This window comes from Stieleria varia (genome assembly GCF_038443385.1).
Taxonomy (GTDB): Bacteria; Planctomycetota; Planctomycetia; order Pirellulales; family Pirellulaceae; genus Stieleria; species Stieleria varia.
On record NZ_CP151726.1, the window covers coordinates 1903159 to 1960829 of the forward strand.

Here is a 57671-nt window from a genome sequence, read left to right on the forward strand (position 1 = left end):
ATTTGTCAGCCTAGAAAGGCTAACGTACGAGAGGGTGTACTGGATCGGACTCTTGGTGGCTCGGCCAGATGGTGAGGTCGGGGTGCAGTTTGGACAACTGCGCGGCGAGGTATTCCATCGCGAATCGCTCGCTCCAGTAATGCCCCAGCAGCCCCAAGGCGATGCCGGTCGATTCGGCTTCCAAGCACGAGTGAAAGTTGGCTTCGCCGGTGATCAGCAGGTCACATCCGCGACGACGTGCGGCGGGTAAGAAACTGCCGCCGCTGCCGCATGCGAAACCGATCTTGTTAACGATGTGATCAGACTCTCCGACCAAACGCGGGCAAGTCGCTCCGACAGCCTGGGAGGCTTGCACCAGGATCTCGGCGGCCGTGGACGGGGCGGCGAGCTTGCCGTAGCGACCGCTGCCCAGCGGGACATCATCCTGAGGATCGATCAGCGCGGCGACATCGGTCAGTTGAAACAAGTTGGTCCAGCGAGTGTTGATCCCATCGGCGGCGGAATCGAATGCGGTGTGCGCGCTATAGATCGCCACACCGGCTCGGATCAAACGCAGCAGCATGACGCCGGTGACGTTGTCCGAGGTGATCTTGGCAAGTGGTTGAAACGGTAGCGGATGATGCGTGATGATCACATCTGCATTCTCCGCGACGGCTTCGTCCACCACCGTGGGCGAGATGGTCAGGCAGGTCATGACCCGGGTGATCGTTTGCGAACGATCACCGATCAGAAGGCCGACATTGTCCCACGACTCGGCCAGTTTCAGCGGCGCGAGTTGAGCGAGGGACTGGCAGAGGTTATCCAGGGGAATCGTCACGTGGTCGGATTTCCTCGCGACGCTGGTCTACTTGGGAGCAATCATGCAGATCATCCGTCGACCGTGCTGCTGCGGCGTCGTTTCGACTTTGCCGTGTTCGCTGAGCAGCTCGATGACTTGTTCCATGACCTTTCGGCCTTCTTCGATGTGAGCCATCTCACGACCGCGGAACAGGACGCTGACTTGCACTTTGTCTTTGTGCTCCAAGAATTTCTCCGCGCGACGGATCTTCGTGCGGATGTCCTCGTCACCGGTCTTGGGACGCAACCGAATCTCTTTGGTCTTGGTATGCGTCTGGTGGCGATTGGTTTTCTTGTTCTTGTCGTACTTGTACTTGCCGTAATCCATGATTCGGCAAACCGGCGGTCGCTCATTGGGCGCCACCTCGACGAGATCAAGCCCGGCTTCCCTGGCTCGTTCCAACGCTTCTTCAGTCGGGATGACCCCTAACTGTTCCCCGGTTTCGCTAACGACGCGAATGGGGGTGATGCGGATGTTGTTGTTGATGCGAGTTTGATCGCGATTCTCTGGTTGGTTGTTTCTGCGTGCCAATGCCACAAAAGGTAAGTCTCCGGCTGGTGGGCGTTCCAGCGCATCTTGGGATGAAGAGGATTCGTACGGCACTCGGTAGGTGTGCCGCGTAGGGTCCTACAAGACCCGACATGGATTCCAAAACAAAGGTGAAAGGGACAGGATGCTATCAGATCGTTTGATCTCACAGCTTACAAACAATAGGTCATCGGGAGGGGGATTTAAGCCCCGACTCCCCTTGACTGGTGTTGACGCAAGTATCCGGGGGTGTGATAGCGAGCGTCAACAGTGAAAAACACGGATTCCCCGAGTTTTAACGCTTATCCGAGTCCCGGAAGGGCGCCGACGGGTCAAAAACGGAAACTTTCGGCCAAGTTTTTACGCGCAGGCTACTGCATCTTGGCGGCTTCGGCGTTCCATTGAGGGCTGCCGGGCGGGTCGGGATACTCGGTGGGCTTGCCCAAATCGAAGTCGCTGGGCTGCATGTTTCGATCGGCAAAGTAGCTTTTTTCCTTGATAAAACCGTAGAAACTGGGGTGAAATGGATCGACGAATTCCACGTCCGCCTTGGCAGGCACGTCACGACCGGTCAGGTGAAAGGCGGCGTTGACGATCAGACGACGCAGGTCTGCGTCCAGAAAATCAACCGAGGCACCCGCCGTCGTGCAAAACGAATTTCCTTTTTTGCCCGAATCGGACACATAGGGGTGCAGCCAAGCAAGCGGTTGCATCGGGTCGTTCTTGGGGCCATCCACATTGGGCGATTCCGGATCGAGCGTCTGAGTGACGGCGGCTCGCAGCAGAATCGAATCGGCATCGGTCAAGTGCGTCACGCCGTAGACATCCGAGAGCGCAAAGATCTCGCCCACGGAATTGAGGATGGGATGCTTTTCGTTTTCCGCAACGACAACGCTGCGGGCACCCTCGCGTTTGTGTTGTCCATGGTGGTTGACCCACTGTTCGCCCAACACCAGCAAGCCGAACTTGCCGTACGAGATACTGTCGCCAAAGGAGCCTCTGCCATTGAACGCGTGGGTCGAGGTTCGAATCCCAATCACCGGTTTTCCCGCGTTGAGAAAGTCGGTGATGTATTTGGCGTCCTCTTCGCTCGGGGTTCGGAACCGAGTTCCAATGATCATCAAATCGGCGTCCGCCAGCGAGTCCCAGCCCCGTACGCCTTGCGAGTTGTTGGGGTCGATGTAACTGCCGTCGGCCGAAAGTGAAAACAGGACGGTGCAATGGAAGCCATGTTTCTTGCTGAGCAACTTGGCCAGCATCGGCATCGTTTCTTCGGTGCGATACTCCTCGTCGCCGGAAACCAACACGACTCGTTTGGCGTTGGCGTCGTCAACGGCAAAGACCAATCGGTCCGGCTGTGCAGCGGAAAGGACGGATGAGCTGATCCAAGCGATCAGCAACATGGGGGCGAAAACTCGAAGCATGGCGTGCTTCCTGCCGATGGAGGGAATGGGACGGGAGAGTCCAAGATTATACTCGGTTTTGAGACCGGGGCAGGTCAGCCTGGAAAGGCTGACGTACGGGTTGTCGCGAGTCAGCCTGGAAAGGCTGACGTACGATAGGCTGACGTACGTTAGATGGTTTGCAGCAGGCGAATCCAGCGGAGCAGATCGGTGCGATCACAGGTGATGCCGCCTTGAACAATCGGATAGCCCGCCTTGGACAATGCCGCGCCCCAACTGGGCAGCTCGTCATCGCTTTCGATGGGCAGCAATAGCTGCAGGGACCGGTCCGGTTCGTTCTCTCGCAATCGTACGGCAGGTGGCCGAGTCTTGGCCGACACCGCGACGCCAAAGAACGTGCGACTGTCGGACATGGCAACCGCGAGCGCCATCGCATCAGCCGCCGACGCTTCGCCTCCGGCGATCGCGCCGGGAGTTGCGATCCCGACGGCGGATTCCGCGATCGGATGCCGCTTCAAAACAGCCATCGCCATGCGGGATACCACATCGATTTCTTGAGGTTGCCAACGATTTTCTTCCGCGGGCGTGACGATGCAAATGACAACGCCTTGCGAGGCCGCGATGTCCATCCATGCTTTGAGCGATTCCTCGGGTGAGCCATCGCCTGGGGCGGACAACACGATCAGCAAACCCAATCGATCCGGTCCAGCGTCGGCGTTTTCCTTGGGTGCCAAGACGGCGGCCACGTTGGATACGTCGGGCAGCTTCATGGGCGTGATTTCCCAAGCCGGTTTCTTGTCCGCGTCTTCGACGGGTTTTTCAGCAGGTTTCCACATCGGCAGGGTTTCGGCAAAGGCTTTGCCTGCGATACTTGTTGGGACGATGGTGACCTGCTGTTCGCTGCCCTGACGTGAAATTGTCAACGTGACTTCTTTCTTGGGCTCGGCGGAGATCAGTTTTCGACGCAGGGTGTTCAGGTCATTGATCTCCGCATCATCCAGTTTGACCAACGTGTCACCGGTCTGCAGTTTTCCGTCGGCAGCAGATCCGGGAACAACGTCGTCGATAACGATGTCGGCAACGGCGTCTTCGGAATCAGATGAGTCGTTTTCGGGCGGATCATTTTCGGGTGAATCGGCGGGCGTTGTTTCACTGACCAGAACGCCCAGTCTCTGTGGTTGCAGGGGCGGGATGGTTTCCGCCAACGTGACTTCGACGTCGGATTCCGTCTTGTCGCGGCGGTACTGGATCTTGATGACTTCGCCCGCATCAAACCGCCCGAGGACTTGGCGGATCTCTTGGAAACGTTTGACTGGAGTGCCATCAATGGCGACGATCACGTCACCGGATTTCAAGCCGGCATTCTCGGCGGGCGAACGTGTGCGAACGGCGGCCAGTTCGGTGCCATTTTTGTACGGGTCGTTGGTTTTGGGAACGATGCCGATCAAACCTTTTCGGATGTCGGTGCCGTCGATCATTCGATCGAGTTTTCGTTTCAGCACATCGGTGGGAACGGCGAATGCAATTCCCGAGTCATACCAACTGGTGGCATCGGGAGCGCCGCCTTCGGCGACGGCCGGGATCAAGACGCCGATCGGTTTTCCGTACAGGTCCACCAAGACGCCGCCGTAGAAAGATGGCGAAACGCGCGCGTCGGTTTGCAACGCGATTCCGTCAAGTCGCTCCACGGCGCTGAGGATTCCGCTGCTGACCAGTGGCGATTGCGAGGGACCGTAGCGTCCGGTCGCGACCACCGTGCTGCCGATCGTGAGGTCCAGCTCGGCGGGCAAAGTCAATGCGGTGAGTTCTTTGTCGGTGGTGATCTTCAGCAGCACGAGGTTGCGATGCCAGTCCCGCGAGACGACTTTCGCGGCGTGGCGTGAACCATCGGGCAACACAACCAGCACGCTCGCCGATGGGCGACGCAGCACGATGTCGGAGCAAACCACGTAACCGCGATCATCGACGATGAACCCGCATGTGGGAGCGTCCTTTTCCAACTCACTCTGATCGTCTTGGCTGGTCACGTCCGACGCATTGACGATCTCGATCGTCACGATGGACGGCAGGACTTCGTTCGCCGCGTCTCGAACCGCCCTGGCCATCGCGACACGCAATGTCTGTGGGTCAGCTGATTGCGCGATCGACAGTACAATGAATTGGCATGCGAAGATCACGCAAGTAAACGCGAGTGCGATGCGCAGTGGTTTGACGATGCGATTCATGAATGGAACAACTACCGCGGAGGGGAACGCACAGCCATTTATTTTGGCTGTACAGACAGGTTATTTTGGCTGTACGGACAGGGGCAAAATTTCTGTGTCACGTTGGACGGTCAGCTCGACATTGTCTCGACGATCAATGCGACGCAACATTTCGATCAACGACGCTTGACTCTTGACACGCTGTCCGTTGAGCAGCAGGATCAAATCGTCCGGGCGGACGTCGACGGATGCGGCCGGACCACCGGGGACGACCGCGTCGACGAAAGCCGGCGTGGACTCGAGCACGTTGGGCACCAGGATCAGGCCAAGCGTTTCGAGGTTGTGAGAACGCTCGCGTGGCAACATCGGTTCTTCGCTGCTGGCCACCGAAGTGACTTTGCCCGAGATGATGTCCCCGATGACGCTTCTCAGCTCGCTGGCGGGCAAGGCGTAGTTGAGCCAAACACCGGTGGCGCTATCACGCAACTCTTTGCCGAGCATGCCGACCAGGTTTCCCGACACGTCGACCACCGCACCGCCGGCGGCACCCGGATTGTTTGCGATCAAGTCCAACACCAGCACGGGGCCGCGATAGGTTGTTTTGAAGGTTCCGCGTCGCGCGTCCAGCGGTGAGATCGATGCAATGATGCCCTGCATCACACTTGCCGGCTCATCTCCGCTGGCGATGCCAAAGAGATTACTGACGGCCAAGATCGGGTCGCCCCACGTGACATCGGTTTCCTTTGAAACGGTGAAATAGGGCAAGTCGCTGGCGTCGATCTTCAGGACGGCCAAATCCAGCGACGGTTGAAAGCCGACGATCTCCGATTCGAACCGACGCCCGTCGTCGAGCACCACAACGGGTTCGACGTCCAACACGTAACTCCAAGCCGTTGCGATGTGCCCGTCGGGTGAAACAAAAAATCCACTCTGATAGGCTTCCAATCCGGTCAAGCCGCCCGCACCGTAGATTTTCACCACGCGTTGTTGGGCTTCACGCGACGGGTCGGCCAACGTTGGCTGAGACGCAGGGTCCTGCTTGGCCTCGTCTGCGTTTGTCTTTGCCGAAACAATTTCTTGGGCCGTTGCAGGCGTTGCCATGAACAACGTGCAGGCGAGCGTCCAACAAAACGCGAGGAGCAACGAAAGGCTTGATGACGAACTAGGTAGTGGGTTTCGCCAGAACCCCTTTCGCATCCAACGTCTGGCGAAATCCAATCGAACGACCATTGACCGTTGGTTCCTAACGTTGCAAAGCGTGATCATGGACCGACGTTTCATGGGGTCACCTCTTTGTCGGTATCCGCTGCGGCATCGATCGGCTTAGTCGGCTCGATCGGCTCTGTCGTCCATGAGTCGATGTTCAGGGAAAGTTCGTTTTCCAATCCGTAACGCAGATCAAAGCCGGCGATCTTGTCGCCCTCGTAACGCACCCACAGCTCCGCGGGGTCTTCGTCGCGATCCGCTTGGACCTCGATGCACTCCAGTCGCATCGTGTCGGGATGGTACAACCAGCGAATCTCCATTTCGCCATCGATGCCGACAAAGCAATGACGCAGGGGACGCTCGCCGCCCAGCGGCATGGTGCCCCAGTAATACGATTCGCCGAAACGTTTCGGGCCGTCGCGAAGCATACGCCGCCAAGCGCTCAATGCAGGCAGGATGCCGCCGACGGTTTGGGCATCGACGCCGTTGTAGAGATCGGCTTTGGTCCTGCCTTCGATCGCAGTGCTGCCGACCAGCATCGCGTAGCGTCCCGGTTCGATTCGAATATTGACGGGCTGCTGGGCGCCGTCGGCGTTCTTGCCTTCAATGCCTTTGCCTTGGATCACCCACGCCAAGTCATCCGTCGCGTTCTCGACCGGAGCCGACTTGCGGAGCGAATCGATGAACTCGGTCTGCAACATTTCGTTGAAGTGATAGTTGGCGTAGCCGTGTCGAGCGGTGATGAGTTCCTCGACAGCCTTGGGAATGGCGGCACCTTTCGAGGGAGCATGCGGATTTGCGTCGCGTCCACGATTGGGAGCGTTCTCACCGTCGTTGTCACCTTCGCCCTTGTTCTCGCCTTCTCCCTCTGGGCCTTCTCCCTCTGGGCCTTCTCCTTTTTCGTCGGGCGATTCTTCGATCGGCGGAGGCGGCGGCAACGCGGATGCCATCTTCTCCAGCAATTCGTCTTGCAAGTGAACGCCCATCAGGCGAACCAGCGTTTCGGTCGTGCGTCCTTCATTTTGCATCACCAGTTTGACTCGCCAGCCGCTGGGCAGAGTTCCCAAGACGTTTTGAACATCGTTGGCCGTGGTGACGGGACGTCCATCGATTTCGATGATCTCGGAATCGTATCTCAAGCCACGTCGGAACGCGTCGCTGGACTCCAGGATGTTGCTGACCACGACGCCACCGTCGGGATCGGTGGTCACCGTCGCACCGAGCGTGGCGTGATCCACGATGCGACCGCTACGCAGGCAACCGAGAAAATTCTTGGCTTGATTGATCGAGATCGCGTAGCCGACTCCCACGTTGACTCGTCCACGTTTTTCAAAGGATGCACGTCCGACGATTCCCAACAAGTGCCCTTTGGCATCGTAGATTGGGCCGCCTGAGTTACCTGGGTTGATCGACGCATCGGTCTGCAGGCAGTCCGCGTATTCCAACAGCGTGCCCGAGGGATACTGATAACGTCCGACCCCGCTGAGGATTCCCCACGTGACGGTCGGCTGCAGATTGGATGCCAGCAAGAACGGATTGCCGATCACCATGCACCAATCGCCCGCGCGAGCGTTCAAGCTGTTGGCGATCGTGGCGTAGGGAAAGTCATCGCGTCCCAGCAACCGGATCATGGCCAAGTCACCGACAGGGTCAATGCCGACCAAGACCGCGTCATAGATGTTGCCGTCGCTCAAGCCGCAACGCATGAAGGTGCCGGCCGGGCTGGTGACGTGAAAGTTGGTCAAGGCGTAGCCGTCCGGTGAAATCAACACGCCGCTACCGCCACCACCTCCACCGGGAACAAATACGCTGACCGCAGATGGCCTGGCGACGTTGATCGCCGCAATCCTTTCTTGCTCGGCCGACTGAACCAACGGGTCCAAAGTGATTTCTGCCCGGGCAGTGCCAGAGGCCATCAGATGGCAGAAAAGCACAGCGAGGCTACACGCAAGGAACGCACGTTGTTTTGTTTTCAGCAGCATCATTTCAACAGCCTTGGTCGAATGATTCGGACCAGATCGCCGACGTCGCCGTCGTCGGCAGGATCGATTTCGATGCGAACACGCTTTGCATCATCCAGCGGGATTTGAAATCCGAGTTGTTCAGGGTTCGTCAACTTTTCCTCCCAGGCGACTTTACCGTCCAGCGAGATGCGAACGATGACTTGTCCCGCTGATGCGACTTGAGACTCGCGTCGCACCGCACCAGCGAGCGTTTGGTATTCACTGCCGAGTCGATACTCGACGGCCGCTCCGCCACTGATCACCAAGTCATCTTGTTCGGATTGGGGTTCGAACCACGCCGCCAACGTTTTGCTCGGCAACGCGGTGCCCACGTATGGCTGATAGCTGGACTCCGCACTCGCTTCACGAGCGAGCAGTTGCTCGCCTGTCCCCCAAGACATCGACTTGAGATGCTTGAGCGGCAGCTCGTGTGTGATCGAGTCGGTCAAACGCAATCGCAAAGGTTCACCGGTGGCGCTGGGAGCAAGCGACATGACCTGCCATGTGGAGCCATAAACGTCGGTGACCTGAATCTTGGCCGAGGGCGAATCTGACGCGGTGCCGCCAAAGACGATTCCTTCCAATCGAGCCAAAGGTGCGTTGATCTTGTCACCATCCAAATCAAAGATCACTTCGCCCGACGCTAGGCCTTCAACGACACCGCTGATGGGATCCAGTTTGTCTCCCGGGCGCAGGATCACCATCACGTCTCCCCGCGATTCAGCTTCCGTGATTCCCAGCCATTGGGCATCGGTCGTCACCGCCGAGGGACGAAAGCGAATCGAAGCGACTTCCGCGACCGGAACCTTCAGCGGTTTTTGTCGGCGAGGCTCGATCGTCAACTCGCTGCCGGACATCGAGAAATCTTGGGCCGCGATCACGCTGCCGCTTCGCAAAGTCGCCCGCATCGCCGGCCCCGTCAGCCCTTCGTCGATGACCAGCGGTGTGACGGCGGCAAGAGCGTCGTAGGAAAATTCTTTGACGCCATCGGCTTGCTCGATCGTGATGAACGCCTCGTTAACCGTCGTCAAATCGCCCGTGACGGTATGCCCGGTCAGGGTGGTGACGCGGACGGGCAAGACCGCGGCCGCGAGTAGCGCCGAGCAATGAAACAACACCGACGCGAGAGGACTGATGATCATTGCGGAAATGAGATCCGGAATCGGGGAGAATGTGTTCGCAGTGCACCACACACGGCGCTTCACATTGTAACACACAAAGCAACAAGCCCGGCTTTGGAGAAGCCGGGCTTGATGGCAATGGTCGGGCCGGTGGAGGATGCCTGGTGGAGAAGCTACCGCGTGACTTCGCCGATCAGGCCGGCGATCTCGATCCGTTGAAGGGATCCGAATGCTTCTGGCTCCCAGGCTTACTCTCTTACTCTGCGGCAGCTTCCTCGGCGGGAGCTTCTGCTGCAGGAGCGTCCTCAGTGGGGGCTTCTGCTGCAGGGGTGTCCGCTGCGGGGGCTTCTGGCGTTTCCGCCGCTGGGGTTTCGCTGCCGGCAGTCGTGTTGCTGCCAGTGGTGTTGCTGCCAGTGTCGGCGGTGTCCGTGTCGGTTGCAGTAACTGTGTCGCCGCCGGCTGGAGCCGGTGCTGGGCGGTCTGGCTGGCAACCGGTGGTGACGATGCTCAACAGGGCGACGGCCGTGAATCCGAGTGCAAATCGCTGGATTGCTTTCATGATGGTCTCCGAAGGACAATTGTGGTGGTACGAGGCGTCAGCGATTCGTTGCACCGACGCGGGAACAGAAATGCAGTGTTAGGGAAGTCCGCTGGGTAGCGACGTCACCTGGATGTCGAGGTGAATTGCGTCGCCCGACTGGGCGTGTATCAGCACTCGACGCCCCCCATCTTTCATCAAAACCACATCGATGACCATCCCTTGTGCGGGTCGAAACCCGCGGAAACTCTAACGAATAGCACTTCGGGAGCCAAATAATCCCTACCAACCCTCCTCCGAATGTGAATTGCCCCCTGTTTTGACCAGAGCGAATGCATCTCCCCTGCGTACTCCGCCGACCTTTTCCCCAGGGCTCGTAGATAACGGCTCGTTGATCGAGCAAATCAATCTGCACCCAGATTCTGCGGGTGTTCGGTATTTACGGGTGTTTTTACCCCCAATGTGATTTGGCTAATTGATTCGAAAAGTCGGTAATTCCTATGAAAACGCAATGGCTCGCCACTTTATTGGTCACGACGGCCCTGTTTGCCGGTCAATGCGTCGCTCAGGATCTCGACAGCAGCGACCCATTTGCCACACCGGGTGACGACGCGGCGGCTGCCACGTTTGAGCAAAGCCAACCCGCCGGCAGCGGAATCTTCGGCCCCGCTGAAACGCGAGTCAGCAACTCGAGCGTCATCACCAGCAAACCGACCGTTTCTGAGCTGCGACAAGCTCGAGCGATGTACGAGTCTCAGCAGCGGATGGCCAGGCTGGAGCGAAATCGCTGGATGGGCTACGACCCCCACCGCCCAAACTGGGCGTCGGTGCACATGATGCAAAGCCGATACTCACGCCCGACCGTCTACATCCCAGTCTATGTCTGGTAACGTTCGCGTTAGTGCCCAACGCCCGATTGAAAGTCGTGATTCGGCGTAAATCCCGCATTGCAAGCGTTTTCTGAACCGGCTCCACGCCCCGTCATGAACCAGTCCGCCTGCCACCTGTGCGGGATAGGCCTGTTTTAGAGAGGCGAAATCGAGTATTTTAGAGGGGCGTTGTGGTGAGCCCCAATTCTGGGCGCGGAACCCGGCGTGTACTGAGTGCCAGCGTGTATCGGGCGGGTAGCTGTTGAGTTTTTTACTCGGCAACTGGTTGCCAATCACGTTATCCACCACGGGCTCGGTCTTATATTCCTCCCTCCGAGTTAGGTTCCCCTGATGGCGGCTAGCGAAGCAGAAACTGAAAACATCGAATTCAAGATCTCCGAGAGTGATCAAGACCAAAACGGCTTTGTCAGCATTTGGAATATCGCCTCGGCAACCTGTGATGGCGACGTGGAAGCCACCCGTTCGCTTGCCTCCAAGCTGTTGAACTTCTTGTGCAAGCGGGACTGCGATTTCATCGTCTGCAGCTCAGCGGACGCCGAGTACCTGGACCAGAAATTCGAAAAGGACAAGAAAATCCTTTACGATTGGAAACCAGAGAGCGAACACGTGGACATCTTGGCACAACATGCCGAAGTGCCCGCCAAAGCGTTCATGTCGTTCCTGGCGACGCACAAGTTCAATCCCGATACCAAGTACAACCCGCGTCGTGCGGATCGAGTGGAGTGGTTTACCAGTCGCTGGTCGATCGGCTGATCACAAGCTGCCCGATCCGGTGGGAGCAATGAAACACTATTGTTGAGCAATTGAGTCCATGACAGTTCAACGCCCGTTTCCCCCACCCGCCGTCAGACTGCCCACCGACAAGCTGCTGTTCGTCTTCGCCGCCATCGCGTTGGTCTCCTTCCTCGCGCCCCTGCAAATCATCGCACCCTGTAGCGCCGATGACGGCGATGTGGCAACGGCCAACGCAGACACGACGGCCTCCCAGGATGTGTCCGACTCGGCCGATTCCGACTCGGTCGATTCCAGTCTGGACCCTCAGTACTGGGCCGAGCAATTGGGGCACGATCGATTCCTGCGTCGCGAATCGGCCACGCGAGAGCTGATCCAGTTGGGCGACGCCGCGGTGGACCCGTTGGTAGCCGTGATCGACAACGGCAACCTCGAAGTCAACCAGCGTGCGATCTCGATCCTTTCGGCCATCGCACTGCAACAGTCCCCCAAAGAAGACGACGGCGCTTACGGAGCCCTGCTGACTTTGTCAGACACCTCCGCCGGCTCGCGACTCTCCATGGTCCAGCGTGCCTTAGCGGAAATCGCTGCCACGCGCCGTGAACAGGCCGAATCGATCCTCCGCGACGCAGGTTACTTCATTGGCGCGGACCACTTTTCGTTTAGCCTTTCGACGCTCATCATCCCCGTCAAAATGCTTCGTGTGGATGGCTCGTGGAAAGACGAACCCGACACCGTGACCTGGCTTCGCTGGCTCACCGACATTCAGTATGCGGAAATCCGTGGCGATGCCGTTTGCACCGATGTCATCAAACAACTCGCTAAGATGCCGTCGCTGCAGTATCTGGCGATCATCGATGGAGACCTCGATGCCGAGGCGATCTCTGAAATGAAATCCATGGCACAACTCAAAGAACTGGAGCTTCGCTACGTTTCATTGGACGATGAGAAACGCGAACTGCTGTCCAGCGTCCCCATTCGATTGACCTTGAGCATCATGGGCACCGGCACCAGTGAGGAACAAGCCGACCAGATGAGACGTGACCTGCCAGGCTTGGCCATCATTCATCACAACGGCGGCTTCCTGGGCGTCAACTGCTCCACTCGCAGCGAAGCGTGCATCATCGATGCGATCGTGCGAGAGAGCGCCGCGGAAGCCGCTGGCCTGCGTCCAGGCGACATGATCATCGGAATCGATCAAACCGAGGTCGAGCAGTTCAGTGACCTGCAACAAGCGGTCAAGCAACGCAAGGCGGGGGACGAGATCGAAGTCCGCTACCGACGATTGAACTTGGGCGAAGTCGCAACGGTGAAAGCGACGCTGCGCAAATACAGGTCACGATGACACGCGTCGGACAACCGGACCACGATCCCATCTGGTCGGACTCTCGTTGGCGCAGCCGCATTCGCAAGCGATTGTTGGATTGGTTCCAGGACAACGCCCGCGAGCTTCCTTGGCGCAGCGATCCGACTCCCTATCACGTTTGGATCAGCGAGATCATGCTGCAACAAACGCAGGTAGCAACGGTGCTGCCGTACTACCAACGCTTCATGAAATCCTTTCCCACGGTCCAGAGTTTGGCCGCTGCGGATGAATCGGAGTTGATGAAACACTGGGAAGGACTCGGGTACTATCGACGCGCTCGCTCCATGCACGCGGCGGCAAAGGTCATCATGGAGCAATACGATGGCGAGTTTCCGCTGCAATTCGATCAAGTCCTGGCGTTGCCCGGTATCGGCCGCTACACCGCCGGCGCAATCCTTTCAATCTCGTCGGGCCAGCGGTTGCCGATCCTGGAGGGCAACACACATCGCGTGTACAGCCGCTGGATCGCACTGCGAGAACCGCCCATGGAAAAGGCCGCCAACGCGTTGTTGTGGCAATTCGCCGAATCCATCCTGCCTCGCAAATCCGACGCCCACGGCAGCGGCCAGTTCAATCAAGCTGCGATGGAGTTGGGGGCGTTGGTCTGTTTGCCAAAGAATCCGAAATGTGATGCCTGCCCCGTGCGACGTGACTGTCGTGCAGCCGCATCGGGCCTGCAGGATCAAATCCCGGGCAAAATGACCAAGACTCGATACGAAGACCGCACGGAGTTTGCTCTCATTCTCGCCCAGGCACCCAGCAGGACTTCGTCTGCTAAAATGAATTCCACCCATTTAGCAAAATACCTGTTGCGCCCGCTGCCGACCGACGGTCGATGGGGCGGTCTATGGGACTTCCCGCGTCCCACCCACGGCGATCTGGAGTCGGTCATCGCAGCGGCACAGTGGTTGAGTGATGAGATTGGACACCCGGTCGATTCGGGGGTCTGCTTGAAAACCATCAAACACGCGGTGACGAAATACCGCATCACCCTGCACGTCCACATGGCCCAGGCACGACTGATGAAGGGGTGGCGACCGCCGGCCCCGTGGCAGTGGATGACGGTCAACGAAATGTTAGACTTGCCGATGAGCGTGACCGGTCGAAAGATTGTTGAATTCCTCAACCAAACCGATCAAATGTTCCTGCCTTTGGAGTAGGCTTTCCAGTCCTCCAGCCATCCTCGAATCCCACCGCGAGAGACAGACATGTTACGACGAACTGCTTTCCGAGCTTCCGCAGGCCTCCTGGCTTGCTTTGCCGCCATCGCCATCCCTGCCAACACCTGGGCTGAGCCCAAAGAAAGCGATTCGCCCAAGCCAAGCACCGTTGTCTTGGGCGAAGACACCGAGTTGCTCAAAGGAATCCCAGGCGAGGGCGGCGTCACGATGGAACAAGTCCAAGCGTGGTTGGCCGATCCTACCAATCACGAACCGCTGACGGTCAAGCTGCCCAAGGGCCTCAGCGCAGCCGAAGGCAACATCTACATCCCCGCCGACAACCCGATGACGCGGGCCAAGATCGAACTCGGCCGACAACTTTACTTCGACACCCGTTTGTCCAACGACAACACGATCTCCTGCGCCTCCTGCCACGATCCGTCGATGGGCTACGGCGCGAACACACAGTTCGGCGTCGGTGTGCTTGGTCAGACCGGCGGCCGAAACTCACCGGTCTCCTACAACCGAATCATCAGCACGCTGCAATTCTGGGATGGACGCGCAGCTTCCTTGGAGGAACAAGCCGTTGGGCCGATCGCCAATCCGATCGAGATGGGAAACAGCCATGACGCTTGCATCGCCTCGTTGAAAAAAATCCCGGTTTATACCGCCCAGTTCAACTCCGTCTTTTCCGACGGAGTGACGATCGACAACGTCGGTCGAGCCATCGCGGCGTTCGAACGAACGCTCGTGACCGGACCCGCGCCGTATGACTATCAAGTGCAAGTCGATCAGTTCGAAAAAGTGTTCGCTGATGACTTGGAGTTTCTCGACGAAGAACCCGAACTGAAAGCCAAATACGATGCCTTCAAGAAAGCCGCCGCCTCGGCGCCGATGAGCGAATCGGCCAAACGTGGAATGAAACTGTTCGCGGGCAAAGCTAACTGCGCCGCCTGTCACGCTGGTGCAAACTTCAGTGACGAACAGTACCACAACTTGGGTGTCGGGATGGACGGCGAAAAACCAGACTTGGGTCGTTACGAAATCACCAAAGAAGAAAAAGACAAAGGTGCTTTCAAAACCCCCACCTTGCGCAACGTCGCTTTGTCTGCGCCATACATGCACGACGGCAGCCAAAAGACGTTGGAGGAAGTCGTCGAGTGGTACAACAAGGGCGGTCACAAGAACCCATGGTTAAGCGACAAGATGAAACCATTGAACTTGACCCCGCAAGAAGCCGCAGATGTCGTCGCGTTCATGAAGGAAGGACTGACGGGAACGTTCCCCGAGGTGGAAACCAATCGTCTGCCCGAATGATCGGCGACTGACCCATGAATCGCGCTTCATTGATCGCCCTGGTTTGCCTCGCGATCATCACGTCGCTCTGTGCCGTCACACCCTTGACGGCTGCGTCGGGTGATCCCCAAATCCGCACGGACCATCCGTGGTACCCCGGCGAACTCGCAATCTCTACCTTCGACCGCTTGTTCGCCACACAAGCGGAGTTGTACCAACGCGTCACAGGTTTGCCGGTCGACTCCGATCAGAGCAAAGCACTGGCGTCATGGTATTGGCGCAATACGCACTACTGGCACGGCGAAACGGGCAAGCGGGATTTGTGGGGCAGCGGCTCAAACACCAACGCGGACACTCGGCCTCGTGAATACTGGAACGGCCTGTTCGGGTTCGGCTTTGGACTCTGTGGCACGACTCATTCGCAGTGGACTGCTGAATTGGAGCACTTGCTGGGACACGGTCGCGGGCGCGGCGTCGGAGCCGCAGGTCACAATGCCTTTGAAGTCTTCCTGACCGGTGGTCCCTATGGTCCACAAGGCCAATGGGCGTTGCTGGACCATGATCTTTCGACCGTGATCTTTGATACGTCTGGACGCCGGCTGCTGGGATTGGACGAAATGCAACCCAACGTCACCCAGTGGATCGATCGTGGCTTTCAACCAGACAAACAACACGGCTGGCTCGTGTGTGGACTGCATCCCAACGATGGCGAGTCGTATCGCAAGTACGCCGTGGCGGAATACTTGGCAGGGTACGCCGGCCCACCGCCGATCGTGGAACTGCGACGCGGCGAACGCATGCGGCGTTACTTTGCCCCCGGTTTGGCTGACGGAAAGACGTTCGTCTTCTGGGGACGCAACTATAACACCGACGGGATTCCCGGCCCTGAACGATCACGAACCTGGGTCAATCAACCGGAAAAGATGCACGGCAGCAAAACCGGCACCCCGCACCGAAACGGGCAAGCTCGGTTCGCGAACGTGGAATACGTTTATCAGCCGGACTTCACCACAAACGACTATCGCGAAGCAGCGGTTCGCGAAGACGACCAGCACGTCGTGTTTTCGTTTCAGACGCCCTACGTAATCGCAGCCACTCCGCCCAATGATCAACCTTGGGGGATCTACGATGCGGGCTGCACAAACGGGCTTGTCTTGAATGGACAAGCCGACTGCGACGTCGCGGTCTCTACCGACGCCGGACGCACGTGGCTGACCAGCCAGCCTCTCATCGACTCTCTGGATTTAACGGATCAAGTCAAAGGCCACTCACAGTACTGGCTACGTTTTTCCTGTGCCGCAGCAAAGCTACGAGACTCACAGTTGACGATTCGAACCGTTTGCCAAGCCAACGTGGCGGTCCTGCCACGACTGAAGGACAACGGCACAACCGTCCAATACGCAGCGAGCGGACAGAGTGTGTTATCGATGGGTCCCGAATTCGAACTGGCGAAAACCTTTCTGACCGCAGGTGATTTCGGACAACCCAATGTCACCTTGACTGCCGTGCCCGACAACAAGACGATTCGCATTCACGCTGCCGCGCACGTGGCATCAGGCAGCCCACCGGATCCAAAGGTCCGCTACCAAATCCAATACAGCCACGACGATGGAAAGACTTGGCGACCGATCGTCGCGGATTGGACGGTGCCGCGTCGAGGCATTGAACCAAACGACTTCTGGTCACAGAGTCTCTGCTACGGTGAGGCGGACGTGCAAGTCGATCCAGGGCAGCCGATCCAAATTCGGTTCACCAACGACGGTGGGAAACGCTATCTGCGAGCGGAAGCACACTTGATTGAGTACTCCAGCCTCAACGATCCCGTGAAAGTGACGTACGACTGGACAGACTCTATTGGCAATCACCAACAGTCGCACGTCTTCGGCTCATCCGCCCCATGGCACTTGGACACCGCAAGCGACGTTCTCACGCATTGGGTCGAGATGGAACCCTTTCCGAAGCAGTAACGCCTTCGACTTGCTTGGACAATTGTCGCTCGACTTTCCAAGTCGATAGCGTCGCCCGCCAAACGTTTTGCCATTCCCCATCGTTGACTTGCGCAAACCGGCCTCCTCCCTCGCATTCACACAAAACCATCAATCTAATTCAAACTGCGATAAGTGCTCTTCTGCTTGATACTCCGCCGCCCTTGGTTGACCTGCTTTTTTGAGCACAACGTTCTCCAACACCAACACATCCATGTTGGTCGCCATGAAACACCGATACGCGTCGGCGGGTGTGCAAACGATCGGTTCGCCACGCACATTGAAACTGGTGTTGATCAGCACCGGGCAACCCGTGCGATCATAGAACGCACGAAGCAAACGCTCGAAATCCGGATTGCGAACCGCATCGACGGTTTGCACGCGGGCGGAATGGTCCACGTGCGTGACCGCCGGAATCGTGCTGCGTACTTCGTTCACCCGCTGTAGCCCGCCGTCGGTCTCGGTCATGCCACTCATCGACTCGACCCATTTCGACTTCGCAACATTGAACACCAACAACATGTACGGGCTATCGTGCCCGTGCGGAATATCAAAGTAATCGGCCGCGTGGTCGGCCAACACGACCGGTGCGAACGGGCGAAAGGACTCGCGAAACTTGATCTTCTGGTTCATCACCGACTGCATTTCATCGCTGCGAGGGTCCCCCAAGATGCTTCGGTTTCCCAAAGCACGCGGTCCGAACTCCATTCGACCAGACACTCGCCCCACCACGTTGCCATCGGCAAGCAACTGGGCGACGTCACCCGCCAATCGCTCCGCATCGTCGTATCGCGTGTAGATCGCTTGGTGCTCATCAAGCGATTGCAGGATGTCCGATTCAGTGAATCGCGGCCCGAGCAAACTGCCGTGTTGCCGGTCGAGCTGGCTTGTCGAATTCAAATGCGGGCGAGGCTGCCCAAGCAACTGATGCCAGATCAACAGGGCGATCCCCAACGCACCACCGGCGTCACCAGCGGCCGGTTGTATCCAAATGTTTTCAAAGGGACCTTCACGGAGCAACCGACCATTGGCAACACAGTTCAACGCAACTCCGCCGGCCATGCACAGGTTGCGTTGTTTGGTTTTCTCGTGCAAGTGAATCGCCGACTTCAGGACAACTTGTTCTGTCACCTCCTGCACCGACGCGGCCAAGTCCATGTCGAGTTGTGAGATCGGCATCTCAGGCTTCCTCGGACCACGCCCAAAGAGCTGGTGAAATCGAGATGACGTCATCGTCAAACCCTGACAGTAGTTGAAATACCGCAGGTCCAGTTGAAATGATCCATCCTCACGAACTTCGATCAAATGCCGCAGAATCAAATCGCTGTACTGTGGACTGCCGTACGGTGCCAAACCCATTAACTTGTATTCGCCCGAGTTGACGCGAAATCCGCAGTAGTGGGTGAATGCGGAATACAGCAAACCCAGCGAATGGGGAAACCGAATTTCATCGGTCAGCTCGATTCGATGACCAAGCCCGACGCCAAGACTGGTGGTGGTCCATTCACCGACTCCATCCAACGTCAGGATGGCGGCTTCGTCAAACGGCGATGGAAAAAAAGCACTGGCGGCGTGCGACTCATGATGTTCGCAAAACGCAAACCGACCACGATAGCGATCGGATAATCCACGCCGAATCTCTCGACGCAGATGCAGTTTTTGTCCGATCCACTGCGGCATGGCCTTGGCAAAGGATCGCAAGCCAGCGGGGGCATAGCTGAGGTAAGTCTCCAGCAGTCGCTCAAACTTCAACAGCGGTTTTTCATAGAAACCGACATGGTCGAGTTGCTCGATGCTCAAACCGGCTTCGGCGAGGCAATAGTCGATTGCATGTTTCGGAAATCCCGCATCGTGCTTCTTTCTCGTGAATCGCTCTTCCTGTGCCGCAGCGATGATCTCGCCATCGACCACCAGTGCGGCGGCGGAGTCATGATAAAAGGCAGAGATGCCGAGAATCGCGGTCAATAGTCGTCGTCCAATGCAGAATCAGTGAAGGCAAGGTTCAATCACGAGACCAGGATCTCGTTCAATCACGGACGGCCACAGCGGTCATCAGTCGAGCAACGGCGTAGGCCGGGGCCGACCTCGCGATCACTTCACCCCATTGTTCGTCCAAACGTATGACCGTGCGATCTGCGATCACGTCACGCGGCAACAAGTCGCCTCCATGGCCACTGAGCACGAGCGTGGTGTTGGGTGCGAAGCCGTAGAGCGATTGTACCTTGCGAATGCCGTGCTGGATTCTCTCGCGCGCTGCCGCCATGATCTGCGTTGCCAATGTACGTGCCGCCTCGTCGTCTACGGATCGATGATCCAAGCCGATCATCCGTGCCAAACGGTTTCTCGCGTGGAAAGCATCGCGGGGTGCATTGTCCGCGCTCGCCCGATCGCCTGGACACTCTTTTTCGAGACCAAGCACCACTCGTGCATCATCCACCGTCGCGAACCACTCATTCATCACCGTTGCGTTTTCTCCCTGGTACTGTAACTCATTGACCAACGCGCAAACCGGCGTGCGTGCGCACCCGACGTAAACGAGCGAACCCTCGACCAAGCGATCGTGATCCGTCTTTGCGGGCGTCGCAACGCGGCCTGCGGACAAGGGTACGATATCAGTGGTTGTCGAACCGATGTCCACCAACATTGCGTCCGAGCAAACTTCGCCTGCTACGAGAGTTGCCAACGCGTGCCAGTTGGATGCTGCGACATCATCAATCCTCGCAACGGCTTGTGCGGCGTTAAAGAATTCACCTGTCACACTATAATACCGAGTCTGCGTGTTCCGCGTGGCCTGCTCAACCGATTCCACGATGTGACGCACACCGATTTCACGATCCAGAAAACAGTCGGCCAACTCGCCTGTCATGGTGACGGCGATCGGCAACCCTTTGCCAAAACGGCTCAAGTCATCGACCAAGGTCTCCGACAGATCGCGATGATGTTTCCACATCGCAAATTCCCGGGAAAATGATTTGCCGCCCGAGCTGGCGTACTTGAGATTCGCACCCCCGATGTCGATGCCGACCACGGGTGCTGCAACGCTTGAACGACTAAAAGTCACGGAAGGGGCCTCGTGGAGGAGCTGCATCCATTTCGGCATCCCAATCGGACAATCGCTGTTTCATTTCACGCACGACCTCGGGGTGTTTTTCCGTCAAGTCCGTGCGCTCGCTGATGTCTGCGTTTAAATCAAATAACGCGGTCTTTCCGCCCATGGAAACGTATTTCCAATCCGCCGCGCGGACCGCCCAATCGTCCTTACGGCGCCAAAACATTTCGGAGCGCGGTGAGGATGATTCGCCTCTCAATGTCGGCCACCAGTCGAATCCATCGAGTTTCAAATCCTTCGGCGTCGGCGTTGACGTTGCCGCCAACAAGCTGGGAACGATTTCCAGGCTCGTCAGGAACTCACCACAGACTCGCGCCGCCGGAATATTGCCACCGGGCCATCTGACCAAACACGGAACGCGAATGCCGCCTTCCCAAAGCTGTGCCTTGTGCCCCCTCAGAGGCGAATTGTCGGCACCCGAGCTGCCTCCGTTGTCGGAGAAAAAGATGATGATCGTATTGTCTAGTGTGTCGGTCTGTTCCAGCTTAGCAAGGATGCTGCCGATCGCCTCGTCCATGTAAGTCACCGCCGCGCGATAGTCACGCCGTCGTGCATCAGGCGTGGTGACCGTCGCCGGTCGTTGATAGCGGTGCTTGTCCGTCGAGCGAAACTCTGGATCGACGTCGGGATACATCGCCTTGTAACGTGGTGGAGCCTGCACGCTGCTGCGAATCGTCGGATCCAACGCCGACGAATTGTGTGGAGCGTTGAACGGAACATACAAAAAGAACGGCGTCTTACCCGCGTGTTCGTCTAGAAAGCGGAGTGATTCTCGCTGGAACAGCTCCGTACAGTACGTCCCCCTGTCAGCCGTGGTCGGGCTCAAGTTCCGGAACATGCTGGGCACGCCATATCGTTCATGCGTGTAGTAGTCGATGCCCGTGTTCACGAATCCATAGAAATCATCGAAGCCACGGCTTGTCGGCAAGAAACGTTTCAGCGACCCCAAATCCCACTTGCCATAGATTCCCGAAACATAACCGCTGGGGGCAAGCAATCGCGGCAGGATGACTTCCTGTGTGTCCATGCCACCGATGCGTTCAAAGGTGACTGCATATTCACTGGCGGTGTACTTGTGCCCGTAATCGGGAGCTTCATTGCGAATCATGTCGTACACGCCATTGCGTTGCGGGTAACGACCGGTCAGCAGTGCGGCGCGCGAGGGCGTGCAAGCGGGCCACGCGACGTAAAAATCCGTCAACCTGGTGCCTTCGGCGGCAAGTCGATCCAAGTGCGGTGTGATGATCCCATTGCCCAACAGTCCCAAATCGTTGTATCCCTGATCGTCCGAAACGATCAACACGATGTTGGGACGCTCGACCGCAAACGCGTTGTCCGCGATGGTGATCAACATGCCGATCACGAACAATGCAAACACGGTAACATCCAGGCAAAAACGAATTTTCCCAGCGGAGGTCAACGAAATCTGGCGAAGAGAGAATCCTTGCATTGTCAGCTCGACGGGGGATGGTCAAAATCGATCTCGCACCAGTTTACCAATTTTCCCCACGCTGTTGTTCGGGCTTCAGTGCTCGATCGCCTAAAGGCTAGACTCCAACGCTGTTGTCCAGGCTTCATCCGCTCAAACCTGAACATCAGCAACTCTACTTGTGTTTCGCTAGGGCATAGACGGAGACGATACAGGGGGCCTCGGTCGGACTGGCGGCCACCATCTCAAAGCTTCCGTCTGGTTGCCGTTGCGTTTGTACCCCGCGTCGGTTGTAGCCGTACGAATCGCTTTCGCCACCGGAATCCAGGCGTGCGGCCAACGGCCTGATCGGCTGTACGGGAGCGTTGGTCGATTTGGCAAGACTATTGATCTGTGATTCCGCGTCCTCATAGGCTGCTTTGACGGCGGCCTCGTACTCATCCGACGAAAGCTTGGCGACGTATGTAAATGCTGGTTCACCACTCTTGACGGTTTCTTGTCCATAGCTGTTCTCTTGCATCATCGCGTTCATTTCTTCGGCCAGTTCTTCTTGTGCCGCGGAGACGGGCTGTTTCTCACTGCTACTGGCGATATCGGCAGCCGAGATGCTGTCGGTCAGTTCCTTCGCGGCGATCATTCTGGACAAGTCATCGTCGTCGGGAAGCTCCCACCGTGCGGTAACGGTCTGCACGATCGAGACGCTCTTGGTTTTCTCCAGCATCTCGCGTCCTTTTTTTCCACCGCCGTACTGCATCATCATCTGTCGCATCTGACGCTGCTGGCTCGCGTCCGCTGTCCCTTTCAGGCTGGGTTTGGAAACTTGAATGCTCGACTCGATCGCATTGAGTCCTGCCAAACGTTCTTTCGCGGTCTCCACGCGACGCTTCAATTCCTTGGAGGCTTGCGGCAGATCACTACTGCGTCCTTCGATTTCAATCGACATTTCCAACCATTGCGGGGTCAGCGAAAGCTGCTTGGTTCCCAATGCGGTCAAGCCTAAGTCCGAGCCACCCATGGCGGAATATTGCGCCAAAGCCGGTGTGCAAAGAAGCATCGCTGCTGGGAAGATGAGATTTCTGAGGGTGGTATTCATTTTGGTTCTCCCGTGAATCGTTGTTTGATGAGAGGTTTGTGTCGTCTGAGCGAATCGGCACTTGTGATACAGCAAGATCTCGCGAACAAGGAGCAACGCTTGCTAAATCAAGTTATCCATTCCTACTTCGTCACGAATCTGTTTGCGTAGCATCAACGCTTGCGGACCGGTCATGATGCGGATCCTCCAGTAAAATTCCTTGGATCGATATTCGTCACCTTTGACTTTTTCGTAGATCTCACGCAATTGAGCGACGTCGGCGTCTTGATTTCGCATCGCGATCGCCAAGATGTACATGTTGGTCCAACCACGCAGGTATTGATCGACTCCTTTGCTGCGAAACATTTTTTCCAATGGAGTGATGTCGACATCCTGCCCCATTGCAATCAGCACGAAGGTTGCCTTCGCGACGATTTCTGGATCCCCATGGTCGAGGAGCGGTTTGATCATTTCCGGCTCGACCGTCGGATTGATCTCGGCAGTGATGATTTTGGCGGAGGAATAGTAGCTGGCATTAGCGTTTGGAACTTCCAATAATCCGATTTCCGTGGCAGAAATCCCGCCGTGCCCGTCGGCGATGAAATCGAGAGCGATCGACTGAAAAGTCTCATCCGACAGCCAACCAATGGCCAACTCGGTCGCCTCGGAGGAATCTTTGCCGCCCAACGCCATCCGCGCCCAGTCACGGCGCGTCGCATCATCCAATTCAGTGTTGTCGTAAGCATCGTCCACCAACGACTCAACTCGCGTCGCATCGATGTCTCCCATCAGCGAGACAGCCATCATACGAGCAAACTGGGAGTCCAGAGTCGACACGGACTCCTCGAGACTCGAGGCCAAGGCCGCCGCCTGTTTCTCTGAAGACGAATGGAAATAAGACTCACCTGTCAGTAGTTCCATCATCGAGCTGCGTAGGTAGTAGCCGTGTTCGATGTACTGCGGATTCACTCGGTCAAGCGCCTGCCAGGCGTCGGCTTGGATGGTTTCTTGATCGAACTTGTTGGCGATTTCAAAAAGTCCTACCAAGTAGTCATCGACGTTCTTCGTTTCAGCGACGAACATGAGCAACTCGCGTCGATCGTCTTTGGGCAGCCAGGGATAGACCGCTTGCAATCGCCCTTCGCTCGCCGAGAGCGTCGAGACGGATTGGGCGATCACGTCGGACTCGACCTCGATCCCCATTCGCACGGCGGCCAGGGTCGCGTGAGCTTTGATTGCTGAGTCCTCGGAATCCTTCAGTCGCTCAATGATCGGCTTGACTCCCTCAAGCCAGGGTAAGACGTCGCTGGGTGAGGTCCGCCAATTCACCAACCAAGCCTCGTATGCGTCGACCTGCTCGGCCATTTCGCTCGCGACAGCGGAAGCATCGGCGACTCTTTCTGACTCGACCACGTCTGCGGATATTGGACCGCCATCATCGCCACCAAACGGATCACCTCCAATCTCAATCGGTATGTCCTCAATCGGTGTGATGTCTGTCGGTGTGATGTCTGTCGGTGTGATGTCCGTCGATGCCTTCTCTGCTGCAGGGGCTTCGTCTGGTTCAGCCTCCGTGGCGTTTTCCAACTCGGCTTCATAGGCCCCGATCGCATCGGCCTCCACTTCGACGGTCTCCATTTCGACCGCCTCCATTTCGACGGCCTCCACTTCGACGGCAGAATCGTCCGAGCCTCCACCGCTGAGGAAGTCGCCGATCATGCGAAAGACGCCGCCTGACGACGGTTCCTCGTTGTCAAACGTCATCACTTCGCTTTCAAACTCGACATCAAATCCGTTTGAGAAGGGATCGGCTACAACGGCTCTGGAGAGTGGCTTGGGCAGCACGGACAGCTTGCTGTGATAATTGTCCAACCACGCACTCAACGCACGGACGCCGGCGAGTTGCACTTCGGTGTCTTTGTCTTGTAATGCCCGACCGATGTATTGCTCATGTTCGGCAACCTTTAATCGCGACATCGCCTGCAATGAAAAGCTCCTCGCGTCGCTATCATCGGATTCGAATCTCTCGGTCAGGAATTTGACGTTGTCCTCATCATGAAATTTGGCGTTGAGCGACGGCAAGACAGTGTCGCGGATCTGCGGATTTCGCCACGCGATGAGCAACAGTTGGTCAAAACTGCCCTCTTGATCAGCTTGAATGATTGCCGGAACGATCTTGCTGAGCACAAAGGAATCGGAATCTGTCAGCAACTGTCGAGCAGCGTCGCGAAGACCGGAATGCAGAGTCGCGTCGGATGCCCCCGGCCTGGATTGATTGTCCGTGAAGTGCGCAATCGCCTCGGCCACTTCCGCACGAACCTGCCAGTCGTCGTTCTCGGCCAACTGAGCAAGTGTCTCTTGAACTTCGAATTTGGTTGCTCCAATCTCTTTCAGCAATCGAACGTAGTAGACGAGCAGACCGGGATCGGATTCCTCCAACGCGTGCTCGCTGATGGTTTTGGAAAGGTAGCTTCGGGGAGCATCGAGCCACAGTTTCAGGACTGCTGCGCGAACATTCTTGTCGGGATCTTTCAGAAATCGCACCAACTCGGTCGCTTCTCCGCCACCGCTGAGCTGCATGCCACGCAGAGCGAGTTCGCGGACCAGCGGATCATCGTGCGCGAACAACGCTTCCAGCAGTGGCACGTCATCCTTTTGCGCCTGCTCCGACAAGGCTTGGGCGGCGAGTCGACGAGCCGAAGCGTCCAACGAAGCGAGCTTGTCGGTGACTTCTGGCAAACGAATGAGCAGAGTTGGCGATGCGACCAACCGATAACGCACGGCGGTCAATCGCTCTCGTGCCACGTCCGCGACTTCATTGTCCAAACGCGTCGTGACTTGAGGCAGTAGCTCAGGCCCGATGACCGCCAATCCATCGACCAAGCCTTCACGAACGGGACCGCGTTGCAACAATCTGTCGATCTCCAAGTCAGCTTCAGCAAGAGCTTCCGAACTGGCTTCAGCAACGAGTTTTGAGTCGACTTCCGCAGCAAGGTCATCCGAAGCGATCGAATCCGACCAGGACTTTAGCGTTTCGACTCGTTCCGCCGTGATTGTTTCTCGTTGCCACGGGTCAATGCCATCCAGTGGCGCTGGCCACCGTTGCAACACATCCAATGCGGCAATCCGAGAACGTACTTTGTCGCTGGACAATAGCTCGACGACTTGACCCGCAACGAGATGCGGATGTTGCACCAGCAATTCTGTCGCCGCGGAACGCTGTGACGATGAGCGGTCCTGCAACATCTCCAACAGCAGTTCCGTTTGCTCAGCGTCCAGCACACCGGATGAAAGCCGTTTCGCAAACTGGCGGCGTTGGACGATTTGTTGATAAGCCGATGCACCTTGCTCCAACCAGTTGATAAGCTGCTGGTCCTGTGCCAAGCCGACTGCTTGTTGCAGGATCTCATCCCCGGCGGTGATCACACGCATCGTTGGCAACGAAGTGACACTGTCGACCTCTGCACCTGCCGGCGGATGGTCCACATCGATTCGCAGCAGATGATAACCCTGCAAGACTTCTTTGACGTCGTCCTGCTGCATTTCCTCGGTGAGCAGTTGGCAAGGACCGCACCAAGCGGCTTCATACTTGATCAAGATCGGACGAGAACTGTCCTCACGAGCCGCCTTCAAGGCGGTGTTCCAATCGTCATGCCAGCCATCGGCCGCGTGCAGAACCATCGGAAACAGAAACGTCGCCATCATCACGACTGGAAATAGTGCAGCGAAAAAGCACCGCATTACAAGTGCAGCACAGGCCTGGGTGGTGAGACCCACGGATACTCTCTCGGCCTCTGCATGAATCTTCATTCGCATCACTCGACTCCGTTTCCGTGTTCGATTTGCTGCCAATAATGGTCATATTGGAAATGCGGGCTGTTTTCGTGATCGTGGCAGGAAAGGCAACTGTCCACTGCCAACCAAGGTGTCGGAACACTTTCGTCGGCAACATGCCTACTGCTCGGCCCATGACAGCTCTCACATCCCACATCGATTCGGTCCATCGACGACTTGCGATTCACAAAACCGCCGGTTCCGCCGAACCCGACCGTGTGGCAACGCTGGCAAGAGGAGTCGACATGGGCACCGACATCCACGAGAGTTCTCCAGGCATGCGCATGGCTACTACGTTCCCAAGTCTCGGTGTCCTGCTGGTGGCACGTTTGACACGCATCGCTGCCCGCATAATGATTGCCTTCATCGGCAGGAAAAACATCGAAGCTCGTTTGCGATGCGGAAAAATCGAGATCGCTCAGCCGCTTGCGAAAGGCGGCCAGATTGGATTGCTGCTCTTGATCTTCCGCCAACTCGCTGCTGACTTCGTGTAGATCCGCGTTCCAAGTCGGGGTACGGTCGCCGTCGTTGACCGAAGCCCGCACACGTGCCACAAACTTGCCCTTGTTGGCAACCGCGGTCAACAAAGTCTGTCCCGATCGGATCGGTGAAATACTCTGCTGCGTTTTCCCACCGATGATCACGTCGACTTCGGGAACGTTTGCTGCAAGGTCGGCGAGTTCGTTCTGGTTCATGTACGCCAGCACGACCACGCAATCAAAGGACTCGGTTTGTGACTCAATCTCATTCAAAATGGAACGCTCTGGCGGAGCAACTCTCACGCCTGCGGCGTTGGCCAGTGCCGACTGCGAGACGACGCCCAGGACCAGAATCTTCCAACCGCCTCGATCGATGGAAACAGATTTTTTGATACCCTGTACACCCTCCAAATTCGTCGAAAGAAAAGTCAATTGCCTTGATTCTGGCAGCGGCAACTGGACTTCTGAAACACCGAGATTGTGAATCTCATAACCCATCAGCACTTCGCCATCGACAATCGCGTTGAACTTTTCGATGTCGTAGGGCTGATCGCCAAAAGCGGCTCCACCGACACTGACCAACAATCGTTCGTCATCTTTAGCAAGCTGATCGATCAGCGTCGCTCGGCGACTCAGTCCACCGGATTGGCCACTGGCACAGCCACACGGTTCGATCCAACCTTGTGTGTCACAGGTGGCGAAGATTGAGAATGGCATCTTCAGGGCGGATTGCATGGATTCGCTGCGACGCTCACACCCCACCGCGCACAACATCACCAAGCATGCGATGCAGCATGTTGTGATCAACGGGGTGTAAGCTGGAACGAGTGTCATCAATGCATCAAAAACTGAGGGTGTAGGCGAGAATATTCACATTGATCAACTCGGCGTTGGTGATCTCGTTGCCTCCGCAGCAGCAGCATCCTTGGGTATGCGATGTGTCGTTTAAACCGTCCTGGCTGTACAGAACACTGAGGCGATCGCCGATCGAAATTCCCTCCAGAGGACGCGGCTCACCATGCTTGGCGGACAAAGTGTCAATGTCGTACACGGTATGAAAGACAGCGTGATCCATCTCCAGCTTTTTCATCTCGTTGTCTTCGAACAAGCTGGCCATCTCGCGGCGAAAAGATCGATCCCACTCGGTCGATGAACAACCGGCCGATGCGAGCAAGAAGCCGCCGCGTTTCAAATAGGCCAACAGATTGGTGCGTTCGCTCGCTCCCAAAACAAAGTCGCCTTCGCCCGTCATGATCAAGAGCGGATAGTTGTAAATCTCATCACCGCTGAGTTTGACCGCATGAAATCGACGACTGGTGGAAATCGTTGATTCATTCTCGGCTCGAATCAGAAAGTGATCCGCAAAGCACTCGCTGGATTTTGATCCGGCGTAGACCAAGTTCGCGACCTGGACCACGCTGCCGGTCTCGCCGCCGACATGTGTCGGGTCGGGAACCACGCCGGGCAACGGTTTCGAGGCCACCGGCTTTGTCTCGGACGGATCGGCAGGATCAGCCGCGCACAAATGGGTGACCATAGCGGTCGCGAGAAGCATCGCGGATAAGGCTTGAATCAAGTTGGATTGATGCATCATTACTGGTCCAATTGCTCTGCGAGTCGACGCAAATAGGTTTCAGCTTGCTGACGGTATCGAAGTGGAACATCGCGGGCGCTGGTCCGCGAGGTGGTTGGCAATTCGGATTGATCCAGCAACGCTCCATCGGAGTTTGTCATTGCGGTGCGATCGCCCCCACGTGCAGGTGCCAATCGCCCATCGTCGCCCTGTCCGCCTCCGGCGGGTTCCGCGAAGGGCTGATTTCCGTAGAGTCCGACGTTTTGCCCCGAGTTTCCTCGCATCGAATACCCTGACTGGGAACCCGGGTTGAGTCCCAATTGGTTCATCATCTGCTGAAGAGAATTCGAGTCGGACTGCGGCATTCCAGGTTGGAACTTCTTTTTGAGGCAATCGCTCGCCTGCTGTCCGTTGCTCTGGCATTGCTTCAAGAATTTCTCCATTTCCTGCAACGCCGATAACGCCTTGGCGTATCCATCGATGCCGTTGAACTCGGACATCGCCGACCGGGCCGCTTTCAAATCCGTGTCGATGGGACTTTCGCGAACGGCCTGAACAAATTCAAGCGATGATTGTTTCAGTTCTTGTAGCTCTGGGTCGTCGCCCAATCGCTCGGCACTGGCCTCGACCTCCTCCAAGAGCACCGACAAGGCTTCACGAACGGCTGCTTCTTCGTCTCGAAGCTCAACCATCCTCTGGCGATCCGCTTGGTCACGGACCGCCTCTTGATTGCGATACGTATTCATCTGATCCACGATCGCTCGCTGTTGCGCCACCAACTGAGCAAATTTGGATTCGGCAGCGATCAAGGGAGCGATCTTCTTGAGCATCTCCATCGGCTGTGTGATCTGCTGGTCTTGTTTCTGACGAATCTTGTCCAACTGTTTTTGCAACTCGTCTGCCTGCTCCTTCAACGACTTGCCTTCCTTGGCCACGTTTTCACATGCAACCGCTGCTTCACGCAATGCCTTGGCTTGTTCACGTAGCAAGTCGTTCCATTGTTTGTCGATTTCCAGTGGCAACTCCTGCTCCGCCAGTTTTTCCAACTGCTCGGCAACGTCTCGCATCTTTTGTTGCAGTTGCTTCATCCGCTCCTTGAGTTTGGCCTGCTGTTCTTTGTCGTTCGGATCCGCGGCATCGATCTCCTTTTGCAGTTCGGCCGCTTCGGTTGCCAGTTGCTCCATCATTCGGCGTGCCTGCTTGAACTTGTTTTCAAGCATCTGTTGTCCTTGGCGGGCAGCGACCATGCGATTGAAGTCGGATTGGCTGATGATTTCGATCTCTGTTAGCGGACTTTCTCCACCTTGCGATCGCTCGGGTCGAGTGTCGTCGACGCGTGCAAACAGGGTGAGTTTGTCGCCCGCTTCCAATCCAAAGGACTCCAGCGGCAACATGACATCACCTTGGACAACACGCGAACCATCCGTTGGCAGGTCAACGGGCAGGGGACGTGAACCGTCGACGATACGATACAGCCGCATTCTTGCGATCCCAAAGTCGTCTTCGCCCACGACGGCAACGGGAATCTTGGTTGACTGGGTCGCATACGATCGGGGCCTGGGTTGCGTGATCCGTGCGATCGGAGGCTGGTCGATCAGCAACTCGACTTCGATCGGAATTTCCCATTCGCTCTCGACGCCGTTGGCTCCTTGGACTGAAACATGCCATTGGCAACTTCGCTCTATCGTCATTCTGCCGACAACACTCTGCGGGTCGTCTTGAGAGACGGACAATGTGACGCTTTCGGTTTCTGTGCCCTTACCTTGGTCGATGCGCACTGTCCCGCCGGACAATGGACGTGACGCGAGAATCGACAACTGTACTTCGGTACCCGACACGCCCGCGATCGCGTCTTGGGGGTGCCGTCCCTTTCGAGCGGGTAAGTTCGTGTAGGCTGGCGGAGTGATCGTGTAGTCGATCGATTCTATCTTTGGCGTATCAAGTACCTCGATTTGATACGTCTCGCTTCGACCGCGATCCGCAGTGACAAAGTAGCTTGTGGATTCAAGCACACGAGGGAGCACAGCCTGCCACTTGCCGCTGCCACGTGGGAACATGGACACGGGCACGGAATCGACCGATGTGGGATCGCCGACGACTAAATGGGCTTGCTCGGCGGTGCCCCCGGTGATCTCCACTGACACCTCCAACGGTTGTCCATACGTCAAAGTGACATCACCGGGTGAGACGGAGAATTGCAGCGGCGTGTAGGGCGGCGTGTCAACCGACGGAGCGAACAAACGTTTGGCGGATGTTGAGAATGCGTGGGGTGCGAAAACGCTGAACAAAGCGGTCACCAGGGCAACCGCGCCCGCAATCAATGCGCTTCGCTTGGCGATCGACCACGGCGCCGCAGCGGACGATTCAATGCCCGCCGCCCGCTGAGAAGCCTGCGTTACCGCGACGGAAGCAATCCCATTTGCCAGTGGTGACAAACTGGTTTGATTTTGTTTGCCAGAATGGTGTTGAGTGATCATGTCCAAGCCCGACAAGATTTGGCCGCCCGTCCCGCCGACTTCGTCGAGTCGCCGCGCGATGAGTTCTTTGTTGGTGCTGGAAAACCGGCGATACAAAAGCCAAACAAACAAGCAGAGCACCGTCAACACGGCGATCGGCACGCCCCAACGACGAACCGTCATCGGCAATTGCCAAATGATGTCCATCCAAGCGAGCGAAAGGAACAAAACGCCGAGGGTCGCAAGTGCCCAACAAATCGACTCGCAAGTCCCGATCGTTCGCAATCGGTTCGCGACCAGACGAAGTTGACGGTACAACGAAGCCTGAGCATCTGGCCCGGAGCCGGTGGTTGTGGGGGCAACGCTAGCCATGGATCGGACCTCGTGAATTCGGTTGGTTCATCGCTAGATTCATTCTCTAAACAAGCCCGTTTTGTCGCCGAACGGTCCAGACGGCAGTCCATAATCCGAGCACTCCCAGCAACACCCACCATCGATCCCACGCCGGAGTCCTTCGCGTTTCCACGGGCAGAGAGTCGATGATCTGCTGTTGAATGGTTTGTGTAATCAGCGCTGCGTCAGCGGTCTCCAGCACTTGACCGCCGCTTTGTTTGGCGATGGCGGCTAGCAAGTCGTTGCGGGGACTCAGTTCCAAGCGTTCCGTGATCGGCTCACGCACTTCAAATGCCGTCACCGAGCGATCATTCTTGTCCGCACCCAGCAACTCCGCTCGGTAGCTGCCGGGGCGCAGTTCTCCGAAACGAGCTTGATACACACCTGGTTGATCGCCGGCGGGTTCGCAAACAATCGTTGTCCCCTGATCGTCACCCTCGCGTGAAAGTTCGACACGGGGCATTTCGCTCTGTGCAACGCTGTCGCGGACCAACAAAGTCGCGATCGCTGATTCATCCGTGTTGAAACGCAACTGCTCGCTTTGCAGAACACGATTTTGACCTGGCGATAACGCGACTCGTGAAACCAACCACTGCAGCAATCCGTTCCAGACGCTGCTATAGGTTTGTTCGGCGGCTGCAAACTCGGGCGGTAACAGTGCCCAACGCCACATCCCGGCACCTTCCACGACGACAGTCCGACCCGCGCCGTAGGGTTGATAGGTCACGATGGGAATCGAATCCTCGCCGTCGTCACTGGTGGCGAGTACACGCGGCAGCCCTCCACGGGTTTCCGGGGATGCCGCCGTGGCCAGCGAAGGCATCCCCGCCAGCGGATCCGCCTCGTCAGCCGACAGCCATCCTTCCGACAAAGAATCCTCTGCAATTTGGGCTCGAAAGCGACGTTCGGTGCCGTGAGTCCACTTCACCGGCAACATCCGACCAAGCTTTTCCGAGAGCGTTGACTGAGGCGTTCCGCGTGCACAGACCAGGGAACCACCTTGGGTTGCCACCCAATTGCGTAGTCGCGACAACGTGTCCTCATCCAAGTAGGCTTCCGCGTCTCGACCCAGCACGATGACCTGATATCTCTGCAATGCGTCGGTTGAGCCGATCACCGATTCGGGCGAAGGCAGGATCTGCCAACCGGGATTCTGCGGTTCGTTGTCCTCTGTGCCTGGTTCTGTCTTTGCATCCACAGCCGATTCGCTTTGCGTGCGGTGCATGAATCGATCTTGCCGAAGCATCACGAGACTTTCCAGACGGATCGACGGATCAGCGGAAAGATTGCGAACCAAAAACTTGCTGTCCCAGTACGGTTTGCCTTCCAACAACAACACGCCGATGGGCGCATCGATGACACGCAACAACACGCTCAGTCGGTTGTCATCCGCTGTCGCTTCACCGGGCAAACCGCCTACGCTGACGCTGTAGCGATACAACCCAGGCGTATCGGGTGTCACGGTAAAAGAAACTTCCTGTGTATCGTCGCGATTCAAGATCAGTTTTTGACTCTCGATCTCACCGTCATCCTTTGACAACAGGACTTCGACCGGTGCGGGATCGAACCCGCGACTGACGACTTTGGCCGACAAACGCACGGGCTGCTGAACGAATGCGAGTCGGTTGCTGGCGTTGCTTTCCAAGGAGAGATTCTTGATCACAACCTCTTTGGCTATCGAAATGGGAAACACCGGTGCACCTCGACTCCGCGCGGCTTGAGCCGCTGCCACGGCGCGCCGCGATGGCCCGACGTTGTGAATGCCGTCGCTGATCAGCACGACGGCTTGGCCACGCGGACGATCGGTCTGTGCCGCCATCACGATTGCCGCAGCCAAATCGCTCCGCTTGCCCAGCTCATCGGGTGTGACGGATTGCGAATCCACACCACGTGCCTGTGCGTCGAACGTGACCAACCGTTTCTCGTACGTCTCGTCAATCGATTCCGCGATCTGATCCGCAAGCGACCGCGCGCGATCGAATCGAGTTTCCGCATTTCTCTCCACATCGGCGACATCCATGCTGGCTGATGTGTCCAGCAACACAGTGATCAGCGGTCGTCCCTCTGGCGGAGGCAACGGTTCGATCCAAGTCGGATTGAGCAATAAGATCAACGGAATCGAACCGGCAACCAACATCATCGCCAACACCCGAGGTCGGCGTGTCGTTGGAATCACGCCTCGGGACCGGATCACATACCCGATCCAGACGGCGGTGAACACTGCAGCCAACGCCAACCACAAAGGCAGCGGCACGCGTGGTTGCCAGTCCAGCCAAGCCAACGGCAAGAATGACATTGCACCCATGCTCGCCAGCGCGTCGATTGTGTGGTTGACCCCGAGCATCATTACCAATTTACGAGCGAAAGAAAATCAATGTACCAAGCTCGGTCACGACGCAACCCAGCATCGCAAGTGCAGCCCAAACCCACAGTGAATCACCTTGAGTCGTATCACCGCCGGCGGCATCGAACTCCAAGACGCGCCCGCCCGACAACCGCGAACTCAACACGTCCTCCGAAATCGTCCGCAAATCCTGCTCGGCTGGATCGCTGCGAACGGCTTCCGCCCACAGAGTTCGATCGCTGGCATCGGTAACCCGATAGACCCCGGTCTGGTCCGTCGTCGGCCAACTCCAGACCAACATTCCGTCTTGATTGAGAATCCGGCCGGCTTGGGGCATCTCGTCTTGGGCATACCCATCGGCGTTGATCACGATCTCGTCGAGCGTCCCGGCGTCGGACGGCAACGCTCGCACAATCGGATTTCCCGCAACCGTACCCGCAGCGTTTCCGCCAACGTCGCTCAGTCGGTTGATCGTTTCGACCAACAGCGGAACAAAGCCAGCTTGAAAGGCAACATTGCTTTTTGACAGATCAGCGTTCAGTACCGCGAGTTGACCGGCACCGACCTGAGTGAAATACAACAGGGCGGAACGATCACTGAGCGTTGCTGAAATGGAATCGACGTTCGCATCCGCAAGCGTCCGTGTGGGCAAGCCTCCGGCAAAACGCCACGATGCCGTCGTCACCTTGAGGCTGTCACCAAAGGCACGAAACGGTTCGCTCTGGGAATCCATTTCCTGAATCTTCAAATCCTTGCGCCGCCCGGACTCCAACGAAGCGATCAATTCGACGGGAGGCTGCATGTCGCTGCCGAGCTCTTGTTTCATGGCTTGCAAGTTATTGGCGTCGGACGGTCCACGGGCGACGTACAACATCGACTTGCCACGCTTCAACCAAGTAACGGCTCGTTTCACCACCGCCGTGTCCCACGATTCCACATCCGTGACGATCCACACCTGAGCTGCCTGGGCCAATGGTGTATCCAGTGTGGACGGACTGACGGTCACCAGCAATTCATCGGCGTCCCCGTCATCTTGATCGCTTCGCGTCAGAACCTGCGAGATGAAATAGGCTCCGCTCGCGGCCCTGTCGCTTGCTTCCGTGACGATCGCCAAACGTTGCTCTGGGCGAACCCCAAACGCCAACGGAACCATGTCATCCGCAGGCAAGGCATCGTTGTTGTCGACCAGCTTCACCACGCCGGTTTGCCAACCCGATCCCTGCCAAGTTACCGGGATTTGCAGCGTTGACTGCGATTGTGGATCGAGCGTGATCTCCGCTTGCTGATTGATGCGTTCCAATTCCAAGCGGCATTGAACCTTTCGGGAGTCATCACTGTGATTGGCGATGTCCACCAGCATGGTGACGGGTTTGCCAAGGGTCGGTTGCGACGACAATCGCACTTGCTCGATCGCCAGATTCCCCAACGGCTTTTCGCCACTGATGGGAATCATGGTCACGGTGGTATCCTCCGGCAGACTCTTGAAATCAGCTCGCGCCCAACTGCTGCGTTGAAAATCGCTGACGATCACCAGTTCTCGCGTCGCCGTGGGCCTTGACTTGGCAAACTGCTTGCTCACCGATTCAAAGGCGATTGCCACATCAAAACCTGTCGACGACACCCTCGCGTCGGAAAGTCGCTCACGCAGCAATCCAAAGTTCGCACTCGGCGATTGGAACACCGGATCTGTGCGGTGAGCGGCAAACAACAGATTGGCTTCGAGCCCCGGCTTGTACTGCAGCTCACGTGCCGCCGCCGCTCTCGCCTGATCGAAACGAGTCGCCGCGCCGTCAATCGCTGCCATGCTTTGACTGGCGTCCAACAACACAATCTTGACGCGTTCGGCTTGGTCATCCTCCACGTGGTTCCTGTCGCTGTTGAGCAATGGTCGGGCGATCGCGATGGCCAACATGGCAACCGCCAACGAACGAAACAACAGCACCAGAAAGTCTCGCAGACGATCTTGACTACGGCGTTGATGCAACGCATCGCTGACCAACCGGATCGTGCTAAGCGGCATCCGTTGAGGCTTGGGTCGAGTCATAAAGTGAACGACGACAGGAACCGCAGCGCCCAGCAAACCCACCACTAGCAATATGGGATTCACGAACACGCCGTCACCCCGCTCGTTGAACGAGGAATTGCCCCAGCGTATCCAGGTAGCTGGTGGCCGTGCTGACGGCGCGATAATCGGCACCCACTGCGGTGGCAATGCTTCGCGTCCGCTCCAAGTGCTCTCGCCAACGACGACCGTACAACTCTCGGATTTCGCCGACTCGACAACGAACACTGGATTCGCCTTCAAGTCCTTCGAACTGAAATGCGACTCCCTCCGGAAGCGATTCTTCGGCGGGATGGATCAAATGCAACGCCACAATCTCCCAGCCGCGATGACGCAGATTGCGTAACGAAGCGGTCAAGTCACGCGGGTCGTCGACCAAAAAATCACTCATCAACAACAGCACGCCGCGACCAGAAATCCGCCCAATGACTTCGTCCAATCCAGCAGCCAGTTTCGATTCTTCACTAGGCGTGATCCCCTCGATCGCCTCGTACAGCCCTTGCGCATGCGTGCTGGTACTGCCCGGAGCATGATACGAATGCAGCCCATCGCCGATCAACGCCAATCCGGCTTGATCCCCTCCACGTGTGATCAAGTGCGTCAGCGCTGTTGTGAAGTACTGCGCATAGGTCAGCTTATCCGGCGCATGTTTCGATGAAATCAGTTCGCTTGCTTTGCGACGTAGCCACCCTGCGGCGACCGGCTCGACGGGCTGTCCGTCAAAACGCATCGAACCACTGCAGTCGATCACGGACAAGCAAGCCAGGTTGGTGTCTTCCTGAAAACGTTTGATGTAGGCACGACCAGTTCGGCCCAAGACACGCCAATCCAGTCGTCGCAGATCATCGCCCGGCGTATAAGGGCGGTAGTCGGCGAACTCGCCACTGCCCCCCATTGCTCGCGATCGATGGCGTCCACTATACGGACCCTCAACGCGATTGGGCGTGACAAAACGCATGTGCTCCAATGCTACCAGTTGGCGCAACTCCAGGAATCGCGACGTTGCCGTCGTGGAATCAGACGAATTCACGACGCTGCCTTGCTGAGGAGATGCTTCACGATCGCATCAGTGTCGACTTGATCGCCGATCGCTCGATGGTTACCCAGGATACGATGACGCAGAATCGGAATCGCTACCGCGTTGACATCAGCGACCGTCGGGACGGCACGTCCGGCCAACAACGCGCGGGCTTTGGACGCCATCGCCAGACATTGCGATCCACGGGGTCCTGCACCGAATGCGACATACTGTTTGACAAACTCATCAGCCGAGTCTTGGTCCGGCCGGCTGGAACGACAAAGTGTGACAGCGTAGTCCACGACGTTTTCCGGTACGGGCGCGGCCATCACCAATTCACGCAACTCCAAGAATCCTTCGCGAGATAAGGTCGACTTGGGCAGCTCCGGTGTCCGCCCCGCCGTGCGTCGGACAATGTCCTTTTCCTGTTCCGAAGTCGGATAGCCGACATGAATCTGCATCATGAATCGGTCCAACTGCGCCTCGGGCAACGGATACGTTCCCTCTTGCTCGATCGGATTCTGAGTCGCAACGACCAAGAACGGATCGTGCATCTCGTGCGTCATGCCAGCGACGGTGACGTGGCGTTCGGCCATTGCTTCCAGCAGCGCGGACTGAGTCTTGGGAGTCGCTCGATTGATCTCGTCGGCCAAGATCAAATTGCCGAACAACGGACCTCGTCGGAAAACCATTGACGGTTCGCCATGCCCGTTCGACTTCGCCGCTCCCATCAGTTCGTAACCGGTCACATCCGACGGCATCAAGTCGGGCGTGAACTGGATCCGAGAGAAATCCCAATCAAACGCCGCCGCGAGCGCCTTGACCACCAACGTCTTGGCCAGCCCCGGGACGCCAACCAGTAACGCATGCGAACCGGTCAATGCGCAAATCAGCAATTGGTCGATCGTGTCTTCTTGCCCCACGATGACCTCGTGGAGAGCATCGCGAATGGTTTGCACCTTGCGTCCAAACTCTTCGATCCGCGACGCGACCGCAGCACCTGTATCAACGCTCATCCACGCCCTCACAATCGACTCTTTAGCAGGATGCCGAACAAAAGCTGTTCAACCGAATGAAATCTAGCGAGTAGACAGACCCCCAGCCTACCGGGGCAGAAACCACGCTGCAAGCGAATTGCGAGGAATCCCGCACCCTTGCCAGAATCCCCCGATTGCACCCCATCGTCGATCAAACACTGGAACCACGGCCAAAGCCGCAGCAGAATCCGCCGTCATCACCGAAAGCGATCATCGGCCCATCGCCAGGTTACTCTGCTTGTGGGCTATTCTCGGGAGCATTGAGCACCGTCACAACAAGGAGCACATTGCGATTCTCTTGGCTCTGTGCCCCAATGATTCTTGGTTCTCCGGTCAAGTACAGGTCTGTATTCTCGATGATGATGCGAGATAAAACGGAAAGGTCATCGTCGCCATTTAGAGATTCGCCGACGGTATATGCGATGTTAACTATCATCTTGCCTGACTTCACGCCCGTACGAATCTCAAGCGTCTCAGTTGCCTTCTGAGCAACATCAATCTCAAAACTCGGTCGGTATTCGGCAACATGAACGACGACTCGAACGGGCTCCTGGTTGCTCTCAGTATCAGCAACGGCGTGTGAGATGAAAAATCAGAGGGCCAACACGACCAAGTGGATTCGTAATACAGGACCAGTCATAGCGAGGTTTCCCTTTGGGTATGGATACGGATTCTGTGGTCGCCGCGATGCTTCAACCACTTTTAGAAACTGAATTCGGACTCATGTGCATTCGTTCAATCGCCATCTCATCGAATCCAAATCCATCGCCAGAATACCCACCGGACGGTGCAAATGAATGCCACTTTGTTGCGTCTGAATCGGCGGCGACGGCGGCGGAGAATCATTTCTGCAAAATTTTCCACCCGTAATCTTCTACCATTTCCGGCCTGAACTGAAAAAGATGACGGTCTAGTGCATCGTCCGGTCTTGATTCTGGGGTTAGCCGTTTTGGCGTTAGCCACGGTTGTGGCACGAAAACCGTGGCTAACGCCAAAACGGCTCATCTACCGAACCCACGTTCTAAGACTGGACGATGCACTAGCTTCGGTCTTGGCAGATCGGGTGAGGCGGTTCTTGATTGTTCAAGCCGCCTATATTCGCCACCCCTCCTTTTCCACGCTTAGAGAATAGACGATGAGGTCAAAAAGATGTGTTGGCAAGAAAATCTGGGATCGGTATCAGCACGAGAATTTTTCTCCTTACTCGGAGCAGTACTGTGTATCAAGTAGATCCTCCAGACAAGTCCAGCAATCCGCATGCTTCACGGGAAAGCAATACGAGCTCCGAAAACATGCCCTGTCGCCAGGGGTTTCGTCGCCAGGGGTTTCGTCGCCAGGGGTTTCGCCTGCGGCTTGTTGAATGAGTTCCCTCATGAAAACTGATTTCGTTTGTCGCGGGGCGTTTTGCAGCACACGCTTCTCTCGGGAGGTCTTTAAGCGGGAAATTTGCTTGGCTTCGGTTTTGCGGTTACTAAGGATACACCGATCATGCTGCATCGTGCGGAAGACAAGCGGCGACTGGGAAAGCTGATTCAGGATCATCTGAAAAGCCATCCCGAACTGCGGCCATTTCCAGAGGCTGTTACGCGACTGGTTTCGGCTTGCAGTGATGCTGAGACATCCAACAAGGAAATTGTATCCATCATCGCCTGTGATCCGTCGCTGTCGGTGAAGATCCTACGACTGGCCAATAGCCCACTGTTTTGTCCTTCGCGCGATGTAAAGAGCATCCTGCACGCGGTCGCATTGCTGGGCCGGCGGAAAGTCAAGTCGATCGCTATGTCCGCCGCCGCCGCTGACATCATTTCGCTGGGCGAAGGAACTGCCTTGCAGCGTCAACAACTTTGGAGTCACTCCGTCGGCTGCGCTGCCGTCGCAGGCTGCTTGGCCCAACGCGTCGAGCGTATCGAACAAGACAACGCATTCCTGGCCGGTATCTTTCACGACGTTGGTAAGTTGCTGTTTTTTGACGTCATCGGCAAGGAATATGAAGAGTTGACTTCATCGTTTCGGGGCGTTTCGCTAATCGATGAAGAAACGTTCCTGTTCGGTGCAACGCACGAGCAGATTGGCGTGTCCGCTGCGAACCTCTGGGGGTTACCTGACGAAATCCTGTGTGCGATCGGCTGGCATCACCGGCCGGAACAAAATCCGTTTAGCCATCCGCATGCAATGCTCATTTCGATCGCAAACGATCTTGCCAAAACGTGGGGCATCGGTTCACCGGCCATCCCCGAGCATGAACTGGATGAAAGCCTGCTCACTCAACTCGGGATTGCGAATGAGGATCTGTCGGAAATCCGAGACCTCTCGTTCCTGGCATATGAACAATCTTGCGACCTGTCGCCCGTCTAAGGGACGAAAAAACAGGACGGGTTTTGATTCGATCGGTTTTCGGTTGCTCAACGTTTGAATCTTCCAGGAACGGAGTTAGTCCCCAATTCCTGCACCGCCAGCTAAGGTAGCCTTTTGATCAATTTTGCTGGTACCCTGCTGGTCGGTTAATGCCCCCGAATCAAAGGATAGATTCATGGCCAAACGACGAGAAGATTGTCGGCAGTGATTGCGGGGGCAAATCGTTTTCTACAGAATCTTCTACCCGTAATCTTCTACCGTTTGGGGACGGAAGAAAGAGTGACGCGGTAGTTTACGTCTTCCATTTTGGCAGATCAGTTGAGACGGTTCTCAATTGTTCAAGCCGCGTCTATTCCCCCTCACCTTTCTGCGTTCAGGGGACAGACGATGAGGCCAAAAAAAATGTGTGGCAACAAAATGAAGTGCTCGGGAGAAGACGCCTTGCACACTTTATCTTTGCGTGTTTTGGCATCCAACAACACACAAAGACCTCCCAACCCGAACGTCTCACCTCCTCCTTCAGCCCCTGAGTCAACCGAAGTACGATAGGGGCCGATATCCTTCTGGCTGTGTGCCCACGACACCTATTGCCTTTCCCTCGCCGAGAGCCGACTCATGAGCTTCACCATCAATCGTCGCAACGTTTTGAAGAGCACCCTGGGTTGGGGCGGAGCCGCCATGCTGGCCGGTCGTACCGAGCGTGCGTTTGGGTTTACCAATCCCAATGAACGCCCACGCATTGCGGCAGTTGGAACCGGAAGTCGCTGGTATCAAAAAGCCACGGGACGTGATTCCGAATACGGCTCGGCACCTCGGATGCAGCAACTCGGTGACTACGTGGCGGTTTGCGATGCCGATCAGTATCGACTGGGCTTGGCCGGCGAAATTGTGACGCAGTGGACCGGGAACTCGCCGAAGAAGGTTGCCGACTACCGAGCCGTGATCGACGATCCGAACGTGGATATCATTCACATTTCGACGCCCGACCATTGGCACGCTAAGATCGCGATCGAAGCAATGCTGGCTGGGAAAGACGTTTATTGCGAAAAACCGATGACGTTGACAATCGAAGAAGGCCGGTTGATGAGTCGGGTCTGCAAAGAAACGGGACGCATCTGCCAAGTTGGGACACAGCAACGCAGCAGCAAGGAGTTCCTGACCGCAATCGCGTTGATCCAAGCTGGTCGGCTGGGTAAAGTGACAAAAGCCACCTGCAGCATTGGCGGGGCGCCGACGAGCCCCAGGATTCCGGCAACCGATCCACCCAAATCGCTCGACTGGAACTTGTGGCAAGGCCCGGCAGCCGACGTGCCATTTCGTTATTTGGCAGGCGACAACGGCGAGACTCAGAGTTGGTCGCGATGCCATTACGAATTCCGCTGGTGGTACGAATACTCCGGAGGAAAACTGACCGACTGGGGCGCACACCACTGCGACATCGCCACTTGGGGATTGGGCAAAACCGAGACCGGACCGGTCTCAATCGATCCGGTGATGGCCGAGCACCCCGTGGAGTTTCGTGACGGATACCCGGTCGATGATTCACGCTACAACACGGCCACACGGTTCCTGATCCGCGCGAGCTTCGCGGACGGCAAACAGATCGAACTGCGTCACGATCAAGGCAACGGCATCATGTTCGAAGGCACCGAGGGACGGATTTTTGTAAACCGAGGTCGACTGACCGGCAAACCGGTTGAGGATCTCAAGTCCAATCCATTGCCGGGCGGCGCGTTGGAGGCGGTTTATCGCGACCGCGAGTTGACCGACCACTTCCTCAACTTCATCCTCGCATGTCAGGATCGCCAGGATCCGATATCGGACGTGCACAGTCATCACCGAGCCCTATCCACTTGTCACTTGGCCGGAATCGCCGCACGCGTGGGACGCAAAATCCAATGGGACCCCGAGGCCGAGAAAGTCGTGGGTGATCCGCTGGCACAAAGCTTCATTGCCCGCGAACGCCGCAAGGGGTTTGAGATTGAGATGTAGGCTTGCCCTGGACTGCCCAAAGTTTCGTATTGACACGTCTTTTTGTTACCACTGTCTTGTTCCACATTCGCTTTCAGTCGTTTTCGTTAAGCTAGTACCGTTCGTGGTTGTACGTTTGTCTCGGGAGAAAAAGAACAGATGAAGCGTAGAAGTTTTCTCGCCGTATCGACGACGGTGATGGCCACATCGGTGTTTGCAAATCCCGCCGCACAAAGGATGCGGGTTGCCATCATTGGCGACACCGGACGGGGCAACTATGGGCACGGCTTAGACTCCATGTGGCTCAAGGTGCCCGAAGCCGAAATTGTCGCGGTCGCGGATCCGAACGCATCAGGTTTGAAAAAAGAACTTCAGAAGTTGAACGTCTCCAATGGGTTCGATGACTACCGGCAAATGCTGCAAGAGGTACGGCCAGATGTCGTTGCCGTGTGCCCCCGTCACGCGGACCAGCATCACGACATGACATTGGCAGCGATCAAAGCAGGTGCGCGTGGAATCTACACTGAGAAACCGTTTTGTCGAACACCAGCGGAAGCCGATTCGATATTGGCAGCCTGTCGGCGCCACAATGTCAAACTGGCCGTAGCCCATCGCAATCGATACCACCCGACACTGCAAACCATCGACCGGCTGATCGCCGATGGCCGGATCGGCCGGCTGCTAGAGATCCGCGGACGTGGCAAGGGTGACCATCGCGGAGGTGTCGAGGATTTTTGGGTATTGGGTTCCCACGTGTTGAACTTGATCCATTATTTCGGCGGTGAACCCAGGTCTTGTTCTGCCGTGTTGCGTCACAATGGTCGGCCCGTTGTGAAAAGCGATGTGCGTGAGGGCGGCGAGGGATTGGGGCCGATGGCGGGTGACGAACTGCATGTGCGCTATGAAATGTCGAGCGGCGTCATCGCGTACTTTGACTCCATCGCGAATGATGGGACGCAGGGCGAGGGGTTTGGTTTGCAACTGATTGGCAGCCAAGGCATCATCGCAATTCATTGTGATCGAGAACCCTTGGCCCACTTGTGCTTAGGAAACCCGTTTCAGACGAACGATCAGCCACGTCAATGGGTTGCAATCTCAACCGCAGGTCCGGGAGTGCCCGAGCCACGCAAGGATTTGAATGAAATGATTGCCCACCACGGCTTGCCAGGTCGCGACTTGATCGAGTCGATTCGGGAAGATCGCAAGCCGATTTGTGATGCGTTTCAAGGCGCAGCCACCGTAGAAATGATTTGCGCGGCGTTTGAGTCCCACCGGCGGCAAGGTGTCGCTGTTGAGCTCCCCTGTACCGAGCGGGGAAACGCGTTGAATCACTCGGCTGCTTCGCACGCAATCCCGTCAAACTCGGCCGACTGAGTTTTCGTTTTAAGAGCAAAGGCTTGTCCGGTTGGCACTCAGGTGAGAAAAATCCCAATTGGCAACTCCGCTAAATTCCAATACCGGGGAGCTGCTGTCCAGGTAGAGACTCGTGCTTCTGAAAGTCGGCCTGGCAGCGGGGACAGGCTTGGTTTTCGGTTTTCAGCTCGAGTCTCTTTGTGATCGCCGCTGCATCGGACTGGTACGATCTGAAGTTCTCGAATCGCATCTTCGTCCGGCGAGCCAAGACGGTCGTATTCATCACGAAGTTCGCGCCATTGAGTTGGCCAATTGCGAGTTGGTAGAAGATGACAGGTAGAAGATTGTCGGCAGCGACTGCGGAGGAGAATCGTTTTCTACAAAATTTTCTACCCGTAATTTTCTACCATTTTGAGTCTGAAGAAAAAGGTGACGAACTGAGAAAGGTGACGGGGTAGTTTGCGTCTTCCGTCTTGGCGAATCGGGTGAGACTGTTCTCGATTGTTCAAGCCGCACTTATTCCCCCGTTACCTTTTCTGCGTTCAGGGAATAGAAGATGAGGGCAAAACAATGAAGAGCACGGGTGAAGACGCCTTGCGTACAAACCAAAAAGGCGCAGGCATGAATGGCACGGACTTAATCGCTAAGCTGCTGTGGCGCAACGATCTCGGTTCGAATTGCGAGGCGTTTGCATCAGCTTGTACTTCTTTGGTCGTCGCTTGAGTTCTCTTGGCTCTTGGCGACCAGGCCGGTTGAAGTGGACCGCGTGGGTCAACACGCCGCTATCGGAAACTGAACTGGCTGCGGTGCGCCTGTCCGCCCAGCGGGACAATTCGTTGGGGGGCGAAGGCTGGGGCGATTCGACGGCACGTCGGCTCCATCTGGAATCAACCATGCGTCCACGAGGTCGAAAGCGGGTCAGGTTCCCCAAACCCGACATCAAACAGGCCTGACACCTTTGATTTTACACCTTTGATTTTAACAGAAGTCCTTTTCTGGGATTCTCGGGAAGGATACCGTCTCTCGATTCGTTGACTTGATGTGGGAGTTCTGAAACGAATCTTCTGTCACTTCTAAGCTGAGGAAACAGGTCGCTATCGCTCATGGTTGTTGCAATAAACACGACAAACACGACAAACACGACAAACACGACAAATACGGCGGACCGTTCGCGTGTGCGTCGCGTCGAACTGGATTTCCCCTGACGGCAACTCCTCCCATTTGCGTTTTTTTCTACTTTATGATCTTCATGGAACACCAGATCTTGACCAGAATCTTGTTGTACGAGGATCACTAAACACAATCCAATCAGAACCGTGTGGCTCTGGAAACTGAAAGCAAAATAATGTCGCAATTGCACCATCAATTGATCGCAGCCATTCTGATCCTTCTATCGCCGGGACTTTCCACGATTGCATTTGCGGATGACCCATCGGGGAATTCTCTGAAAGAGTTTGTCAGTAAGGTCTGCGATTTTCAGATCGATATGGCAGCCGATCCGGAGCATCAATCAAGTAACCCCACATCCAATCAAGTGAATCACATGTTCAGGTCGGGCATCCCTGGGGTGGGAATCTACATGGTGCAATTCAACTTTGAGCCCGCTACCGAAAAGAGTGCGTTAACCGCTGAGCAATGGGAGAAAACTGGCAAAGAGTTTGCGAAGGAAGTGGAGACGGGTTTCGGCGCGACAATTAGTCAGCAAAAAGTCGTTGCTCACCAGGGAATGATTGGCTACGAAATCGTTTTTGATATTCCCGCACAACCAGGTTTCTCGGGTCGAATACGCTTCTTCAATGTGCTGGCGGGGGAGCAAAAATCCAGACTGTACACCCTCACGACGATAGGGAAATCTGAATTCATGAAATCGAAGAATGTCGGTCAATTCTTCCAATCGTTCAAGACTCTGTCGCCGGCGACAGCAGCCAAACCGCCTGAGAAATCATCGACAGACTCGCTAAAGAGGTTCGTGAGCAAGGTATGCGATTTTCAGATCGATATAGCAGGCACCCCGGAGCATCTGTCCAGCGATGTAACGTCCAGTCAAACGGATCACGCGTTCAGAACGGGCAGTCCAGAGGCGGGATTCTACGTGGTGCAGTACAACTTTGCCCCTGTCGCCGAGGAAGGCGCGGGAACGGCCGAGTATTGGAAGGAAAATGGCGCCGCGTTTGCGAAGAAAGTGGAGACCGGTTTCGGAGCAAAAGTCAGCAAGCGAGGTGTCGTTGTCCACCAGGGTATGACAGGCTATGAGCTCTTCTTCGATGTTACCGCACAGCCGGGTACCTCAGGTCGAATGCGTCTATTCAATGTGATGTTAGAGGATCAGAAATCCGTACTGTACAACCTCATGACGATCGGAAGCTCTGAGTTCATGAAATCAAAGAACATTGACCAATTCTTTCAATCATTCAAGCTACTCTCGCCAAAGACGGCAGCATCGCCCGCTAAGAAGTCATCGACAGATTCGCTGACGAATGAGAAACCAAAACCCCCGTTACCAACGACTGCAAATCTGACGACGTCCAAAGCTCAGTCTCGCAGATCGAACAACGCAACGAAAACAACTCGTGAACAAGCCGTTGAGAAATTGAAGGCTTTCTAGTCACGACATGAGCGGGTAATTGCCCTGCTGATCAAATTCACATTGACCTTCAACGCGTCGTCGCCACACAGATCACGCGCTGTCAATCATTGAAAAAAGTACTTGGCTATGAGACAACCATTTTCGATCCTGCTTCTACTCTGTGGCACTCTGTTTTCGTTTGCGGAGTCGGGTTCGGCTCAGGACTTCGTCATCATCACTTCCGGCAACGGCTATCTGCTTGACAAAGACAATCAAGTGGCAAAAACCGTTCCGTTCCTCACGTTACTGGACGTTGAATCAGTTGATGCTCCCTATTTTCAGGTTGACCAAGGTCTGCGAATCCATCGAGACCAAGTTCACCACAGCGAGTACTTCGACTACATCAAAGAGAACCCGACGGGGGCTCGTCAGGCGTTCCGGACCCTCAGTGAATGCTTCAAGGATGGCGTCGAGTTGGCAGACGCCATCCAGACAGCAAAACGAGCGACCGACCAGATCCGCGCGGCGTTCAAAGAAGAGACTCCAGCAACGGCATGGTTCCTCCAGACCTTGGCCGGGCTGCAAGACGACGAGGGAGATCTCGATGCAGCAAACGAATCCCTGGATGAGGCAGAGGCCTTGCTCAAAGATATCGGACAGTTGCGGCATTTGCTGGCGGCCGATGTTTTCAACACTCGCGGCATTGTGAAGGCGCAGGAGGGCGAGGACCTTGAGGCGATTCGCTTATTCAACGAAGCACTATTGATGCAGATTGCGGATCTTGGCGACACTCATCTCGATGTTGCTGCTGTTCGCTCCAACTTGTGTGCTTCGTATGAATCCATCGGCGATACGGCCCAAGCGGTTCGAGCTCAGATTCTGGTAACGCGAATCAATGAGCATGTTTTGCCACCGACCGCGATTGAACTGCCCAACGCGTATGGGCGGCTGGGAAGCCTGTACTTAGCCGACGGGCAGTATCAGAAGGCGATCCTAGAATTCCAACGTGCCGTCGATCTCTATAGAAGCCATTCCGATCAGGAAGTAGAGATCGTCAGCATTCAGCTGCAGATCGGTGATACGTACGAACTGCTCGAAGAATTGAAACTCGCGGAAGAAAGCTATGTCGCAGGGTTCGACGAGCTCGATCAGATGGATGCAGCGGATGCGCTAATGTGGCGAAAAGCCATCATCAATCGACAGGGCATGCTGGATCATAATCGCGACCAGGACGAGGACGCTATGGCTCACTATGAGCAGGCCGAGAAACTGTACGATCCCGCATCACCGACAAGCGAAGATGCCTACACGTTCGAAAACATGGGTGTCTTCTATAGCGACAAAAACGACCAGGACAAAGCGAAGAAACTGTTCGTGAAAGCATTGAAAATCTACGCTGAAACGGACGGCGAAACCAGCGAAGCCGTATTGCAGGTGGAAGACCTCATCGCAGCATTGGACGGTGCAGCCGATGGTTCTCTAGATGACGTCGTCATGGTGTCGGCACTGAACGCCTACATGTTCGATGACGACAACAATTTCTTGACCGCAGTTCCGCCCCTGACCGTCTTAGATTGGAATGGACACACCTATGAAACAGAGGAACACTATGGCTACTACACTGCGCCCTATGGTGATCAATTTGGCAATGTCGATGAAACACAACTTCGCAGCGGTCGCATGCTACCTGGATACTTTGACTCATCTGCTGAGTTCTTTAAGGCGATTGTAAAGACCGTCTCGGAAAGCCAAGCAGCCCTGCAATCACGCGATCTCGATGCGGCCGATACTCTCTTAGCAGACGCTCTCAGTCGTTGCATCGACGAAGTCGGTGAAAAGTCCACGTTGACTCTCTGGGTCCAAATGTTCCAAATCGGACTGCTGGAGTTGACTCAAGGACCTGAGGTGGCCGCCAATGCTCTGTCAACTCTGAAAGAAACGATCGCGAACCGTGTAAAGGGTGATTATCCCATTGAAATGGATGCGCAGGCAGTCGCCGGATCCTTGCTGATGAGCTTGGACGAGCCAGAAGCCGCTGCCGAGAAGTTTCAGACGGCCCGCGAAATTGCCATCGAACGCCTGGGAGAAAACCACGTCGATGTGATGCATTTGAATCGCACGTACGCTCAAGCTCTGTTTCGCAGTGGTGACATCAGCGGTGCCGAACGCGAGTTGCGAATGAGTCTGGAAATTGCCGAATCCATCTACCCGTCAGACGTCTCCGAAGTTTACGACGCGAAATTGCAACTATGTCTGGTGCTGACGCAAACGGAGAATCTGGACGAGGCTCTGGACGAGGCTCTGGACGAGGCTCTGGACGAGGCTCTGGAACGTTTGCAAGATCTGACGGATGATGTCGACGGACTGCAACCAATCAGACGCGCCATGTCGTTCGCGTTGTTGGGTCGCGTCCAGGTCTTGCTAGAACGCTACGAGGACGCTCGTGAACTGCTACCTACCGTTCTCAAGGAATTGCAGGAAATCGGTGCGGAAATCAGCCCTCCTGCGGCCGCAGTTGTTTCAGACTTGGGTCGACTGGCAATCGTCGATGAAAAGTGGGACGAGGCGGTCGAGCATCTTTCGAAGGCGGTTTCGATGCACGAGACGATGCAGTCCACCAACACGTTCGAATGCGGCAAAGTACGACTCTCTCTCGGCGAGGCCTTTTCAGGTAAGCTCGAGAGAGCGAAAGCCAAGCAGCAGTTCGAAGCCGCAATTGAATCGTTTGCGGGAGCAAAACGTCTCGAAAGTGCCGAAGCAAAAGAAGCTGCGACCAGGCTCGCGGAACTCTAGCCAGCGCTGGTGTTTAGCCGTCAGGCGACTCAGCATCCAAATACGGCTGACAGTTGCTGCATACCTTGAACTTAACGATTACCAGGGGCAAAGACTGATCTGACGTGAATACGCGTATATACGGAATACGCGAATAGGGACACAGCACTCTAAAGATTGCCGGGCGGGACTTGGCGAATCGCTCCTCAATCTCCTTGCGTCTTCCTAGGGAAACTGAAACAACGAACTATCCGCACGTGGTGATCTGTCCCAAGGTGACGAGGATGAGGTGAAGGGATCGTTTCCACCATTGCGGCACTGTCAGCCAACCCTTGAAAAGGGCTGTGTCCCCGTTAGTCTCCCCACCGGGCCGTGAACAGTTACCTTGATTTCAATCTCGTTGCTCTGACGCTGTACCACCGGGCCGTCTCCTGCCAATTGACCGATTCGCAAAATTCCGCCAGCGCCTGATAGCGATTCTCGACATCGAATGCTTTGGCGTGATGCATCTTACGCAGACAGACGGGGCACAAGTGGATCGGGTTAGCGTCAGATTCATCCAGATGATTGGATCCGTTCATGAGACAGTGGTAATGCACACAATGTCTGATACCGAACATGTGCCCTGTTTCATGCGCCAACACCTTGCAGCTACGTTCAAGCACGAGCTTCTCAGTCTGTTCATCCGGTTGCCTGCCGTAGAACGCCGGGTCGTAGCGAGCAAAGCTGTACACGCCGACTCGATTTCGAAGGCTCGCTTGCCCAAACACAAAATTCCATTCGGGATCTGGGTACAGGTCTGTCATCGTGACGGCCAGCATACAATAAGCGTCCGCCGGAATTCGATTGCTCAGCCAAGTCAGAACATCGGTCGACAGCAACTGCCGATGTCCCTCCGGATGTTGACGCGTTTGAATCGGCAAGCCTTCCAATTTGATTCCGGGTAGAATCTCCACCGGCAGTGCAAAGAAACGCGAGGCGAAGTCTTGCAGCCGTTTCAGATCAGGAGATTTTCCTTCGTCAAATTCACCCAGTGGTTGGAAATAAAGCTTGCCTCGAATCAAATCCGGGCGATTGGGTTGCGAGCGGACGTACTGCGCAAACGTTTGACCGAGCTCGGAGTGGTTTGCCAGCCAGTCAGAAGGCCCCGGTGCGGGCACACTCGAGAATGAGTCGCTGTCGGGGTCAAACGCAAGTCTCAGTTGGGCAGAGATATTCCGCAGTGAGCCGACCGCCGCCGCACGTTGATCGGAATCGGGCGGGATGAAAGACGCTGGCTCCGTTTCACCGCGACCGGGAGTGTTCAGGGCGATCGCCATGGCACAGATGCATCCGAGCGAAATGATCAGGATCAAGCGAGTTCTTATCGTCATCGTGCGAGTAGCCCTATCATTCAGTAAAGGGAGCCTATTGCATCGTCCAGTCTTGATTTGGAGTTAGGACCCGCATGCGATAAAGGGGCATGCGATAAAGGGGAAAGGGGGATTAAGCGCGATCTATCGTATGTCGTAGCTTACTTTGGTGATGGCTGCACTGGCGGCGTGTTCGGTTTCTTTCTTGGCCTTCCTCTTGGGCGTATCGACGACCATGTGCCGGTTCGTTCGCAGGTTTCTTCGATCCATTCTTCGGTGCCATAGGGTCTGCCTCGCTGAATGCAGGTGTGGATCGCTTCAAGTTCGGATTGTGTCAATGCTTGATTGACCTTATCCGTCCATCCGGGCGTGCGTCTGATGGGCCATGTGGCCAGCAACGTGGGGTCGCGGTCACATTTGCGACCCCATCGATGCAGTGATCCAAAGGTCCAATCTTCGGCACGCTTGACCATTCTTGCTCGCAGCGCGTTGCGTTCCACGTAGCGGCAGACGGTCAAGAAGTGCGCATCGTCCTCGATCGCAAAGCTTCGAAAAGGTCCTTGGTAGAGATGACCGAATCCCTTCTTTTGATTGTGGGCGTGGTAACGCAGCGTATGAGTTGACGAGAGCCATCCACAGAATTTCCCCATCGCTTTGTCTTTTCTGGGACGCAGGACGAGGTGCCAGTGATTCGGCATCAGGCAAAACGAAAAGAGGTCGACGGGGTACTTGTCGAGTCCCTCGCGTAGTGTTTTTAAGAAGGCCTGATAGTCATCAGGCTTGTGGAAAATTTGTTGTCGATTGTTTCCCCGATTGATGGCATGGTAGAGACATCCCGCTTCATCAGGCCGCACAGTCCGAGGCATCGCAAACCTCCAAGGGTAGTTGATCAACCATTGCCTCCATCGTATCGCGGCAGCCGCATAAAAAACACCCCCTTCCCCTTATTGCTCATCCTTCGCCTCCCCGATGGCGGGTCTCTTGAAAACCACCGGGCAGGTTGTGCTGCATGAACGAGCGGGTGAAGGATTCGCCGCTGAGACGACGCGTTTCGTAGGAATTCTCGCCCGCCCGGTTTGACACCGCGAGTGCTGTTTGAAATAGAATCTTTCTGAGTGGACCGGAAGCTCCGAACCAAGTTTTTTGAGACCACCAAAGACCGACAAAGTTCAACGCCCGATTTATGCATGCACTTCCTGTGCCCCCATAGAGCGCAATTCGCTTAGTTGCAGCATCGCTAGGCTCAGGAACGGTTTACAACAACAACTCGCAATGAAGGGATAGACATATGACATCTGGCAATACCGATGACGTTTCGCTGAGGTCGCGTGTCGAGAGACTAGAACGACAGAACCGCTTGATGCTCGCATGCTTGATATGCGCGTTGCTCGCTGCTGTCGGCGTGCTCGTTTTGAGAGCCAAGCCGGGAAACGACGGAAAAACTCTGGAAGCGACTCAGATCATTATTAGAGACGCGGACGGAAACAAACGCATCGTCTTGGGGCCAGCAAATCATTCCGACACGAGTCTTCCACCTGGGCTTTTTGTTTATGATAGGGAAGGCAATTCATGTGTTTTTCTTTCCGCCTCAGAAGGCAAAGCAGGTGTGCATTTCGAACAGAACGCAAAAGGACGCATGTTCATTGGGATCGGCCAGCAGAAGTTCGCGGGGTTGATGCTGTTCGCCGAAGCTGGAAAGACGACATCGAACGATGGTCAAATCATTCTCGCCTATGGTGATGATGGCGAAACCATGTTCGGGTTGAACGACAGCAACGGAAACACTCGCGCCATGATGATGCTTGACAAGGAGAACGGAGAAAGTCCGGTTTTCCTATTGCAAGATGAGAAAAAGAAAGCGTTTTTCTCCCAGACGCAGCAGTGAACTGACGGGGCTCTCTAGCAATCGGTGCAGAAATCTAAGCACTGTCATGGTCGAACTTTGATTTGGCCGCCTTTGCGAGATACGCGCGTACCTCAAGCGGCATTACAGAACTCTAAGGGGTCAGGCCTCTTTGTTGGGATTTTCCGGGAACCGGACCCGCTTTCGGCCCCTCGGTCGCATGGTCGATTCCAGATGAAGACGGCGGGCAATGCTTTCAACCCATCCCTCATCGCCCAGCGGCTTGCCACGTTGGGCCGACAGGCGGCACGCGGCCAATTCTTCGTCGCTGAAGCATTGATTGACTCGCTCGGTCCAACGGGGAAGCCGCGATTTAGGCCAGCGCGAAAGCAGGTTCGGATCCGGAGCGTGCAGCCAGTGCCATAGCGATCCCCAACACCAGTCCTCCGCTCGCTCGACCAAACCCGCTCGCAACGCGTTGCGTTCGACGTACCGGCAAACCACGAAAAAATGCTCATCGTCTTGGATCGGAAAGCTCTTGTATCGTTGTTGATAAACATGTCCCGTGCCGCCCGTGTGGTAGTGCGAATGATACCGCATCGTGTGCGTTCCTCCGACCCGCGCCATGAATCGACTCATCTCCCCATCGACCAACGGTCGCAGAACCAGATGGTAGTGGTTGGGCATCAACTGAAAGGAATACAACTCGATTTGGTGAATTTGCAACGCTTCATGCAGGATCCACTCGAAAGCAGCGTAGTCAGCATCTTTGTGAAAAATCGTCGCTCGCAAATTGCCGCGATTCAGCGCGTGATACAAACCGCCCGCTTCATCGGCACGTGGTGGTCGGGGCATGGAGAGGTTCTCCGAAAAGGGACCTTTGACACAGCGTAACCTGCGAAGAACCAAAAACAAAGAGGCCTGACCCCTTTGCTTTGTCCTAACCTGCGAAGAACCAAAAACAAAGAGGCCTGACCCCTTTGCTTTGTTCTGACCCCTTTGCTTTGTTCATGCCCCATCCCACCAAGCCGGGCAAGAACGTGGGGCCGCCTTTCGAATACTCCCAAACCAATGGCGTGTCCACTTAATCCAAATAGCCATACGACGGTGTCTGGTAGCCGTACACTCGCCTCAATAGCGTCGTGGGGCGAGATTGAATCAGGGGCGCTGTCATCTGAGCCGGGTATTCGGTTCGTAACCGGACATCCGTGACCAGCCACTCCCAGCTGAATCCCAGCAATTCTCTCAGGGACTGTTCTTCAAGCGCGATTTCAAAGAGGTCGTGCATCAAGACGGCTTGTTCGTAGTTCGTCGTGGAAAATTCGGTTGACCAGTGCGGATTGCCGATTCGCCAGTGCTCGACGCGAACCTCCACGTGGTAGGTGTTTTCCAACTGTGCGAAATCCTGAGCCGAAGCCAGGGAAGAAACGCAGACCAGCAATGCCATGGCAGCAGCAAAGCGAAACATCGAAAATTCCTTGTATTGCACGGGTGTTTACCACGAGGCGACGTGCCTCGCATAAACGACCAAGCGACAACACAGCGAATTTGTTACTCGGCTGTTGCCAGGATTTCAGGCTCTTGCTTGGTTTTGCTGACGTGTTCACTCGATCGCACCGATTCGGCAAGCGTGCGATCGGTCGGGGACAGGAGTATCGGTTCCTGCTTGCGCTTTGAATGCCAGCGGGAGCGTGATCTTCACTAAGCGGACGCTATCGAACTAGGGCTCGACGGCGACGCATGAACATCACCAAACCGCAACAGCTCAAGAGTGACAGCGATGAGGGTTCAGGGACTGATGAAGGAATGGTGGACCAGCCCAATCCAATCCAGTCGATCGCGTGGTCATCCCGCAAAGCGACACTAAACAACCCGTCGTTGAGCAGGGCCAGTTCATCGGCGGTGAGCGTGTAACGCAGCGTCCTGTCCACCCCATCATCGACGAGGACTTCGAGACTGCGCAGCGAGCGATTGCTGGCGTCTTCGAAGGTCAACAGATCATTCCCAAACCCATTGAGCTGGCGGACACGTATCTCCAACCACGCGTCGATGAGCTCTTCGGTCAGTTCGCCACCGAGGTCAAAAGTGAACAACCGAGTCGCGTTATTGAAAGTCTGGTCCATGTTGGCCAACGGAGCGCCGTTGAACAGAGGCAGCGAAGCGAATGCCGGATCGACCAAGATAGCGTCATCCGAGGCGTTGTAGCTGAAGTTATCTACATCTCCCAGCAGCAGGAAATTTCCGCCGACCAATTCGATAATGCCCTGCGTCTCGAGCCTGTCGGTATTCCAGAGCAAACGGCTGCTGGGCGTCGGCAGGGTGATTTCATCAAAGGAGCCGGTCAAGGTGTCCGCCCCGATCACCCAGTGTTCGCCGGCGAGCATCGGTGTCCCACCGACCAGGTTAACACGGAACTCGCCATCGAGGTTGACCGTACCCTCAACGGACAACCTGTCCATCACGTTGTCGTGCGTGTCAAAGTCGATCTGCAGCACGCCGGTGTCGCCGATATCGAAAACGAACGGGCCGGTGCTCGGGCTGGTGGGGTTCAAGCTGACTCGTTCGGTGCCAACGATCCCCTGCCAAGCGGGGCTAAATACCTGGCTATTGAGAGAAACGTTGTTCTCATAGGTTGTGTCGGTGATCGGGGTCAGTGCGGGGTCCCGGCGCCCTGCGATAACATTGGTCACCGTCGCGTTTCCCCCCGTGTTGATGGCCGCGTTTCCAAAATCCGGATCGATGAGGCCGTCCGTGATCGTGTGGCCTGAATGGTCGTCACCCAAGACGAGAATGCCGGTGCCCTGTTGTCCCTGGATATAGACATCGCTGACGTCGATGTTCGCGTGCGGCGCCGCTTCTGAAGCGTGAATGACGATGGCGTGTGAAAAGCCCCTCAAGTAGACATCCGATATCGTGCCTTGTGCGACTCCGCCGTCGATGTTGTCAACAGGCCTGATGCTGATGCCTGATACGTTCGATGACTGTCCCGGCAGCGTTGACTTCGATGCTGACGAAACGAGATTCACGTTTTCGATGACAAAGTCGCGGTACCTGACGTCGATCGCGGGCGCGGCCCCGGTATCGAGGAATCCAACTTCGTTGATGTTCACGTTCCGGATGACTAAATTCCGATTGCCGTCCCCGCTCGCTTCCTTGGTATCAATGCCATCCGAACCGGTCCGTTCGATGGTCAGGTTGGACAAGGTCACGTTGTTCTTGGAATGACCGTCCCGGTCTTGGATGCCAATGCCATAGCTGCCTACGTTTCTGATCGTGACTTCGTTGACGGTCAATTGTCCTTGCTGCCACCCTGTGCCCACCCGGATTCCATGGCCCACGACGTTGTAGGTCTGGGACTGCTCCCCCATGACCAGTTGGTGCCGCATGTCGACGGTCATGTTCTGAATGGATACGTCGACGGATTCAAAGACCGAGCTTGAGCTCAGATTGATCATGTGAGCCAGCCTGGCGCCGTTCCCGTTGTTGTAGTTGGCCTCCAGGTAGGAAGTGTCCGGGACCAAGAACACGCCGTTGCGACTTTCCCCGACAAGGTGCAGTTCGGTGTTCGCACCTCGATTCAAGTTCAAACCGTTTCTCAGGGCATAGGTGCCATTGGGGAAGAACACGGTCTTGTGATCCGTGGCCATGGCAGCAGCAATAGCCGCATCAATCCGCTCATTGGCTGTGCCCGAATAGTCACCCACACTGATGTATCGCGTCGGGATCGTGGATTGAGCCGAAGCTTGTTGAGCTTGGGCAACAAAGAGGACCAGAAGTAGCAGCTTCCAACGCACGGTTGGCCCATGCTTGCGAAGATTCGTTGACACAAAAAACGACATTGCTCTAAAGAACAGCGAAAGGAGTTGTGTATGGCAGGCGTGGTCAATAGCAGTCAGCGACTGACAGACGACCAACGGCTCGTGTTTTAATTCTAATTCCACTTGCCCCCGCCGTGTGCATCCGGGCGAGAAGAAAAGGTGGCGAAGAAAAGCACTTTCACGCTCGGACATGTCAGTGCGTTGAACCCGTGGCCAGACGGCAGGCGAATCAGGACGCATGACACCACCCGTCGCTTGGCCTAACGAACGTACTCGCCAGAAGTGTAACCCACCACGCGTCCTTGCGAATCAATTATGATATCAATTTCCTGCCCATCGATCTTGATGTTGTTGACGATCTGGTTGTTGTCCCTAACCAATTGGCTCGTAATGATCATTGAGAAACCGCACCGTCACCTGATTGGCCTTAATCCCACTGCTTGTTTCATGACGCAACGCTTGTTGGGTTTGTTGTAAGTCGTACGTGGCGACAATCTGATCGTCGATCAGCAACGCAATCTGGTTTCACCCCATGCATGAACGACGATGTCCAAGGTGTGATGAAAACGTCTGATTGGTTCCATGCTGACGCGGCTTCTTGAGTCGTTGATTCCGCCGGGGCAAGCCCGGGACGGAGATCCCAGAATGAAGGGGTATCTGATGGCGATTGATTGCAACCGTTCGGTAGCTGCCAGTTGTTGCACCGCCGGGGCAAGCCCGGACGGAAGCGTTTGGGCGCTGGGTTGGATTGGTTGCCGCGTTCGGTAGCTGCCAGTTGTTGCACCGCCGGGACGAGCCCGGACGGAAGCGTTTGGGCGCTGGGTTGGATTGGTTGCAGCGTTCGGTAGCTGCCAGTTGTTGCACCGCCGGGGCAAGCCCGGGCGGAAGCGTTTGGGCGTTGGGTTGGATTGGTTGCAGCGTTCGGTAGCCGCCAGTTGTTGCACCGCCGGGACGAGCCCGGACGGAAGCGTTTGGGCGTTGGGTTGGATTGGTTGCATTTCTTGCATCCCTGAATCCTTCCGTCGGGCTTGCCCCGGCGGGGGAAACAAGTGGCAGCTACACCTCGCTGCTGCGCGTCAATCTTCTTTTCCCGTCTCCTCCGGCCTCCGCTTCGGGCTTGTCCCGGCGGAGCCAGCGACTCCTTGGTCGTGCATCCGCACCGCGCCGCGATCATAGCCGCCGAATGTTCCTACATAGTAGCTCGACATCAAGATCGGTTTCATGTCATACACATAGGCAACGTTATTCATCAGCGAGAGCGCGACCGACTGCGGGGACTCCGTCACGCCAGCACTAAGTAACACATGGAGGTGGTTGCTCAATAAGCCAATTCGTGACAATGTCCAATCTTTCTTCATGCTCGCCCGGACGATGATGTTTCTCACTCGCAGCAACTGTGTCGCTCGCACGTCATGCCAACCATCGGAATTCTTCATCACGATTTGCAGCGAATTCAAATACTGACCATACGTGCCAATGCGAGGCTTGGAGAGATCGATCGATGCGTCATGAAATTGAGTGGATTCCAAGCGTGATTGAACGGCATCATCGGCCATCGGATGGCG

40 protein-coding genes (1 of these 40 running past the window's edge) are annotated in these 57671 nt (G+C 56.1%); 12 read left to right on the forward strand and 28 right to left on the reverse strand.

Annotated elements, in window-relative coordinates:
- Positions 1-19: 19 nt before the first annotated feature.
- The 8 genes from Pla52nx_RS06570 to Pla52nx_RS06605 all read right to left on the reverse strand — a co-directional run bounded on the left by Pla52nx_RS06570 (position 20) and on the right by Pla52nx_RS06605 (position 9862).
- Entirely contained in the window at positions 20-817 is a 798-nt protein-coding gene (locus tag Pla52nx_RS06570) for a Nif3-like dinuclear metal center hexameric protein (protein WP_231742345.1), read from the reverse strand.
- Between the two features lie 27 nt (positions 818-844).
- Positions 845-1375, reverse strand: coding sequence for a translation initiation factor IF-3 (gene infC / locus Pla52nx_RS06575; protein WP_146522268.1), 531 nt, complete (start codon positions 1373-1375; stop codon positions 845-847).
- Positions 1376-1737: 362 nt separating this feature from the next.
- Entirely contained in the window at positions 1738-2790 is a 1053-nt protein-coding gene (locus Pla52nx_RS06580) for a ThuA domain-containing protein (protein ID WP_197454922.1), read from the reverse strand.
- 149 nt (positions 2791-2939) lie between these two features.
- Complete coding sequence (locus tag Pla52nx_RS06585) at positions 2940-4994, reverse strand: PDZ domain-containing protein (protein ID WP_146522269.1); 2055 nt, start codon at positions 4992-4994, stop codon at positions 2940-2942.
- 60 nt (positions 4995-5054) lie between these two features.
- Positions 5055-6074 carry a S1C family serine protease gene (locus Pla52nx_RS06590; protein ID WP_146522270.1) on the reverse strand — a complete coding sequence of 340 codons (1020 nt, stop codon included), beginning with the start codon at positions 6072-6074 and terminating at the stop codon, positions 5055-5057.
- Between the two features lie 176 nt (positions 6075-6250).
- The gene (locus Pla52nx_RS06595; RefSeq protein WP_146522271.1) at positions 6251-8164 is read right to left on the reverse strand and encodes a S1C family serine protease; all 1914 of its coding nucleotides are present in this window, start codon (positions 8162-8164) and stop codon (positions 6251-6253) included.
- Positions 8161-9324: an NPCBM/NEW2 domain-containing protein gene (locus Pla52nx_RS06600; protein WP_146522272.1), complete on the reverse strand. Its 1164-nt coding sequence runs from the start codon at positions 9322-9324 to the stop codon at positions 8161-8163. Before Pla52nx_RS06600 ends, Pla52nx_RS06595 begins: the two co-directional genes overlap by 4 nt.
- Positions 9325-9559: 235 nt before the next feature.
- Complete coding sequence (locus Pla52nx_RS06605) at positions 9560-9862, reverse strand: hypothetical protein (protein ID WP_146522273.1); 303 nt, start codon at positions 9860-9862, stop codon at positions 9560-9562.
- Positions 9863-10341: 479 nt separating this feature from the next.
- On the opposite strand from Pla52nx_RS06605, the gene Pla52nx_RS06610 reads away from it, so the two are divergent.
- The 6 genes from Pla52nx_RS06610 to Pla52nx_RS06635 all read left to right on the forward strand — a co-directional run bounded on the left by Pla52nx_RS06610 (position 10342) and on the right by Pla52nx_RS06635 (position 17252).
- Positions 10342-10731, forward strand: coding sequence for a hypothetical protein (locus tag Pla52nx_RS06610; RefSeq protein ID WP_146522274.1), 390 nt, complete (start codon positions 10342-10344; stop codon positions 10729-10731).
- Between the two features lie 330 nt (positions 10732-11061).
- On the forward strand, positions 11062-11484 hold the full coding sequence (locus tag Pla52nx_RS06615) for a hypothetical protein (RefSeq protein ID WP_146522275.1): 423 nt from the start codon (positions 11062-11064) through the stop codon (positions 11482-11484).
- Between the two features lie 58 nt (positions 11485-11542).
- The gene (locus Pla52nx_RS06620; protein WP_146522276.1) at positions 11543-12808 is read left to right on the forward strand and encodes a PDZ domain-containing protein; all 1266 of its coding nucleotides are present in this window, start codon (positions 11543-11545) and stop codon (positions 12806-12808) included.
- A complete protein-coding gene (gene mutY, locus Pla52nx_RS06625; RefSeq protein ID WP_231742354.1) occupies positions 12805-13989 on the forward strand; it encodes an A/G-specific adenine glycosylase in 1185 nt (394 codons plus the stop codon). Before Pla52nx_RS06620 ends, mutY begins: the two co-directional genes overlap by 4 nt.
- Positions 13990-14037: 48 nt before the next feature.
- Positions 14038-15306 carry a cytochrome-c peroxidase gene (locus Pla52nx_RS06630; RefSeq protein WP_146522277.1) on the forward strand — a complete coding sequence of 423 codons (1269 nt, stop codon included), beginning with the start codon at positions 14038-14040 and terminating at the stop codon, positions 15304-15306.
- A gap of 14 nt (positions 15307-15320) precedes the next feature.
- On the forward strand, positions 15321-17252 hold the full coding sequence (locus tag Pla52nx_RS06635) for a hypothetical protein (protein ID WP_146522278.1): 1932 nt from the start codon (positions 15321-15323) through the stop codon (positions 17250-17252).
- A 129-nt stretch (positions 17253-17381) separates the two neighbouring features.
- On the opposite strand, the gene Pla52nx_RS06640 is transcribed toward Pla52nx_RS06635, so the two are convergent.
- The 13 genes from Pla52nx_RS06640 to Pla52nx_RS06700 form a co-directional block, all read right to left on the reverse strand.
- Positions 17382-19235, reverse strand: coding sequence for a carbamoyltransferase family protein (locus Pla52nx_RS06640; protein ID WP_146522279.1), 1854 nt, complete (start codon positions 19233-19235; stop codon positions 17382-17384).
- A 61-nt stretch (positions 19236-19296) separates the two neighbouring features.
- A complete protein-coding gene (locus Pla52nx_RS06645; RefSeq protein WP_197454923.1) occupies positions 19297-20331 on the reverse strand; it encodes a hydantoinase/oxoprolinase family protein in 1035 nt (344 codons plus the stop codon).
- Positions 20321-21829: a sulfatase-like hydrolase/transferase gene (locus tag Pla52nx_RS06650; RefSeq protein WP_146522281.1), complete on the reverse strand. Its 1509-nt coding sequence runs from the start codon at positions 21827-21829 to the stop codon at positions 20321-20323. The genes Pla52nx_RS06645 and Pla52nx_RS06650 overlap by 11 nt, the downstream gene beginning before the upstream one ends.
- Positions 21830-21983: 154 nt before the next feature.
- Positions 21984-22901 (reverse strand): hypothetical protein, encoded by a 918-nt coding sequence (locus Pla52nx_RS06655; protein WP_146522282.1) that lies wholly within the window; start codon positions 22899-22901, stop codon positions 21984-21986.
- Between the two features lie 102 nt (positions 22902-23003).
- Positions 23004-26582: a thioredoxin domain-containing protein gene (locus Pla52nx_RS06660; RefSeq protein WP_342190351.1), complete on the reverse strand. Its 3579-nt coding sequence runs from the start codon at positions 26580-26582 to the stop codon at positions 23004-23006.
- 113 nt (positions 26583-26695) lie between these two features.
- Entirely contained in the window at positions 26696-28027 is a 1332-nt protein-coding gene (locus Pla52nx_RS06665; protein WP_146522284.1) for a multiheme c-type cytochrome, read from the reverse strand.
- Between the two features lie 7 nt (positions 28028-28034).
- A complete protein-coding gene (locus tag Pla52nx_RS06670) occupies positions 28035-28787 on the reverse strand; it encodes a DUF4159 domain-containing protein (RefSeq protein WP_146522285.1) in 753 nt (250 codons plus the stop codon).
- Positions 28787-31594 carry a hypothetical protein gene (locus tag Pla52nx_RS06675; protein WP_146522286.1) on the reverse strand — a complete coding sequence of 936 codons (2808 nt, stop codon included), beginning with the start codon at positions 31592-31594 and terminating at the stop codon, positions 28787-28789. The genes Pla52nx_RS06670 and Pla52nx_RS06675 overlap by 1 nt, the downstream gene beginning before the upstream one ends.
- 46 nt (positions 31595-31640) lie before the next feature.
- Entirely contained in the window at positions 31641-33911 is a 2271-nt protein-coding gene (locus Pla52nx_RS06680) for a vWA domain-containing protein (RefSeq protein ID WP_146522287.1), read from the reverse strand.
- 58 nt (positions 33912-33969) lie between these two features.
- Complete coding sequence (locus tag Pla52nx_RS06685) at positions 33970-36066, reverse strand: BatA domain-containing protein (RefSeq protein WP_197454925.1); 2097 nt, start codon at positions 36064-36066, stop codon at positions 33970-33972.
- 10 nt (positions 36067-36076) lie between these two features.
- Positions 36077-37051: a DUF58 domain-containing protein gene (locus Pla52nx_RS06690; protein ID WP_146522289.1), complete on the reverse strand. Its 975-nt coding sequence runs from the start codon at positions 37049-37051 to the stop codon at positions 36077-36079.
- The gene (locus tag Pla52nx_RS06695; protein ID WP_146522290.1) at positions 37048-38055 is read right to left on the reverse strand and encodes an AAA family ATPase; all 1008 of its coding nucleotides are present in this window, start codon (positions 38053-38055) and stop codon (positions 37048-37050) included. The genes Pla52nx_RS06690 and Pla52nx_RS06695 overlap by 4 nt, the downstream gene beginning before the upstream one ends.
- Before the next feature lie 250 nt (positions 38056-38305).
- On the reverse strand, positions 38306-38512 hold the full coding sequence (locus Pla52nx_RS06700) for a hypothetical protein (protein ID WP_146522291.1): 207 nt from the start codon (positions 38510-38512) through the stop codon (positions 38306-38308).
- 1052 nt (positions 38513-39564) lie between these two features.
- On the opposite strand from Pla52nx_RS06700, the gene Pla52nx_RS06705 reads away from it, so the two are divergent.
- The 5 genes from Pla52nx_RS06705 to Pla52nx_RS06725 all read left to right on the forward strand — a co-directional run bounded on the left by Pla52nx_RS06705 (position 39565) and on the right by Pla52nx_RS06725 (position 49114).
- Positions 39565-40431 (forward strand): HDOD domain-containing protein, encoded by an 867-nt coding sequence (locus Pla52nx_RS06705; protein ID WP_146522292.1) that lies wholly within the window; start codon positions 39565-39567, stop codon positions 40429-40431.
- A gap of 615 nt (positions 40432-41046) precedes the next feature.
- Complete coding sequence (locus Pla52nx_RS06710; RefSeq protein WP_146522293.1) at positions 41047-42423, forward strand: Gfo/Idh/MocA family protein; 1377 nt, start codon at positions 41047-41049, stop codon at positions 42421-42423.
- Positions 42424-42561: 138 nt separating this feature from the next.
- Entirely contained in the window at positions 42562-43776 is a 1215-nt protein-coding gene (locus Pla52nx_RS06715) for a Gfo/Idh/MocA family protein (RefSeq protein ID WP_146522294.1), read from the forward strand.
- A gap of 1324 nt (positions 43777-45100) precedes the next feature.
- On the forward strand, positions 45101-46360 hold the full coding sequence (locus Pla52nx_RS06720; protein WP_146522296.1) for a hypothetical protein: 1260 nt from the start codon (positions 45101-45103) through the stop codon (positions 46358-46360).
- 108 nt (positions 46361-46468) lie between these two features.
- Positions 46469-49114, forward strand: coding sequence for a hypothetical protein (locus Pla52nx_RS06725; RefSeq protein WP_146522297.1), 2646 nt, complete (start codon positions 46469-46471; stop codon positions 49112-49114).
- 359 nt (positions 49115-49473) lie between these two features.
- Here Pla52nx_RS06725 and Pla52nx_RS06730 read toward each other — a convergent pair whose 3' ends face one another.
- Together Pla52nx_RS06730 and Pla52nx_RS06735 are read right to left on the reverse strand one after the other, a co-directional pair.
- Positions 49474-50466, reverse strand: coding sequence for an archaemetzincin (locus Pla52nx_RS06730; protein WP_146522298.1), 993 nt, complete (start codon positions 50464-50466; stop codon positions 49474-49476).
- 140 nt (positions 50467-50606) lie between these two features.
- Positions 50607-51311: a transposase gene (locus Pla52nx_RS06735; protein ID WP_146522299.1), complete on the reverse strand. Its 705-nt coding sequence runs from the start codon at positions 51309-51311 to the stop codon at positions 50607-50609.
- A gap of 422 nt (positions 51312-51733) precedes the next feature.
- Here Pla52nx_RS06735 and Pla52nx_RS06740 point away from each other — a divergent pair, with 422 nt between their 5' ends.
- Positions 51734-52330, forward strand: coding sequence for a hypothetical protein (locus Pla52nx_RS06740; RefSeq protein WP_146522300.1), 597 nt, complete (start codon positions 51734-51736; stop codon positions 52328-52330).
- Between the two features lie 120 nt (positions 52331-52450).
- Here Pla52nx_RS06740 and Pla52nx_RS06745 read toward each other — a convergent pair whose 3' ends face one another.
- The 5 genes from Pla52nx_RS06745 to Pla52nx_RS06760 form a co-directional block, all read right to left on the reverse strand.
- Positions 52451-53143 (reverse strand): transposase, encoded by a 693-nt coding sequence (locus tag Pla52nx_RS06745; RefSeq protein ID WP_146522301.1) that lies wholly within the window; start codon positions 53141-53143, stop codon positions 52451-52453.
- Between the two features lie 229 nt (positions 53144-53372).
- The gene (locus tag Pla52nx_RS06750; protein WP_146522302.1) at positions 53373-53756 is read right to left on the reverse strand and encodes a hypothetical protein; all 384 of its coding nucleotides are present in this window, start codon (positions 53754-53756) and stop codon (positions 53373-53375) included.
- A 244-nt stretch (positions 53757-54000) separates the two neighbouring features.
- On the reverse strand, positions 54001-56082 hold the full coding sequence (locus Pla52nx_RS06755; protein ID WP_197454926.1) for a glycosyl hydrolase family 28-related protein: 2082 nt from the start codon (positions 56080-56082) through the stop codon (positions 54001-54003).
- 396 nt (positions 56083-56478) lie between these two features.
- Entirely contained in the window at positions 56479-56619 is a 141-nt protein-coding gene (locus Pla52nx_RS32880) for a hypothetical protein (RefSeq protein WP_197454927.1), read from the reverse strand.
- A 563-nt stretch (positions 56620-57182) separates the two neighbouring features.
- Positions 57183-57671, reverse strand: the 3' portion of a protein-coding gene (locus Pla52nx_RS06760) for a transposase (protein ID WP_197454928.1). 363 nt of this gene lie beyond the right edge of the window; the window shows 489 of its 852 coding nt (coding positions 364-852); its start codon lies beyond the right edge, outside the window — the gene reads right to left on this strand; its stop codon occupies positions 57183-57185.

Bases quoted from the DNA above. Each gene is read 5' to 3' on its own strand.
- Pla52nx_RS06580 (WP_197454922.1), bottom strand. From the start codon at position 2,790: ATGCTTCGAGTTTTCGCCCCCATGTTGCTGATCGCTTGGATCAGCTCA.
- Pla52nx_RS06585 (WP_146522269.1), bottom strand. From the start codon at position 4,994: ATGAATCGCATCGTCAAACCACTGCGCATCGCACTCGCGTTTACTTGC.
- Pla52nx_RS06590 (WP_146522270.1), bottom strand. From the start codon at position 6,074: ATGGCAACGCCTGCAACGGCCCAAGAAATTGTTTCGGCAAAGACAAAC.
- Pla52nx_RS06595 (WP_146522271.1), bottom strand. From the start codon at position 8,164: ATGATGCTGCTGAAAACAAAACAACGTGCGTTCCTTGCGTGTAGCCTC.
- Pla52nx_RS06600 (WP_146522272.1), bottom strand. From the start codon at position 9,324: ATGATCATCAGTCCTCTCGCGTCGGTGTTGTTTCATTGCTCGGCGCTA.
- Pla52nx_RS06605 (WP_146522273.1), bottom strand. From the start codon at position 9,862: ATGAAAGCAATCCAGCGATTTGCACTCGGATTCACGGCCGTCGCCCTG.
- Pla52nx_RS06610 (WP_146522274.1), top strand. From the start codon at position 10,342: ATGAAAACGCAATGGCTCGCCACTTTATTGGTCACGACGGCCCTGTTT.
- Pla52nx_RS06615 (WP_146522275.1), top strand. From the start codon at position 11,062: ATGGCGGCTAGCGAAGCAGAAACTGAAAACATCGAATTCAAGATCTCC.
- Pla52nx_RS06620 (WP_146522276.1), top strand. From the start codon at position 11,543: ATGACAGTTCAACGCCCGTTTCCCCCACCCGCCGTCAGACTGCCCACC.
- mutY (WP_231742354.1), top strand. From the start codon at position 12,805: ATGACACGCGTCGGACAACCGGACCACGATCCCATCTGGTCGGACTCT.
- Pla52nx_RS06630 (WP_146522277.1), top strand. From the start codon at position 14,038: ATGTTACGACGAACTGCTTTCCGAGCTTCCGCAGGCCTCCTGGCTTGC.
- Pla52nx_RS06635 (WP_146522278.1), top strand. From the start codon at position 15,321: ATGAATCGCGCTTCATTGATCGCCCTGGTTTGCCTCGCGATCATCACG.
- Pla52nx_RS06650 (WP_146522281.1), bottom strand. From the start codon at position 21,829: ATGCAAGGATTCTCTCTTCGCCAGATTTCGTTGACCTCCGCTGGGAAA.
- Pla52nx_RS06655 (WP_146522282.1), bottom strand. From the start codon at position 22,901: ATGAATACCACCCTCAGAAATCTCATCTTCCCAGCAGCGATGCTTCTT.
- Pla52nx_RS06660 (WP_342190351.1), bottom strand. From the start codon at position 26,582: ATGGCGACGTTTCTGTTTCCGATGGTTCTGCACGCGGCCGATGGCTGG.
- Pla52nx_RS06665 (WP_146522284.1), bottom strand. From the start codon at position 28,027: ATGACACTCGTTCCAGCTTACACCCCGTTGATCACAACATGCTGCATC.
- Pla52nx_RS06670 (WP_146522285.1), bottom strand. From the start codon at position 28,787: ATGATGCATCAATCCAACTTGATTCAAGCCTTATCCGCGATGCTTCTC.
- Pla52nx_RS06675 (WP_146522286.1), bottom strand. From the start codon at position 31,594: ATGGCTAGCGTTGCCCCCACAACCACCGGCTCCGGGCCAGATGCTCAG.
- Pla52nx_RS06680 (WP_146522287.1), bottom strand. From the start codon at position 33,911: ATGTCATTCTTGCCGTTGGCTTGGCTGGACTGGCAACCACGCGTGCCG.
- Pla52nx_RS06695 (WP_146522290.1), bottom strand. From the start codon at position 38,055: ATGAGCGTTGATACAGGTGCTGCGGTCGCGTCGCGGATCGAAGAGTTT.
- Pla52nx_RS06700 (WP_146522291.1), bottom strand. From the start codon at position 38,512: ATGATAGTTAACATCGCATATACCGTCGGCGAATCTCTAAATGGCGAC.
- Pla52nx_RS06705 (WP_146522292.1), top strand. From the start codon at position 39,565: ATGCTGCATCGTGCGGAAGACAAGCGGCGACTGGGAAAGCTGATTCAG.
- Pla52nx_RS06710 (WP_146522293.1), top strand. From the start codon at position 41,047: ATGAGCTTCACCATCAATCGTCGCAACGTTTTGAAGAGCACCCTGGGT.
- Pla52nx_RS06715 (WP_146522294.1), top strand. From the start codon at position 42,562: ATGAAGCGTAGAAGTTTTCTCGCCGTATCGACGACGGTGATGGCCACA.
- Pla52nx_RS06720 (WP_146522296.1), top strand. From the start codon at position 45,101: ATGTCGCAATTGCACCATCAATTGATCGCAGCCATTCTGATCCTTCTA.
- Pla52nx_RS06725 (WP_146522297.1), top strand. From the start codon at position 46,469: ATGAGACAACCATTTTCGATCCTGCTTCTACTCTGTGGCACTCTGTTT.
- Pla52nx_RS06730 (WP_146522298.1), bottom strand. From the start codon at position 50,466: ATGACGATAAGAACTCGCTTGATCCTGATCATTTCGCTCGGATGCATC.
- Pla52nx_RS06735 (WP_146522299.1), bottom strand. From the start codon at position 51,311: ATGCCTCGGACTGTGCGGCCTGATGAAGCGGGATGTCTCTACCATGCC.
- Pla52nx_RS06740 (WP_146522300.1), top strand. From the start codon at position 51,734: ATGACATCTGGCAATACCGATGACGTTTCGCTGAGGTCGCGTGTCGAG.
- Pla52nx_RS06745 (WP_146522301.1), bottom strand. From the start codon at position 53,143: ATGCCCCGACCACCACGTGCCGATGAAGCGGGCGGTTTGTATCACGCG.
- Pla52nx_RS06750 (WP_146522302.1), bottom strand. From the start codon at position 53,756: ATGTTTCGCTTTGCTGCTGCCATGGCATTGCTGGTCTGCGTTTCTTCC.